The sequence below is a fragment of the Pseudomonas sp. D47 genome, assembly GCF_045447305.1.
In the GTDB taxonomy this organism is placed as follows: Bacteria; Pseudomonadota; Gammaproteobacteria; order Pseudomonadales; family Pseudomonadaceae; genus Aquipseudomonas.
Genome location: NZ_JBJGXU010000004.1, coordinates 1 through 57,671, shown reverse-complemented (window position 1 = coordinate 57,671; position 57,671 = coordinate 1). Strand labels below are relative to the sequence as shown.

The 57,671-nt window shown below is 60.3% G+C and carries 48 protein-coding genes and 1 tRNA gene (1 of these 49 running past the window's edge); 14 read left to right on the top strand and 35 right to left on the bottom strand.

Translation table 11 applies throughout. The annotated features are described in order from the left end of the window. The 4 genes from ACI77I_RS05075 to ACI77I_RS05060 form a co-directional block, all read right to left on the bottom strand. Window positions 1-1,255 carry the 5' portion of a glycoside hydrolase gene (locus ACI77I_RS05075; protein WP_406997078.1) on the bottom strand. It extends 941 nt beyond the left edge of the window, so 1,255 of the gene's 2,196 nt are visible here — the first part of the coding sequence; it begins with the start codon at window positions 1,253-1,255; its stop codon lies off the left edge, out of view. A gap of 116 nt (window positions 1,256-1,371) precedes the next feature. Then, window positions 1,372-4,425, bottom strand: a complete 3,054-nt coding sequence (locus ACI77I_RS05070) for an efflux RND transporter permease subunit (RefSeq protein ID WP_094953578.1) — start codon at window positions 4,423-4,425, stop codon at window positions 1,372-1,374. Then, complete coding sequence (locus tag ACI77I_RS05065; protein WP_242153887.1) at window positions 4,422-5,492, bottom strand: efflux RND transporter periplasmic adaptor subunit; 1,071 nt, start codon at window positions 5,490-5,492, stop codon at window positions 4,422-4,424. The genes ACI77I_RS05070 and ACI77I_RS05065 overlap by 4 nt, the downstream gene beginning before the upstream one ends. After that, window positions 5,489-6,592: an efflux RND transporter periplasmic adaptor subunit gene (locus tag ACI77I_RS05060; RefSeq protein ID WP_242153885.1), complete on the bottom strand. Its 1,104-nt coding sequence runs from the start codon at window positions 6,590-6,592 to the stop codon at window positions 5,489-5,491. The genes ACI77I_RS05065 and ACI77I_RS05060 overlap by 4 nt, the downstream gene beginning before the upstream one ends. 119 nt (window positions 6,593-6,711) lie before the next feature. Between ACI77I_RS05060 and ACI77I_RS05055 the strand changes: the two genes are divergently transcribed. After that, a complete protein-coding gene (locus tag ACI77I_RS05055; protein WP_094953575.1) occupies window positions 6,712-7,872 on the top strand; it encodes an AAA family ATPase in 1,161 nt (386 codons plus the stop codon). 171 nt (window positions 7,873-8,043) lie between these two features. Here the strand turns inward: ACI77I_RS05055 and ACI77I_RS05050 are convergent, their stop codons facing one another. From ACI77I_RS05050 to ACI77I_RS05005, 10 genes are all read right to left on the bottom strand, one after another. Continuing rightward, on the bottom strand, window positions 8,044-8,898 hold the full coding sequence (locus ACI77I_RS05050) for a transporter substrate-binding domain-containing protein (protein ID WP_406997077.1): 855 nt from the start codon (window positions 8,896-8,898) through the stop codon (window positions 8,044-8,046). Then, window positions 8,895-9,671: an amino acid ABC transporter ATP-binding protein gene (locus ACI77I_RS05045; protein WP_094951122.1), complete on the bottom strand. Its 777-nt coding sequence runs from the start codon at window positions 9,669-9,671 to the stop codon at window positions 8,895-8,897. Before ACI77I_RS05045 ends, ACI77I_RS05050 begins: the two co-directional genes overlap by 4 nt. After that, window positions 9,668-10,327, bottom strand: a complete 660-nt coding sequence (locus ACI77I_RS05040; RefSeq protein WP_094951121.1) for an amino acid ABC transporter permease — start codon at window positions 10,325-10,327, stop codon at window positions 9,668-9,670. The genes ACI77I_RS05045 and ACI77I_RS05040 overlap by 4 nt, the downstream gene beginning before the upstream one ends. Beyond that, complete coding sequence (locus ACI77I_RS05035) at window positions 10,308-10,973, bottom strand: amino acid ABC transporter permease (RefSeq protein ID WP_065941074.1); 666 nt, start codon at window positions 10,971-10,973, stop codon at window positions 10,308-10,310. Before ACI77I_RS05035 ends, ACI77I_RS05040 begins: the two co-directional genes overlap by 20 nt. Window positions 10,974-11,457: 484 nt before the next feature. Further along, entirely contained in the window at window positions 11,458-12,240 is a 783-nt protein-coding gene (locus ACI77I_RS05030; protein WP_094951120.1) for a MetQ/NlpA family ABC transporter substrate-binding protein, read from the bottom strand. A gap of 124 nt (window positions 12,241-12,364) precedes the next feature. After that, complete coding sequence (locus ACI77I_RS05025) at window positions 12,365-13,303, bottom strand: sigma 54-interacting transcriptional regulator (RefSeq protein ID WP_406997076.1); 939 nt, start codon at window positions 13,301-13,303, stop codon at window positions 12,365-12,367. 49 nt (window positions 13,304-13,352) lie between these two features. Continuing rightward, window positions 13,353-13,934, bottom strand: coding sequence for an alpha/beta hydrolase (locus tag ACI77I_RS05020; protein WP_406997075.1), 582 nt, complete (start codon window positions 13,932-13,934; stop codon window positions 13,353-13,355). 316 nt (window positions 13,935-14,250) lie between these two features. Beyond that, window positions 14,251-14,652, bottom strand: a complete 402-nt coding sequence (locus tag ACI77I_RS05015) for a biopolymer transporter ExbD (protein ID WP_010565408.1) — start codon at window positions 14,650-14,652, stop codon at window positions 14,251-14,253. A 1-nt stretch (window position 14,653) separates the two neighbouring features. Further along, window positions 14,654-15,376 (bottom strand): MotA/TolQ/ExbB proton channel family protein, encoded by a 723-nt coding sequence (locus ACI77I_RS05010; RefSeq protein ID WP_263275077.1) that lies wholly within the window; start codon window positions 15,374-15,376, stop codon window positions 14,654-14,656. Window positions 15,377-15,427: 51 nt separating this feature from the next. Continuing rightward, a complete protein-coding gene (locus tag ACI77I_RS05005; protein ID WP_406997074.1) occupies window positions 15,428-16,252 on the bottom strand; it encodes an energy transducer TonB in 825 nt (274 codons plus the stop codon). 691 nt (window positions 16,253-16,943) lie between these two features. On the opposite strand from ACI77I_RS05005, the gene ACI77I_RS05000 reads away from it, so the two are divergent. Continuing rightward, window positions 16,944-17,711, top strand: a complete 768-nt coding sequence (locus ACI77I_RS05000; RefSeq protein WP_406997073.1) for a hypothetical protein — start codon at window positions 16,944-16,946, stop codon at window positions 17,709-17,711. A 99-nt stretch (window positions 17,712-17,810) separates the two neighbouring features. Continuing rightward, complete coding sequence (locus ACI77I_RS04995; RefSeq protein ID WP_242153876.1) at window positions 17,811-19,010, top strand: CynX/NimT family MFS transporter; 1,200 nt, start codon at window positions 17,811-17,813, stop codon at window positions 19,008-19,010. Here the strand turns inward: ACI77I_RS04995 and ACI77I_RS04990 are convergent. Then, entirely contained in the window at window positions 18,981-21,317 is a 2,337-nt protein-coding gene (locus ACI77I_RS04990) for a TonB-dependent receptor (RefSeq protein WP_406997072.1), read from the bottom strand. The two genes, ACI77I_RS04995 and ACI77I_RS04990, sit on opposite strands and share 30 nt — an antisense overlap. Window positions 21,318-21,472: 155 nt before the next feature. Here ACI77I_RS04990 and ACI77I_RS04985 point away from each other — a divergent pair, with 155 nt between their 5' ends. After that, on the top strand, window positions 21,473-22,417 hold the full coding sequence (locus tag ACI77I_RS04985) for a LysR family transcriptional regulator (protein ID WP_406997071.1): 945 nt from the start codon (window positions 21,473-21,475) through the stop codon (window positions 22,415-22,417). 136 nt (window positions 22,418-22,553) lie between these two features. Next, window positions 22,554-24,161, top strand: coding sequence for an alkaline phosphatase family protein (locus ACI77I_RS04980; RefSeq protein ID WP_406997070.1), 1,608 nt, complete (start codon window positions 22,554-22,556; stop codon window positions 24,159-24,161). 76 nt (window positions 24,162-24,237) lie between these two features. On the opposite strand, the gene ACI77I_RS04975 is transcribed toward ACI77I_RS04980, so the two are convergent. After that, window positions 24,238-25,143, bottom strand: a complete 906-nt coding sequence (locus tag ACI77I_RS04975) for a TauD/TfdA family dioxygenase (RefSeq protein ID WP_242153871.1) — start codon at window positions 25,141-25,143, stop codon at window positions 24,238-24,240. 181 nt (window positions 25,144-25,324) lie between these two features. Here ACI77I_RS04975 and ACI77I_RS04970 point away from each other — a divergent pair, with 181 nt between their 5' ends. Continuing rightward, complete coding sequence (locus tag ACI77I_RS04970; RefSeq protein ID WP_094951110.1) at window positions 25,325-26,245, top strand: LysR family transcriptional regulator; 921 nt, start codon at window positions 25,325-25,327, stop codon at window positions 26,243-26,245. Window positions 26,246-26,349: 104 nt separating this feature from the next. Here ACI77I_RS04970 and ACI77I_RS04965 read toward each other — a convergent pair whose 3' ends face one another. Then, window positions 26,350-27,351: an ABC transporter substrate-binding protein gene (locus ACI77I_RS04965; protein WP_263274312.1), complete on the bottom strand. Its 1,002-nt coding sequence runs from the start codon at window positions 27,349-27,351 to the stop codon at window positions 26,350-26,352. Between the two features lie 288 nt (window positions 27,352-27,639). Here ACI77I_RS04965 and ACI77I_RS04960 point away from each other — a divergent pair, with 288 nt between their 5' ends. Both ACI77I_RS04960 and ACI77I_RS04955 read left to right on the top strand, forming a co-directional pair. Next, window positions 27,640-29,238 (top strand): ABC transporter permease, encoded by a 1,599-nt coding sequence (locus ACI77I_RS04960; RefSeq protein WP_406997069.1) that lies wholly within the window; start codon window positions 27,640-27,642, stop codon window positions 29,236-29,238. Further along, the gene (locus tag ACI77I_RS04955; RefSeq protein WP_406997068.1) at window positions 29,235-30,050 is read left to right on the top strand and encodes an ABC transporter ATP-binding protein; all 816 of its coding nucleotides are present in this window, start codon (window positions 29,235-29,237) and stop codon (window positions 30,048-30,050) included. Before ACI77I_RS04960 ends, ACI77I_RS04955 begins: the two co-directional genes overlap by 4 nt. A 183-nt stretch (window positions 30,051-30,233) precedes the next feature. Here the strand turns inward: ACI77I_RS04955 and gorA are convergent, their stop codons facing one another. From gorA to ACI77I_RS04930, 5 genes are all read right to left on the bottom strand, one after another. Next, window positions 30,234-31,592 (bottom strand): glutathione-disulfide reductase, encoded by a 1,359-nt coding sequence (gene gorA / locus ACI77I_RS04950; protein ID WP_406997067.1) that lies wholly within the window; start codon window positions 31,590-31,592, stop codon window positions 30,234-30,236. A gap of 83 nt (window positions 31,593-31,675) precedes the next feature. Continuing rightward, window positions 31,676-32,368, bottom strand: coding sequence for a cytochrome P460 family protein (locus ACI77I_RS04945; protein ID WP_242153859.1), 693 nt, complete (start codon window positions 32,366-32,368; stop codon window positions 31,676-31,678). Window positions 32,369-32,516: 148 nt separating this feature from the next. Continuing rightward, complete coding sequence (locus tag ACI77I_RS04940; protein ID WP_094951104.1) at window positions 32,517-33,020, bottom strand: YkgB family protein; 504 nt, start codon at window positions 33,018-33,020, stop codon at window positions 32,517-32,519. A 222-nt stretch (window positions 33,021-33,242) separates the two neighbouring features. Next, window positions 33,243-34,106 carry a hypothetical protein gene (locus ACI77I_RS04935; protein ID WP_406997066.1) on the bottom strand — a complete coding sequence of 288 codons (864 nt, stop codon included), beginning with the start codon at window positions 34,104-34,106 and terminating at the stop codon, window positions 33,243-33,245. A 73-nt stretch (window positions 34,107-34,179) separates the two neighbouring features. Continuing rightward, window positions 34,180-37,434 carry a YadA-like family protein gene (locus tag ACI77I_RS04930; RefSeq protein WP_406997065.1) on the bottom strand — a complete coding sequence of 1,085 codons (3,255 nt, stop codon included), beginning with the start codon at window positions 37,432-37,434 and terminating at the stop codon, window positions 34,180-34,182. Window positions 37,435-38,435: 1,001 nt separating this feature from the next. Between ACI77I_RS04930 and ACI77I_RS04925 the strand changes: the two genes are divergently transcribed. Then, window positions 38,436-39,047 (top strand): TetR/AcrR family transcriptional regulator, encoded by a 612-nt coding sequence (locus ACI77I_RS04925; RefSeq protein WP_406997064.1) that lies wholly within the window; start codon window positions 38,436-38,438, stop codon window positions 39,045-39,047. Between the two features lie 87 nt (window positions 39,048-39,134). Here the strand turns inward: ACI77I_RS04925 and ACI77I_RS04920 are convergent, their stop codons facing one another. Next, complete coding sequence (locus tag ACI77I_RS04920) at window positions 39,135-40,214, bottom strand: fatty acid desaturase (RefSeq protein WP_406997063.1); 1,080 nt, start codon at window positions 40,212-40,214, stop codon at window positions 39,135-39,137. A 101-nt stretch (window positions 40,215-40,315) separates the two neighbouring features. Here ACI77I_RS04920 and ACI77I_RS04915 point away from each other — a divergent pair, with 101 nt between their 5' ends. Next, window positions 40,316-41,320 carry an AraC family transcriptional regulator gene (locus ACI77I_RS04915; protein ID WP_094951099.1) on the top strand — a complete coding sequence of 335 codons (1,005 nt, stop codon included), beginning with the start codon at window positions 40,316-40,318 and terminating at the stop codon, window positions 41,318-41,320. 58 nt (window positions 41,321-41,378) lie between these two features. Here ACI77I_RS04915 and ACI77I_RS04910 read toward each other — a convergent pair whose 3' ends face one another. The 3 genes from ACI77I_RS04910 to ACI77I_RS04900 all read right to left on the bottom strand — a co-directional run bounded on the left by ACI77I_RS04910 (window position 41,379) and on the right by ACI77I_RS04900 (window position 42,861). Continuing rightward, a complete protein-coding gene (locus ACI77I_RS04910) occupies window positions 41,379-41,678 on the bottom strand; it encodes a hypothetical protein (RefSeq protein ID WP_406997062.1) in 300 nt (99 codons plus the stop codon). 92 nt (window positions 41,679-41,770) lie between these two features. Then, window positions 41,771-42,136: a response regulator gene (locus tag ACI77I_RS04905; RefSeq protein WP_094951098.1), complete on the bottom strand. Its 366-nt coding sequence runs from the start codon at window positions 42,134-42,136 to the stop codon at window positions 41,771-41,773. A gap of 38 nt (window positions 42,137-42,174) precedes the next feature. Beyond that, on the bottom strand, window positions 42,175-42,861 hold the full coding sequence (locus tag ACI77I_RS04900) for a Crp/Fnr family transcriptional regulator (protein ID WP_406997061.1): 687 nt from the start codon (window positions 42,859-42,861) through the stop codon (window positions 42,175-42,177). A gap of 83 nt (window positions 42,862-42,944) precedes the next feature. On the opposite strand from ACI77I_RS04900, the gene ACI77I_RS04895 reads away from it, so the two are divergent. Next, entirely contained in the window at window positions 42,945-43,469 is a 525-nt protein-coding gene (locus ACI77I_RS04895; protein ID WP_406997060.1) for a DUF962 domain-containing protein, read from the top strand. A 140-nt stretch (window positions 43,470-43,609) separates the two neighbouring features. Here the strand turns inward: ACI77I_RS04895 and ACI77I_RS04890 are convergent, their stop codons facing one another. From ACI77I_RS04890 to dibA, 6 genes are all read right to left on the bottom strand, one after another. Next, complete coding sequence (locus ACI77I_RS04890; protein ID WP_028615256.1) at window positions 43,610-44,590, bottom strand: sulfate/molybdate ABC transporter ATP-binding protein; 981 nt, start codon at window positions 44,588-44,590, stop codon at window positions 43,610-43,612. Window positions 44,591-44,593: 3 nt separating this feature from the next. Further along, window positions 44,594-45,466: a sulfate ABC transporter permease subunit CysW gene (gene cysW / locus ACI77I_RS04885; RefSeq protein ID WP_094951095.1), complete on the bottom strand. Its 873-nt coding sequence runs from the start codon at window positions 45,464-45,466 to the stop codon at window positions 44,594-44,596. A 13-nt stretch (window positions 45,467-45,479) separates the two neighbouring features. After that, window positions 45,480-46,298 carry a sulfate ABC transporter permease subunit CysT gene (gene cysT, locus ACI77I_RS04880; RefSeq protein WP_094951094.1) on the bottom strand — a complete coding sequence of 273 codons (819 nt, stop codon included), beginning with the start codon at window positions 46,296-46,298 and terminating at the stop codon, window positions 45,480-45,482. A gap of 214 nt (window positions 46,299-46,512) precedes the next feature. Further along, a complete protein-coding gene (locus ACI77I_RS04875; protein WP_242153851.1) occupies window positions 46,513-47,523 on the bottom strand; it encodes a sulfate ABC transporter substrate-binding protein in 1,011 nt (336 codons plus the stop codon). A 67-nt stretch (window positions 47,524-47,590) separates the two neighbouring features. Beyond that, window positions 47,591-47,773: a sulfur starvation response protein OscA gene (gene oscA / locus ACI77I_RS04870; RefSeq protein WP_003170956.1), complete on the bottom strand. Its 183-nt coding sequence runs from the start codon at window positions 47,771-47,773 to the stop codon at window positions 47,591-47,593. Between the two features lie 320 nt (window positions 47,774-48,093). Next, window positions 48,094-50,004: a phosphodiesterase DibA gene (gene dibA / locus ACI77I_RS04865; RefSeq protein ID WP_406997059.1), complete on the bottom strand. Its 1,911-nt coding sequence runs from the start codon at window positions 50,002-50,004 to the stop codon at window positions 48,094-48,096. Between the two features lie 165 nt (window positions 50,005-50,169). On the opposite strand from dibA, the gene desA reads away from it, so the two are divergent. After that, window positions 50,170-51,354 (top strand): delta-9 fatty acid desaturase DesA, encoded by a 1,185-nt coding sequence (desA, locus tag ACI77I_RS04860; protein WP_094951091.1) that lies wholly within the window; start codon window positions 50,170-50,172, stop codon window positions 51,352-51,354. Between the two features lie 246 nt (window positions 51,355-51,600). Then, window positions 51,601-52,602: a GGDEF domain-containing protein gene (locus ACI77I_RS04855; RefSeq protein ID WP_406997058.1), complete on the top strand. Its 1,002-nt coding sequence runs from the start codon at window positions 51,601-51,603 to the stop codon at window positions 52,600-52,602. Between the two features lie 120 nt (window positions 52,603-52,722). Here ACI77I_RS04855 and ACI77I_RS04850 read toward each other — a convergent pair whose 3' ends face one another. The 3 genes from ACI77I_RS04850 to gabD all read right to left on the bottom strand — a co-directional run bounded on the left by ACI77I_RS04850 (window position 52,723) and on the right by gabD (window position 56,965). Continuing rightward, window positions 52,723-53,925 (bottom strand): HDOD domain-containing protein, encoded by a 1,203-nt coding sequence (locus ACI77I_RS04850; RefSeq protein ID WP_242153845.1) that lies wholly within the window; start codon window positions 53,923-53,925, stop codon window positions 52,723-52,725. Between the two features lie 137 nt (window positions 53,926-54,062). Beyond that, window positions 54,063-55,340, bottom strand: coding sequence for a 4-aminobutyrate--2-oxoglutarate transaminase (gene gabT / locus ACI77I_RS04845; protein WP_242153843.1), 1,278 nt, complete (start codon window positions 55,338-55,340; stop codon window positions 54,063-54,065). Between the two features lie 182 nt (window positions 55,341-55,522). Next, complete coding sequence (gene gabD / locus ACI77I_RS04840; RefSeq protein WP_242153841.1) at window positions 55,523-56,965, bottom strand: NADP-dependent succinate-semialdehyde dehydrogenase; 1,443 nt, start codon at window positions 56,963-56,965, stop codon at window positions 55,523-55,525. A 371-nt stretch (window positions 56,966-57,336) separates the two neighbouring features. Here gabD and ACI77I_RS04835 point away from each other — a divergent pair. Beyond that, window positions 57,337-57,413 (top strand) — tRNA-Arg (locus ACI77I_RS04835). The last annotated feature ends 258 nt before the right edge of the window (window positions 57,414-57,671 follow it).

Sequence of the window (57,671 nt, the reverse complement as noted above, 5' to 3'; positions counted from 1 at the left end):
CGGTGGTGGATAACGCGGTTTCATAGGAGTCGTACGGCGCCATCAGGTAACCCGCCTTAACGCCCGACTGAATCGCTTCGGGGTGCCAGAGGCCGCCTTCCCAGCCTTCGCCCAAAGTCAGCAAAAGGCGCTTCAGCCCAGCATCTTGCAGCGCTTTGACGGTCTTGGCCGACAGCGTGCTACCCCAGGTCTCGGGGCTGTCGCTCAAGGCGCCGGCAAACGCTGTGGCCAGTTCACGGCGAAGTACACCATAACCGTCGGCAAGCGTGAGCATGTCCGGCTCGTCGGTGGCCTGCCAGGTTTGCCGGGCCTTTTTATTGATCGCCGCGTTGAGGCCACGCAGCAGCACGGTCTTTTGATAGCCATCCAACGTGCCGGTTTGAGTCAGCACCTGCGTGGCCTCTTTGTCCAGCAAGCCCTTGAGTTCGTGGCCGCGCAGCAATTTCACCAGCAGCGGCCAGTCGCGCACATCCTCCGGCCCTAACAGGTCATTGCCCCACAGGTAGACATGGCTGGCACCCAGCAGCTTTTCAGCCTCGGGAGTCTGGCGCAGCTTGTCCGCCAGCGGTTCATAACGCCCCTGCGCCACCAGCCACTCGCGATAGCGCTTGGCCCCGGCCAACGGGTCGGCATCGCCCAGGTGCAGGCGCAGGGTCATCGGTGCGGTGGGCTCAAGACGGGTGAACTCATGCGCCACTGAAAGCGCCAGCCCGCCACCGTCTGCTTGCCATTGCAGATGGTTGTTATAGGGATTGGTGAGCAACCAGTTAAGCGTGAAGCGCCCATGATCCACGCCCCATAACGGCAGGCTGAGGTCCTGCGTGGAATTGACCTCGCCCTGTTCCAGCAAAAACGCCTTCCATACAGGGTTATCAGCGGGAACGTAATGCCCTTCGGCCAAGGGCCAGATCAAGCCTTTGCCCATGGCCTCGGCGGGTTGGCGCAAAAGGGCTAACTCACCCGGCTCGCGTGCACTGATGGTCAGGGCAAGGTCGCGCTGCTCAAGGCGAGCGGTCAGGTGATAGCTGCCGTTGTCCCATTGCCAAGTGGCCTGTTCGGCATCGGCCTGCATCTCGACGACGGCGTGCGCGGCTACACCGCTGGAGGCTTGCACCGAGGTTTCGCCTGAGGGCGTAACGCGCAGCGCTAACGTGGCGGGGTCGAGTTCGACGCGCCACTGCGCATTTTCCAGCACGGTGGCGGCAAAGAGTTGAGGAGACAGCAACAGGCTAAAAACCAGGACTAAACGGCGCATGACGCAGGCCTTCCAAACAAGATCAGGCCCGGAGGGTAAAACAGTTAACGCCAGGCGCGCTGTAGGGAAAGTGTTTCCAAGAGTCTTCCTACATCCTTGCAGGAAGGCACGGATGGTCAGGCCTGTTGTTTTTTCGGCTCGCGAATCTTGTACCACGCCACGTAAAGCGCGGGCAAAAACAGCAGCGTCAGCAAGGTGGCGATGATGATCCCGCCAATCATCGCGTAGGCCATCGGCCCCCAGAACACTTCACGCGCAATCGGGATCATGCCGAGGCTGGCCGCCGCCGCGGTCAGTAGGATCGGCCGGCGCCGGTGCTCGGTGGCTTCCACCACCGCATCCCACGGCGTATAGCCGTCGCGCTCATATGCATCAATCTGCGTCACCAGAATCACCGAGTTACGGATGATGATGCCGATCAGCGCCAAGATGCCGAGGATCGCCACAAAACCCATGGGCGTGCCCGTGGGTATCAGCGCCAGCACCACGCCGATCAGCCCAAGCGGCGCGACACTCGCCACCAGGAACATCTTCTGCACGCTGTGCAGCTGGATCATCAGGAAGGTGGCCATCAAGAACAGCATCAGCGGCACCACTTTGGCGATAGGGCCTTGGGCCTTGCCGCTTTCTTCGACGGTGCCGCCAGTGGCGACGGTGTAGCCCACCGGCAGGCCGGCGCTGAACTTATCGATCTCGGGCTTGAGTTGTTTGACCAGGTCGGTCGGCTGCATCTCATCGCGCACCGAAGCCTTGATGGTGATGGTCGGCTTGCGATCACGGCGCCATACCAGCGGCTGCTCCAGCTCATACCGCACGGTGGCGAAAGCCAGCAACGGAATCGAGGTGCCGTTGGGCGTGACGATCTGCAGGTTCTGCAAGGTTTCCGGGGTGCCGCGTTCGGCGTCTTCGGCGCGCCCCACCACGTTGATCAGGTAGATATCGTCGTGCACCTGGGTCACCGAGGCACCGCTGACCACACTGTTCATCAGTTGCGCCACGTCTTCCGACGACAGCCCCAATTGCCGCGCCTTGTCTTGGGCAATGTCGACCCGCAGCACTTTGCCCGGCTCGTTCCAGTCGTAGATGATCTCGCCCAGGTGAGTGTTTTTATCCAGCAAGGTCGCCAGTTCAATGGCGTGTTTGCGCACCTGATCGGTGTCTTTACCGGACACGCGGTACTGGATCGGCCGCCCTACCGGCGGGCCCATTTCCAGTGGCTGCACATAACTGCCGATGCCGACAAAGTCATCACGCAGGCGTTTTTGCAGGCGCGCAATCAACGCGCCGCGCTCTTCCAGGCCTTTGCTGACGATCACCAGCTGCGCGTAGTAGGGGTTTTCCAATTGCTGGTCGAGGGGCAGATAGAAACGGATCGCGCCCTGGCCGATGTAGGTGCTCCAACGCGCAATGTCCGGGTCGTCCTTGATGATCGCTTCGAGGCGGTCGACAGCCTTGCGGGTCTCGTTGATCGAGGCGTTTTGCGGCAGGTTCAGGTCAACGAGAATTTCCGGGCGGTCCGACGAGGGGAAAAACTGGTTCTGCACAAACTGCATGGAAAACACCGAGGCCACAAACAGCCCCACGGTGATGCCGATGGCCCACCAGCGGTGGCGCATGGCCCAAAGCATGCCGCCATTGAAGGCACGGCCGATACGCCCCGGTTCGGCATTATGCGGCTTCACGTTGGCACTGAGGATATGCACGCCAATCACCGGCGCAAACAGCACCGCCACCACCCACGACACCAGCATGGCCACGGCAATCACCGCAAACAGGGTGAAGGTGTACTCGCCCGCCGAACTGGCATTGAGGCCGATGGGCACGAAACCGGCCACGGTCACCAGCGTACCGGTGAGCATCGGGAACGCCGTGGAGGTGTAGGCGTAGGTCGCCGCCTGCTCCTTGGTTTCGCCTTTTTCCAGGCGCGTGATCATCATTTCCACGGTGATCATCGCGTCGTCCACCAACAGGCCAAGCGCAATGATCAAGGCACCCAGCGATACCCGCTGCATGGTGATGCCGCTGTATTCCATGAACACGAACACCAGCGCCAACACCAACGGAATCGAGCACGCCACCACCAGCCCGGCACGCATGCCGAGGCTGATAAAACTCACCACCAGCACGATGATCACCGCTTCAAACAGCGCGCTGGTGAAGCCGCCGACGGCCTCTTCCACCACTTCCGCCTGATCGGAGACTTTGTGCACGCCGACGCCCACCGGCAGGTCGGCGGTCAGTTCGTCCATGCGTGTGTGCAGGGCCTTGCCGAAGGACTGGATATTGCCGCCCTTCTGCATCGCAATGGCCAAGCCGATCGCCGGCTGGCCGTTAAAGCGGAACATCGGCCGCGCCGGGTCAACATAGCCACGGCTGATCTCGGCGATATCCGCCAAACGGTAGAAACGATCATTGAGCCGCAGGTTAACGTCCGCCAAGTCCTTCTCCGAGGCGAACTGGCCCGAGGTGCGCACGGAAATTCGCTCCGGCCCCGCCTCGATCACCCCGGCGGGGGTGACCGCGTTTTGCGATTGCAGGCTTTGCACAACCTGGCGCTGATCAATCCCCAATGCCGCCAGTTTGCGCGTGGAGAAGTTCAGGTAAATCACTTCGTCCTGCTGGCCGATCATCTCGACCTTGCCCAGCCCCGGCACCGCACGGATCTCGGCGCGCACCTGCTCCACATAGTCACGCAGCTGGCGCATAGAAAGGCCGTCGCCGGTAAAGGCGTACACCGAGCCGAACACGTCACCGAACTCATCGTTGAACGACGGCCCCTGCAAACCCTGGGGGAAGGTGCCGCGAATATCGTCGATCTTCTTGCGAACCTGGTACCAGATCTCCGGAATGGCCTTAGCGCTGGTGGTGTCCTTGAGGAACACAAACACCGTGGACTCACCCGGCCGCGTGTAGCTTTTCACGTAGTCGAGGGAGTCGAGTTCTTCGAGTTTTTTCTCGATGCGGTCGGTGACTTGCTTGAGGGTTTCTTCCTGGGTCGCGCCCGGCCAGCGGGTCTGGATCACCATGGTTTTGATGGTGAACGAAGGGTCTTCTTCGCGCCCGAGGTTCATGTAGGAAAACACGCCCATCAGCAGCGCGACGAACATCAGGTACCAGACGAAGGACTGATGCTTGAGGGCCCAGTCAGATAAGTTGAAGCTCCCTTTCATCGCGGGCTGTCCTCGTCGATTTTGACTTTTTGCCCGGGTTTCAGGCTGTTCACGCCGGCAGTGACGATGCGTTCGCCGGGGTTGACGCCACCGTTGAGCAAGGCACTGTCAGCGTCGCGGCTGACCACCGTGACGTCGCGCGGCTGCACGGTCTGGCTTTGGGTGTCGAGCAGCCAGATGCGGGTCTTACCGTCGACTTCCTGCAAGGCGCTCAGCGGCAGTTCGATACGCGGCGCGATGGCAGAACTCAAGGTCACGCTGATGGCGGTGCCAAGGCGAAAGGCCGGCGGTGTCTCGGCCAGGGTCAGGCGTGCGCGGCGGGTGCGCGTGGCGCTTTGCGCCTGGGGTTCGATCTCACGCACGATGGCGGTGGTGTGCACGTTCGGGTCGAGTTGCCCGGCGACCAGAAACACCACATCGGTGGGCAGGCGCTCGGCGAGGCCCGCCGGCAGGTCGATCACCGCTTCCTTGATATCCGGACGCGCCAGGGTCACCACTTGCTGGCCGGCGCTGACCACCTGGCCCGCCTCGGCATTCCAGGCGGTGACGATGCCGGCGTGGTCGGTGCGCAGTTGGGCGTAGTTGAGCTGGTCCTTGGCCTGGTTGACCGAAGCCTTGGCCTGATCGAGGGTGGCCTGGGTGGTTTTCAGGTCGGTCTGGGCCACATCCAACTGCGCCTGGGCGCCGACGCCACGGTTGAATAATTCCTGCTGACGGCGGGCGTTAGCTTGGGCATTGATGAACTGCGCCTGCACACGGGCGAGGTCGCCTTGGGCGGCGCGCAATTGGTTCTGCTGGTCGGTGGGGTCGAGCACGGCGAGCACGGCGCCCTTCTCCACTTCGGCGCCCACATCGACCGTGCGGCGGGCGATACGGCCGGGCACGCGAAAGCCCAGGTTGCTTTCGTAGCGGGCCTGGATAGTCCCAGCGAAGCGGCCAAGGTTTTCCTGGTCTTCGGCCTTCACTTGCATCGACAACACCGGGCGCACAGGTTCAGGCGCAGGTTCTTCCTTGGAGCAGGCCACCAGCAACAGGCTGGCGGCGAGTACAGCCGTCAGGTGTTTCATGGCTGCACTCCTTGGGCCTGGGCGTTGTCAGGCGGCTGGGCGATCTCGACAAGCATGCCGGGGTGCAGCAATTGCCCACCGGCCACCACGACCTTTTCGCCGCCTTTGAGGCCGTCGCCAATGATCACGTTGCCGGTGAGGTAACGCGCCACGCTGACCTTGTGCAGTTGCGCCTTGCCGTCACCGTCGATCAGCCACACAGCGGGTTCGTTAAGGTCTTTGGTCAAGGCCGACCACGGCAGCTCGATGCTGGCCTTGGCCGGGCCATTCGCGGTGGCACTGACCACAGAACCTAAGTGCATGCCTTTGGGCAGGGATTGCAGGGCGATTTTGACTTGCACGGTGCCGGTATTGGCCGCCACCGCCGGCGTGACTTCACGGACCTTACCCACGGCCTTGATGCTCGGGTTATCCAACAGGCTGACGGTGATCGGCGCATCTGCCGGCGGCTCTACCAGCAGCGACTCATAGACATCGAACACCGCATCACGCTCGCCATCGGTCGCCAGGCTGAAAATCGGCACGGTGGCCTGCACCACTTGGCCGACTTCAGCCTGTCGCGCCGTAATCACCCCGGGGGCATCGGCGATCAGCGAGGTGTAGCCCAGTTGTTCGCGGGCATTGGCCAGTTGCGCTTGCGCGGCGGCCAGGGCGCTTTGGCTGCTGCGCAGCGCGGCTTGAGCGGCGTCGTATTCGCTGCGGCTGGTGTAGCCCTTGGGCAGCAGTTTTTCCTGACGCACAAAGGCGGCGGCGGTTTGCTTGACGCGCGCCTGTTCGGCCACGACCTGGGCCTGGGCGGAATCGACATTGGTCTGCAAATCCTTGGGGTCGAGCTTGGCCAGCACTTGCTTGGCGGTCACGCGGTCGCCCACGTCGACCATGCGTTGGATGATCTTGCCGCCCACGCGAAAGGACAAATCGGTTTGCACACGCGCCTGGATATCGCCAGTCAGCGTGACCGCCGCAGCAAAATCCGCCGGCTGCACCGTCTGCACAAACACCCGCGAATGGGCCTTGGGTTCGGCCTTTTCCTGGCCGCAGCCGCTCAACAGCGCCAACAAGCCAAGGCTGAGTACAACTATCGAAATGCGACCGCCCATGCAGGCTCCTTTGCGTGACGCGATGTGCCAGTGTGTATGCGACTGTGAGCTTAGATCAGGGTTCCTTATCTGCATGGAGGCTCCCATACTCCAATGGTTCCCACGCCGACTGAATACCTATGCTCAAAACCCTCGCAATCGCCAATTATCGCTCGATCAATAAATTGGTGGTGCCGCTGGACCGGCTGAACCTGGTCACCGGCCCCAATGGCAGCGGCAAGTCCAACTTGTACCGCGCCTTGCGCCTGCTGGCCGAAACCGCCCAAGGCAGCGTGATCAACGCGCTGGCCCGTGAAGGCGGGCTGGACTCGACCTTCTGGGCCGGGCCGGAAACCATCAGCCGGCGCATGCACAACGGCGAAGTGCCAGTGGAGGCGGTTGTGCGCCAAGGGGTAAAACGCCTGCGCCTGGGGTTTGCGGGGGATGATTTCAGCTATGCCATTTCCTTGGGGTTGCCGGAACCTGGCGCGTCGTGTTTCTCCCTGGACCCGGAAGTGAAGAAGGAATGTATCTGGGCCGGCCATATCTATCGCCCTGCCAGCCTGTTGGTGCAGCGCTCCGGCCCTATGGTGCGGGCCCGTGAGGGGCGCGCCTGGGATGTATTGGCCCAGCACACGCCCAACTATCACAGCCTGTTCGATCAGGTCGGCAGCCTGCGCGGCTCGCCGGAGGTGTTGCTGCTGCGCGAAAGCATTCGTGGCTGGCGCTTTTATGATCACTTTCGCAGCGATGTAGAGGCGCCCGTCCGCCAGCCACAATTGGGCACGCGCACGCCGGTGTTGCACCACGACGGGCGCGACCTGGCAGCGGCATTGCAGACCATTCGCGAGATTGGCGACCCCGAGGCGTTGCAGCGCGCGGTGAGCGATGCGTTCCCCGGCGCACGCTTGAATATCCAGCCGTTGCAGGGCGGGCGCTTTGCAATTGAGTTTTATCAGGAAGGTTTGCTGCGGCCGTTATCAGCGGCGGAGTTGTCGGACGGCACCTTGCGTTACCTGCTGCTGATCGCGGCGCTGCTGACGCCCAGGCCGCCGACCATGATGGTGCTGAACGAGCCGGAAACCAGCCTGCACCCGGATTTGCTGCCAGCGTTGGCGCGCTTGATTATCCAGACATCGAACCACTGCCAGGTATGGGTCGTGTCGCATGCCAGCCGTTTGATTGCGGCGTTACAGCAGGATGAAGGGTGCAATTCGATTGTGTTGGAGAAGGTGATGGGAGAGACGCGGATAGTGGGGCAAGGGATTTTGGATGCACCGGCGTGGCATTGGCCGCAATAGTCGGCGCCTGCACAGGCCTCATCGCGGGCAAGCCCGCTCCCACATTTTGATTTTGAAGAGCGTCCCCACGCTCTGCGTGGGAACGCCTCCTGTGGCGCTGCGCATCACGACTTTAAAAGCGGACGCGGAGCGTCCAAAGCTGCATGCCCACGCAGAGCGTGGGAACGATCATCAGCCCTGCCACTTACCACCTTCAACAATCACGCTCTCAGGCTGGGTGTCATCGCTCAGCTCTTTACGCACATATTGGTCATACAGCTTGAGCAAGAACTTCTCCTCACCCAACTTAGCTAACTCGGCATTCACCCAGTCGCGCAGTTCGATGTTGCCCTTCTTCACCGCCGGTGCAATCGGCGCTTCATCACCGAGCTTCTCTTCCAGCACCCGGTAGCCAGGGTTCTGCTTGGCCCAGCTGAACAGCACCAGGTTGTCTTGCGCATACGCATCACCACGGCCGGCCGACAGCGCTTGCAGCGACTCGGAGTTTTTCTCGAACTTGAGCAGCTTCCAGTCCGGGTGGTTCTTGGTCAGCCAGATATCCGCCGTGGTGCCGGTGGTGACGATGATGGTGCGAGTGGCCAGGTCATTCAGGCTTTTCACCGAGCTGTCCTGCGGCACCAAGGCCTGTACCGCGACTTTCAGGTTGGGGTTGGTGAAGTCCACCGCCTCCTTGCGTTCCGGCGTCACGGTCATGTTGGCGAGGATAAGGTCAACCTTGTCGCTCTGCAGGAACGGAATACGGCTGGCCGGCTCCACGGCAATGAATTCAACTTTGTTCTCGTCGCCCAGCAGGTCTTTGGCGAATTGGCGGCCGATGTCGGTATCAAAACCCACGTAGCGACCGGCTTCGTTCACAAAGCCGAACGGCGGTTTGTCGGTGAATACGCCGACGATCAGCTTGTCGCGCGCCTTGATCTTGTCGATGTAGCTGGCGGCAGCAGCCGCTGGTTTGGCGGGCTCTTCGGCCTTCTTATCGCAGCCGGCCAGCAAGGCGACGGCAAACAGTGGCAGCAGTAACTTTTTCATATCAGCTCCAATTCCTTGGTTTTCTTGGGCAGTGTTGACACAAAGGAGAACTTCTCCAGGAACTGCTGCGCGCGTGCGGTTTGCGGGTTCGTAAAGAATTCTTCGGGGGTGTTATGTTCGAGGATGCGACCGGCCTCCATAAACACCACGCGGTCGGCGACGGCGCGGGCGAAGGCCATTTCGTGGGTGACGATCAGCAAGGTCATGCCATCGCGGGCCAGGCCCTGGATCACCTCCAGCACTTCCTTGACCATCTCCGGGTCGAGGGCGGCGGTGACTTCGTCAAACAGCATCACTTGCGGGTTCATGCACAGCGAACGGACGATGGCGATGCGTTGTTGCTGGCCGCCGGACAGCTGACGCGGGAAGGCGTCGCGCTTGTCGGCCAGGCCTACGCGTTCCAGCAGTTTTTCCGCCTGGTCGCGGGCTTCACGCGGGTCGCGCTTCTGCACTTTCAGCGGGCCGAGCAGGATGTTGTCGAGCACGCTCATGTGCGGGAACAGGTGGTAGCTCTGGAACACCATGCCCACGTCCTGGCGCACTTGGCGCCAGTCGGTGTGCTTGTCCAACAGTTCCTTACCGGCAAACCGCAGGCTGCCGCTGTGCGCCACTTCCAAGCCGTTGAGGCAGCGCAGCAAGGTGCTTTTGCCGCAGCCACTGGGGCCGAGGATCACCACCACTTCGCCGCTTTTCACGCTCAGGTCGATGCCCTTGAGCACCTGCTGCTCGCCGAAGAATTTGTTGAAACCCTGAAACTCGATCAATGCGCTCATGCTTGGGCCCAGCGCCGTTCCAGCACCTTGGAGGCGGCCGACAACGGGTAGCAAATAAAGAAGAAAAACAGGAACAGCACGCCGTAGATCAGCACCGACTCATAGGTGCGCTCGATGATTTGCTGGCCGACCTTGATCACGTCCACCACGCCGATCAGCACCGCAAGGGAGCTGGTCTTAATGATGCGCGTGTAGACGTTGATGGTTGGCGGCGTCAGGCGTTTGAGGGCTTGGGGCAGCAGCACGTAGCCGTACAGCTGCGGATCGGACAACCCAATCGACAACCCCGCTTCGCGCTGACCACGCGGCAGCGAATGCAGCGCACCACGGACCACTTCGCCCACCTCGCTGGCGCCCCACAGCGACAGCACCAGCACCGCGCACCAGAAGCTCGGAATGCTCAAGCCGAAGAAAATCGGCAGGCCGAAAAACAGCAGGTACAACCACACCAGCACCGGGATCGCGCGAAACAGCTCCAGGTAAACCCGCAGCACCGCGTTGATCAGTGTGTTGTTCAACGTGCGCAGCACGCCATACAACACGCCGCCGACCGTACTGAAGGCGATGCTTAAAAACGAAATCGACAGCGTTTGCGCAGCGCCCTTGCCCAGTTGCGGCAACGACACCCACAACAACTCAAGACCCGAACTGGCCATGCTGGAGCCTCCTTTCCAGGCGGCTGAGCAGCAGCGACAGCGGCAAGAACAACAACACGCAAATCAGCGTCAGCACGGCGAGCATTTCGTAAGTCTTGTAGTAGAGCGCGATGTAGCTCTTGGTGGTGTAGAGAATCTCCGGCACCGCCACGGCCGACACCACCGTGGTCTCCTTGAGCAGGAAAATGAAATTGGCGAACAGCGCCGGCAGGCTGAGGATGCCGGCCTGGGGCAAAATCACATGGCGCAGCAGTTGCCAGTCGGACAGGCCGATGGACTTGCCCGACTCGATCTGCGCCAGCGGCACCGCTTCCACACCGGCGCGCAGCACTTCGGTGAGGTAGGCGCCGCCGAGGAAGGTCATGGTGATGATCGCCGCCCAGAACCCGGAAATATTCAAACCCAGAGCCGGCAAGGCGAAATACACGAAGAACAGTTGGATCAGCAGCGGCGTGTTACGCGCCAGCTCCACATACAGCGCCACCAGGCGCGACAGGTACGGCGTGCGAAACACCAGCAGCGCGGCGTTGATCAGCGCCACCAGCAAGGAGGTGGCAATAGCGATCAGGCCCACTTGCAGCGTCACCCCCACGGCGTTGAGAAACGCCGGCAAGGTGCTGAGGATAAAAGCGAAATCGAAGGTCATCGTGAGTCCATAACGCCGCAAGGGTAATGCGGCGAGCGCAGTCTGTTCCGGCGTGGGTAACGTCGGGTAGCGCGAACTTTAAAGGTATAAAAAGTAAAATTTAAATACCGAAATAGCATATTGATATCACGCAAAAAGATAACCGCCGGATTCGCGGGTTTGACCGGGGGCGGCTATGGTCTTGGGTCGAGGGAAAGCCGAATCGAGGGAATGAGAGATGAACGAGGCGAAACCGATTGATCCGCAGGAGCTGGTGAAGTGGTTGGTGGCGTTGCGCAGGGCGATCAATAGCCGGGCCGCATAGCCCCTGATCATTCCCACGCTCTGCGTGGGAATGCTGCCCAGGACGCTCTGCGTCCGCTTCTAACATTGTGACGCGGAGCGTCACAGCAGGCACTCACACGCGGAGCGTGGGAACGATCAAAAAAACGCCGACGCTATGCAAGCCGTCGGCGTTGAAACCTTGAAGGGGGTTTTGTTTACATCAGAACGCAGGCACTACCGCGCCGCTGTACTTCTTCTCAATGAAGGCTTTGACTTCAGGGCTGGTCAGGGCCTTGGCCAGCTTCTGGATAGCGTCGCTGTTCTTGTTATCCGGGCGTGCCACCAGGAAGTTCACGTACGGCGACTTGGCGTCTTCGATGATCAGCGCGTCTTTGGCTGGGTTCAGGCCGGCTTCCAGGGCGTAGTTGGTATTGATCACGTCCAGGTCAACCTGGTCCAGCACGCGTGGCAGCAGGGCCGATTCCAACTCTTTGAATTTGAGGTTTTTCGGGTTGCTGGCGATGTCTTTCGTCGTGGACAGGGGATTAGTCGGGTCTTTGAGCGTAATCAGGCCGTTCTTTTGCAGCAGCAACAGGGCACGGCCATTGTTGGAGCCTTCGTTCGGAATGGCCACGGTGGCGCCATCTTTGAGTTCGGAAATATTCTTGATCTTCTTCGAGTAACCACCGATGGGCTCAACGTGCACACCGATGACCGTGACCAGGTTGGTGCCCTTGCCCTTGTTGAAGGTTTCCAGGTACGGCAGGGTTTGGAAGTAGTTAGCGTCCAAGCGTTTCTCGGCAACCTGTGTGTTGGGCTGTACATAGTCAGTGAAGACTTTGATCTCAAGGTCCACGCCTTCTTTGGCCAGGGTCGGTTTGACCAGCTCAAGGATCTCGGCGTGCGGGATCGGGGTGGCGGCAACCACCAGTTTCTCGTTGGCCTGGGCGAAGCTTGCAGTCAGGGCAGCCGCCAGAGCGGTAAACAACAGAACCTTTTTCATGCAGTGTCCTTATCGAAATTCCGGGGCGTCTCTGACGACCGTTTTTATGGTGTGCCAGCGAAGTGCTATCGCGGCGTGGAATGGACAATACCTAGATTTTTTATTCCCGAACAATATCTTTTATTCACTTTGATATTCCATTTTGTTCATGTAGCTGCTGTTCATTTAGAAAGCTGAGCAGGGTCTGCTGCTCAGCCGGGCTGGCACTGGCGAAAATCTGCTGCACTTGCGCAAGCGGCGAACCCGCCGCCGGCAGATTCAGATGCTCGGGCAAAATTTCATCGCCACTGCTGACCAGCAACGCAAAGTGAATAACGTTTTCCAGCTCGCGGGTATTGCCCGGCCAGCTGTGGTGCTCCAGCACGCGCTGGGCGGCGTCGCTGATCAGCGGCACCGGCAGGTCCAGGCGCTGGCTGTAGATGCCCAGGAAGTATTCCGCCAGGGGCAGGATGTCGCCGACGCGCTCGCGCAACGCCGGCAAGTCCAGCCGGCCTTCGCTCAAGTAGTGGAACAGGCGCTCATGAAACTTTCCCGCCGCCACGGCCTGGGCCAGGTCGATGCTGGTAGCGGCGACTAAGCGCACATCCACCGGGCTTGGCTGGTGGGCGCCGACGCGGGTGACTTCGTGATTTTCCAGGGCGGCGAGCAATTTCACCTGGATCGGCAGCGGCAAGTCGCCGATCTCATCCAGGTACAAAGTGCCGCCGTTGGCCGAGCCAAACCAGCCGGCGCGGCTGCTGGCCGCACCGCTGTGGCTGCCTGCGGCGTAGCCAAACAGTTCGGCGTCGGCGTAAGTAGGGCTGATCGCGCCGCAATTGACCGAGACAAACAGCCCGCTGCGGTCGCTGCCACGGTGGATATGCCGCGCCAGCAGCTCTTTACCGCTACCGGTCTCGCCGCGAATCAACACGGGCAAGGCGCGCGTCGCCAGGCTTTCCAGGTCTTCACGCAGTTGGCGCGAGCGCGGGTCGACAAACACCAGTGCTTTGGCACGGATGCTCAGCGGGCTCTTTTCGGCGTCGGGGAAGGTCAGCAGTGGCTGACCGAAGGTTTCATGACTCATGGCAGGCTCCCGCCCCAAATCCACTCAGGGACGGGGCGTTGAAAAGAATTTAGGCACTGCGCCGGGCGTGATGCTCGAGGCGGTTTTGCAGGCGATAGAGGTAGGCGAAACCCTGCTCCCAGCGCTGGTGGCCGGACTTCACATTGATATGCCCGGCACCGGACAAAATCCCGGCCTCCGCGCCCCAATTGCGCGCCAGTTCCAGAGCCCGAGGGGCGCTGACGGCGCTGTCGTTATCGGAGCTGACCACTTGGCTGGGAAACGGCAGCAGGTCGCTGGGTATCGGCGCAAAGTTGCGCAGGGCCGGTAAACAGGCAGGGCGCTCGACATCCGCCGGCGCCACCAGCAAGGCGCCGCGCACTTGACGCAAAAAATGCACAGGAGCGGTGGCCGCCCAATGGGCGACGGTGATGCAACCCAGGCTATGGGCGATCAGGATGACGGGGGTGCTGTCGGCGGCGATGGCCTCGGCCAGTGCAGCCACCCAGTCTTCGCGTCGCGGCGTCAGCCAATCGGCCTGCTCCACCCGCGCGCTGTTGGGCAGGCTGTTCTGCCAATGACTTTGCCAATGATCTTCTGGCGATCCTTGCCAGCCCGGCACGATCAGATAACGAATCGACTCGCTGTGCATGGGTGTGCCCTCCTGCAGCGTTTAACGTTGCTGACCAGTATAGGGACGAGGGTTATATTCGTTAAGGAATAAGAAGCTATTTATTAATAACCAAAACATCAAAACCACTGACATTCAAAATGTGGGGGCTGGCTTGCCTGCGATAGCGATCTTTCAGCGACAGAGATGTTGGCTGATAAACCGCTATCGCAGGCAAGCCAGCTCCCACATTGACCGGGTTACACATTGGAAATTGGGATACCAGGTAAATCCCAGGCAAAAAAAAGGCCGCACCCTGCCAAGGAAAACGGCCAAAAACTTGTCGAGGCTTTTGAAACTAACGAGCAGTAATCACCGACAGCTTGGTAATGCCCGCACGCTCGATAGACGCCATGGCTCGCGCCACTTCGCCATAGTTAACGCCATCGTCAGCCTGCAGTTGCACCCGCACATCGGGGTCCTTGGCCTTGGCCGCCTGCAGGTTGAACTCCAGCAGGTCCGGCTGGATTTCGTCCTTGTTGATAAACAGTTTGCCGGCGCCGTCGATGCTCACCACCAGCGGGTCCTTTTGCTCAACCGGCGCGACCGCTTCGGTCTTGGGCAGGTTGATCGGAATCGCGTTGGTCAGCAGCGGCGCGGTGACGATAAACACCACCAGCAGCACCAGCATCACGTCCACCAGCGGTGTGACGTTGATCTCGCTCAGCACCTCATCACTGTCTTGCGTGGAGAAGGCCATCTCAGGACGCCTCCTTCACTTTTTGCGGGTTGCCCGCCGCGTTTTTGGTCAGCGCAGGGTGCAGCAGCACGCGGAAGGAATTCTTCTGCGCCAGGCTGTAGAAGTCGTGGGCAAAGTCATCAAGGTCAGCCGCCGTCAGCTTCAGGCGACGCAGGAAGTAGTTGTAGACCAGCACCGCCGGTACCGCGACGGCGATACCTACGCCGGTGGCGACCAGCGCCGCACCAATCGGCCCGGCTACAGTTTCCAGGCTGGCGGAACCGGCGGCGCTGATGCCCTTCAGCGCTTCCATGATCCCCCACACGGTGCCGAACAGGCCGATAAACGGCGAGGTGCTGCCGATACTGGCGACCACGGCCAGGCCGGTTTCCAGGGAGCGGCGTTCACGCACGATCTGCTGGCGCAGGGCGCGTTCGAGGCGGTCCTGGTGGTTGATCGCCTGGCTCAAATCTGCAGCGTGTGGCGCGTCACCGACCTGGATCGCGGCATAACCGGCCTGGGCCACACGGGCTGCGGCGCCGGGTTGGGTTTCGGCCAGTTCAGCGGCAGAGTCGAGACTCGACGCCGCCCAAAACTGTTTGTGGAATTTGCGATCCTGGGCCTTGAGGCGACCGAACTGCAGGCCCTTGAGCAAGGCGAAGCCCCAGGTGGCGACCGAAAAGGCCACCAGCAGCCAGATCACCGTGCTTTCGATGGATTCAAGTGGAGATGCTAATGCCATGATGTTTTCCCTCTGTGCAGGTCGCGGCGTGTCCAACACACCGCTGCCGAATAGTTAGTGAATCTTGAAATCGATCGGAACGCTGACCCAGCCGTCCTGGGCCACATCGCCCTGCTTGGCCGGCACGAAGCTCCAACGCTTCACGGCGGTCAGTGCGGCGTCATCGAGTTGCTGGCGGCCGCTGCTTTTCTGGATCTGGATCTCACCCGGCTTGCCGCTGGCCAACACATGCACCCGCAACAACACCGTGCCTTCCCAACCGCGGCGCTGGGCCAGTGACGGGTACTCAGGCGCCGGGTTCTTCAGGTACGCGGCGTTGGCCGAGGCCGGTGTAACCGGTGCCGGCGACGGCGGTGCGGCGGGCGCGGGCGGTGCAGGTGGCGCTGGCTTCGGTGGCGCGGGTGGCTGCTCGACCGGTTTCGGTGCGGGCTTGGGCTCAGGCTTCGGTACCGGCTTGGGTTTAGGTTTTGGAATCGGTTTTGGCGGCGCCGGTTTGGCGGCCAATTCATCCACAACCGGCGGCGGTGGCTCGACCACGGGCGGTGGTGGCGGTGGGGGCGGAACAAGCGGGGGCGGTTCAACCACCGGCGGCGCCGGCTGGGAAAATTCGATGGTCATCGGCGGGATTTCCGGCGGCACAATCGGCAGCACCGGCGTGGGCTTCTGGCTCACCCAATAGATCACCGCGCCGTGCAAGGCCAACACCAGCAAGCCCAGCAGAAGCCCTTCACGACGGCTCGAGAAGCGCTTCGGGGTCTTCTGCAAACGCAACTGCACTAGTGGTGCGCGGTGCGGCCGGCCAAGGTCGACCAACTCACCACCCGGTGCCTGGCGCCACTGCGCCTCTGGTGCACTGGCGGCGGTCTGGACATTGCCCATTGATTCACTCCCTACGGTTTTGAAACAAAAAAACCGACAGGCCTGCCAAAGCGGCCGTCGAGGGCTGAATCATCGGGGCCAGACGCTTATCTCTTAAAGTAATCTTTAAAGTTATACATAGATCTAAATTGAATAAACGAAACATCCTGATATGCCAAAGCCACGACCGGCGCGGCCTGTGGTGAAGGGGTTGTTTTTCAATGCTTTTCAGGCATGAAAAATATTCATCGAAGGCATGGTTTTGCCCGCGATTGCCAGTGTGCGCAGCGTTCGCTCCGAAGGGCGTCAGCCCCGTCTTCGGCCTACTGGCGAAGGGTATTTATTCGCACACTCGCCTGGAACCCAAACCCGCCATGAACCACCAAGGGTTCAACACGGCGAGCTTGAGAGCACGTCGATACACATTCGATAACGCGCGCGAAAGGCTCCCTGGTGCTGGGAGATCGCTCTTAATTGGAAAACCCCATGAACATCGGCTCCCAACTCAGAAACCTGTTCGCTAGTTACTCGCCCCACGCTCCCCAGCCAGGCACGCAGGATTCCTGCCCCGAACGTGCCACGCGCCCAACAGGGATCTCAGATTAACTTTGGTAGCGATAATAGCCCGGCACCCAACTCAGCCTTCAGTGCAGCGAATGCTGGGAACACGAACCCGGCCTCGCCGGAAGCCTGGGACCTAATCAGCTCTTTTATGAGCAAACTCGCGGCAATTTTGAGTGGTTCGGATCAGAACAACGCTCAGCCGCGGGCGCAGACCTCAAACGCCAACAACCCGGGCTCCAGCCCTAATGCCATTAACTACGATAACTCGGCGAAGCGTGCGAGTGGGGCAGGCCAGAGCAATGCACAGCAAGGCGGGCAGGCTTCATACAGCGGCCAAGCGGGTGACGTGCCCAAAAAACGTGGCCCCTATAGCGAGACGGAACTTGTGGATGGATTTCGACAAGAAGGGGGCACGGAGAATTGTGTAACCGTCGGTGCGATAAAGGCAGCCATGCAAAAAGAGGGTGGCCCCAAAGAAGTATACGAATCGGTAGAAGAAAGCGGCGACGGCTTTGACGTCAAAATGAAAGACTCTGACAAAATCTACCATGTGAGCAAAGCAGAACTCGATGAAGCCGCCCAGAAATCAGGGTTCAAAGGCGATAACAAAGAGATGCTCAAAGATGCCAACTTCATGTATGCGGTCAGCGCCAAGCGGGAACAGGAGGAAAACGGTGGCAGTTTCGGCGATGCCTTGGGCGCTCTGAACCACTCTCAACCTGCCATAAACGGCTTTAAGCGCCTGGGCCTGCAAAACCATGTCGAGCAGGCGACTGCACGGGAGCTGGCCAATGGCGCGGCCGGGGTCATAGCCCAAAACGACCACGTTGCCGCAGTGCTCAATGGCAAAGTAGAAGACTACGGCACGTTGGGGCGCACGCCGGACGCAGGGGTTTTCGCCTTGAAGTTGGTTTAAGCGCCCTAGGACACACCCTGCCAGGCTTAGATTTAAATTCAAAATACCTCGACGGCTCCGCATACTGCATGCCTCTTTTGCGCACCCGAGAGGTCATGCATGCCGCTTAACCCATCACTCATGGGCAAACTCGCCGGCTGGGGCCTGCTGGTGGTCCTGGGCCTCAACCTGCGGCCGATCCTCAGTTCCATCAGCCCGTTGCTTGGCGAGATTCGCCAGGCCACCGGCCTGAGCTTTCAGAGCAGCGCCTTGCTCACCAGCCTGCCCGTGGTGTGCATGGGCCTGGTGGCGCTGGTCGGCGTGCGTGTGGAAGCGCGGCTGGGCGAACGGCGCGGCATCGCCCTGGGCTTGATGATGATTCTGCTGGCGTGCCTAGTACGCTGGCTGATGGGCCAGGCCTCGGCGCTGCTGGTCACCGCCTTGCTCGGCGGCGCCGGTGTGGCGCTGATCCAGGCGTTGGTGCCGGCGATGATCAAGCGTGAATTCCATCACCGTGTGCCGGTGGCGATGGGCGTGTACTCGGCGTCGTTGATGGCCGGTGGTGGGTTGGCGGCGCTGCTCAGCCCGGTGGTGGCCACGCACTTTCAGCAATGGCAGGCGGGGTTGGGCGTGTGGCTATTGCCGGCGCTGGGGGCATTGTTGCTGTGGGCGTGGCTGCCGTTGGGTGCGCCGAGAAAGCTGCAGGCAGCACCCGCGTTCAAAGGCCTGCGCAATCGCCGCGCCTGGCTGTTGGCGTTGTATTTCGGTTTGGTCAACTGCGGCTACATGAGCATGGTGGCGTGGCTGCCTGCGTACTATCAGCAGCTGGGCTGGGCCGTATTGCCGAGTGGTTCGCTGTTGGCGTTCATGACCATCTTCCAGGTGATCGCCGCGCTGTTGATGCCGGTGTTGGCGCAGCGCGGTATCGACCGCCGCCCACTGCTCAGCATCAGCCTGTTGGCGCAGACCATCGGCTACCTCGGCCTGATCCTCGCGCCGCTGGAGTATCCGCACGTGTGGGTGGCGCTATGCGGCTTCGGCCTGGGCGCGTGTTTCGCCCTGAGCTTGCTGCTGACCCTCGACCACCACCGCGACCCACGCCAAGCCGGGCAACTGGCGGCCTTCGTGCAAGGCGTGGGCTTTTTGATCAACGCGGTTTCGCCGTGGCTGACCGGCTGGCTGCGCGAACTCACCGGCAATTTCGTCAGCGCCTGGGTGGTGCTGACGGTCACGGTGGTGGCGATGCTGCTGGTGACGCGAGTGTTCAGCCCGGCCACCTACCGCACCGGCTCAGAAGTCGTAGCGCCCGGTCACGCCTAGCGTACGCGGGGTGCCCAGCAGGCCTTCGTAGCCGCCGTTACCGCCGGTCCACAGGGTGGTGTAGTAGGTTTTGTCGAAGGCATTTTTCAGCCACAACGACACATCCCACTGCCCTTGCTGGTAGTTGCCGCGCAGGCCGGTGGAGAGGTTGACCACCGCGTAGGCAGGGATCTGCCCGTAGTCGGAATCCTCCACGGTGCCCACCGCTTTGGAGCGGAACGCATAGCTGGCGGTGACGTAAGGTTCGAAGCCGTTAGCCAGGTTCCACTTGTATTCGCCGTTGGCGTTGGCGATCCATTTGGACGCGCCAACCACCTGGTGCCCGGTCAGGTCGCAGGACGCCGGTGCACCGGGGCGCAGGCTGATTTCCGGCGGGCACGGCGCATCTTTGTAAGACAGGTAACTCACATCGTTGAACGAGCCGTTGAGGTTCAGCGTCAGGCCCTTGATCGGCACCAGCGTGCTTTCCACTTCAACCCCGCGCGAGCGCACGGAGCCGGCATTGGTCAGGTACTGCACCCGGTTGTCCTGGTCGTAGGCGTTGGTCTGGTAGCCGTTGACCTGGGTCCAGAACAGGTTGGCGTTGAGCTGCAGGCGGCGGTCCCACAGCGTGCTCTTGAAGCCCAGTTCGGCGTTGTTGGCGCGCTCGGTGCCGATCAGCAAGGAATCGGCCCCGGCCGTCGGCGCGGAACCCACGGCCAGGTTGACCCCACCAGACTTCTCGCCGTGGGACAGCGTTGCGTAGCCGAGCAGGTTTTCGTTGAAGTGATACGTGAGGTTGAGCAGCCCTGACGGCGTGGCGCTGTACTGGCTGAGGTCGCCCGAGTCATACACCCCGGCACGCCCACGCCGCGCGGTGGCTGCCGCGCCGGTCACCGCAGCGCCACCCACTGGCGCGTTACGCGTGACCCAGGCGCTTTTCTCTTCATAGGTGCCGCGCAGGCCGGCGGTGAAATCCAGGCGCTCGGTCAGGTGCCAGGTGCCTTGGGCGAACAGCGCAAAACTGTCGGTGCGGATATGCCCGTTGCCGACGCTGCTCACATTGTTCAACGCACCGGTCGGCGTGCCATTCCAAATATCGGCCTTGGGCCCGTAGTAGGCGAAGGATTTGTTATCCAGCGAATTGCCGAAGTAGTAGGCGCCCAGCACATAGTCGAAGAAGCCGCCGGTGGGTGAGGCCAGGCGGAACTCCTGGGACCACTGTTTATCCTCCACCGACACGCCAGCGTTGTACGAGGCCGGGACGTTGAGCCCATCGTCGTTGCGCGGGGTGAAATTCCACCAGCGATAGGAACTGACCGAGGTCAGGGTGAAGTCACTCGGCAGGGTCCAATTGGCCTCCACCGATGTGCCGCCCTGGAACACCGTGACGTGCTGGTCGTTGTCCAGGTTGACCTTGCGGTGGGTGCCATTCACCAGGGTCGCCCCCGCCGCCGCTGCCCGGGCTTGATACAGGTTGGTGCCATTGATCGTCGGCCCGGTGCTATACAGCACGCGCGTGCCAGCGCTGGAATCTTCCTCGTTGTAGTCACCGATCCAGCGCAGGTTGAATGTCTCGCTGGGCTTGTACAGCAATTGCCCGCGAAAGCCCTGGCGTGAACCGCCATTAAGATCATGGCCGTTGTATTCGTTCTTGATGTCGCCGTCGCTGCGCGTGCGATAAGCCGAGAAACGCCCGGCCAAATCATCGGTGAGCGGGCCGGAAATGGTGCCCTTGGTCTGGAAATAACCGTCCTCGCCCAACGAGGTTTCGATGCTGCGCTCCGGGGTAAAACTCGGCGCGCGGGTGCTGATGTTGATCACGCCAGCGGTGGTGTTTTTGCCGAACAGCGTGCCCTGCGGGCCACGCAACACTTCAAGCTGCTCAATGTCCATCAAGTCGAACACCGCCATGCCCGGTCGCCCGAGGTACACGTTGTCGATGTACAGCCCCACGCTGCCCTCTAGGCCGTCGCTGGCCGGGTTGTTGCCCAGCCCACGGATCGACACGCTGGACTGACGCGCATGCATATAGGCGACGTTGACGCTGGGCACCAATTGCTGCAAATCCTGAATCCGATACACCCGTTGGCTCTCCAGCGCCTGGCCGCCGATCACGCTCATGGGCGTGGGCACCTCCTGAGCACTTTCGGTACGCCGCCGGGCGGTCACGGTGACTGTTTCAAGCCGACCGCTGGCGCTTTCAAGCTGGCCGCTGGCGTTTTCGCCCTTGCTGGCAGGTGCGGGAGGTTCGGCCGCCTGAGTGGGCGACCAACTGGTGCTGCCGGCCACCAACATGGCCAGGGGCAAGGACTTCAACAGACTCATAAGCGGCTCCGAAACCCAGGAATATCCAACACCAGATATTCCATTAGGTTATTTATTTATGTTTTTACGAACATTTACTGCATAAGAGATAGCCTTTATAAGGAGTCGACCTAATGCATAGCCAATGCATTTCCCGGATATTTTTGATGTGAAAAATGCATATCGATTTGCGCCAGCTTCGCCACTTCATCGCCCTCGCTGAACAACGCAGTTTTGTCGCGGCTGCGTTGGCCGTGAACCTCTCGCAATCGGCGTTCAGTCGCAGTATCCAGGCGCTGGAACACAGTGCCGGTTGCCTGTTGGTGGACCGCGGCCGCAAGGACCTCGCGCCAACCAAACAAGGCCAGGTATTGCTGGAACATGCGCGGCGGCTGGTCAGCGGCGCCCAACAACTGGCCAACGAGATCAGCCAGTTCAATGGCCTGGAAGCCGGTGAGCTGCGCTTCGGTTGCGGCCCGGCCCCGGCGGGCGGGTTGATCCCGCGTGCCATCGGCAGTTTTATCGGGCGTTACCCCAAGGCCCGCGTGCAGTTCCAGGTGGATGACTGGCAAAACCTGAGCAAACGCCTGCTCAGCGAAGAGTTCGAATTCTTCGTCGCCGACACCCGCCACTTCGAAGCCAACCCGGACTATCACACCTACCGCCTGCGCGCGCGGCGTTGGTATTTCTGCTGCCGCGCCGGGCACCCGTTAGCGGCGCGCGACAGCGTAAGCGCCGCCGAGCTGATGAGTTATCCGCTGGCCGTGACCATCCGCCCACCGAACTTGCGCAAGGTCATCGTCGACCTCAGCGGCCGACCGGATTACCTGCCCAATGTGGAATGCGAAAACGGCTACAGCCTGATGGGGGTGGTGCTGCGCTCGGACGCCATCGGCATCGTCAGCGCCAACAGCGATGTGCTGCACATGGCCCGGGGCGAGTTGGTGTGTTTGAAGATTGATGGGCTGGCTGAAGACTTGGAGGAGCGTTACACCCGCTATGGCATCGTCAGTCGCACGGGGTATCGGTTGTCGCCGTTGGCGCAGGCGATGATTGAGCAGATCAAGCAGATGGATGAGTTGGATGAGGAGGTGTGTGCGCTGGAAAATGTCGCTGTCTGAAAGGGCGCTATCGCAGGCAAGCCAGCGCCCCCATTTGAAATGCATTCATTGCATATAACCCAGTCCTCAAATGCACTTGCCAGTGCCCCATCCGAACAGCGAAAACCGTCATCTTTCTTCTGTTCGGTGAAGCCCCATGTCTCAACCAAAACCCGTGCGCAATGTGCTCTACATCATGTGCGACCAACTGCGTCGCGATTACCTGTCGTGCTACGGCCACGCGCATTTGCACACGCCCAATATCGACCGCCTGGCCGCGGCCGGCGTGCGCTTCAGCCGCGCCTATACCCAAGGCACCATTTGCGGGCCATCGCGGATGTCGGCGTACACCGGGCGCTATGTCAGCAGCCATCAGGTGGCGTGGAACGCGGTGCCGCTGCCGCTGGAAGAGCTGACGATTGGCGACTACTTGCGCCCCCATGGCATCCGCACTGCGCTGGTGGGCAAGACCCACGCCACGCCGAATCTGGAGGCCTTGCAGCGCCTGAATATCGACCCCGACAGCAAGCAGGCCGAGCCGCTGAATGAGGTCGGCTTCGACGCCTATTTCCGTCACGACGGCATCTACCCCGACAGCCCGCTGTTCGACGACAAACGCGAGTCCGCGCCTTACACCCATTACCTGCGCGCGAAAGGCTACGACGGCACCAACCCGTGGCATGAATGGGCCAACGCCGCCGAGGGCGAAGGCGGTGAAGTACTCAGCGGCTGGCACATGCGCAATGCCGGGCTGCCCGCACGGGTGGCCGAGGAGCATTCGGAAACCGTCTACACCACCGATCGCGCCATCGACTTTATCCGCGAGCAGGCCGAGCAGCCGTGGTGCCTGCACCTGTCCTATATCAAGCCGCACTGGCCCTATATCGCCCCGGCGCCGTACCACGCGTTGTATGGCGCCGAGCATATCCAGGCGCCGATTCAGCCTGACCACACGAGCGATCACCCGGTGTACCAGGCATTTCGTCAGCATCAGGAGAGCCTGAATCTCTCCCGTGATGAGGTACGGCTCACGGTGATTCCGACCTACATGGGCCTGATCAAACAGATCGACGATCAACTCGGGCGGCTGTTCGACTTTCTGCAAAGCAACGGCCGTTGGGACGACACGTTGATCGTGTTCACCAGCGACCACGGCGACTTCCTCGGCGATCATTTCCTCGGTGAAAAAGAATTTTTGCTGGAGCCTGCGGTGGGTGTCCCGCTGATCGTTCGCGACCCGCGCGCCAGTGCCGACATCAGCCGTGGCTCGGTGGACGAACGCCTGGTGGAAACCATCGACGCCCTGCCCACCTTCCTCGACGCCCTGGGCCTGCCCAACGCCGACCATCGCCTCGAAGGCCGCTCGCTGATCCCACTGCTGCACGGCGCGCCCCTCACCTGGCGCACCTACGCCATCGCCGAATACGACTACGCCTTCCAGGCCCCGGCCCGCGAGCGCCTGGCGCAGCCGATCGACCGTTGCCGCATGACCATGGTGCGCAGCGAGCGCTGGAAATACCTGGCGTATGACGGGTTTCGTCCACAGCTGTTTGACTTGGAAAATGATCCACAGGAGTTGCACGACCTGGGCGCCGACCCGGCCTATGCGGCGGTGCGCGAGACGCACTTGGGGTATTTGTTCGAATGGCTGCGCGGGTTGAAACGGCGCACCACCATCAGCCACGCGGAGATTGATCAGCGTGGCCAATGGTTTCGGTATGGCGAGCCGGAGGCAGAGAAGGTCGTACAGATAGGCGTCTGGTAAACACCACAAATCAAATGTGGGAGCAGGCTTGCCTGCTCCCACACAAACCTGCTCCCACATTTGGAACTGTGTTCGCTTAGAGACCTTTGGTGGTCTGGCTACGCTGCCCTTGCACACCCACCGGCACATCGCCCTTGAGCGTCACCCGGCGCACGATGCGTTCCTGGGTGCCGTAGTCGTCCACTGCGTAATGCTGGGTGGCGCGGTTGTCCCAGATCGCCACGTCGCCGGTGTTCCAGCGCCAGCGCACGGTGTTTTCCAGGCGGGTGACGTGGCTTTGCAGCAGGTTGAACAGCTGCGTCGAGTCCGCCTGGGAGTAGCCTTTGAGGCGCTTGACGAAGTGCCCCAGCAGCAAGGTTTTTTCACCGCTGACCGGGTGCACGCGCACCACCGGGTGTTCGGTTTCGTACACCGTAGAGGTGAAGACCTTGCGGTATTCCTCAAGCTTTTCTACCGACACATCCGGCTTGCGCCCGGCGTAGTCGTATTCGTTGCTGTGCACCGCCCATAGGTTGTCGGCGAGTGCGCGCAGCTCCACGCTGAGGTCGTTGTAGGCGCTGGCGGTGTTGGCCCACACCGTGTCGCCACCGGCCTTGGGCGCCAGCACCGAACGCAGGATCGAGGCTTTTGGGTAGGCGTCGACGAAGGTCACGTCGGTGTGCCAGGAATTGGCGCGCTGGCCGCGCGTGCCGTCCAGTTCCAGCAGGAACCGCGTACCGTCACGCACCGGAACCGTCGGGTGGGCAATCGGCTCACCCAGCAAGTGGGCGAAGGCTTCCTGGCTCTGATCATCGAGGTGGGTCTGCTCGCGGAAGAAGATCACCTTGTACTGCACCAGCGCATGCTGGATGGCTGCGACGGTGGCGGCGTCCAGGTCACCGGACAATTTGATGCCACGGATCTCGGCGCCGATGCGGCCGGCGACCGGGTGGATGTCGAGTGCCTGGGCGACGGGTTGAACAGCTAATGCGGCGTTGCTCATTGTGATGACCCTCTTGTGCCTGCTGATGGTGGGATGCTTTCCAACAACGCTCTATTCATATGCATTTTAGATCTAGCAATTGAACAAATGCTTCGTTGACGGAATAAGAGCTTGCATTTAAAACCTCAGCTCCCATGGTCGCAAATGCCTTCGACCTATTTTTCAAATGCCGGGAAAGCATATGGATCTTCGCCAACTTCGGTACTTCATCGCCCTCAACGAACACCGCAGTTTCGTGCGTGCGGCGGACGCCATGGGCATCACCCAACCGGCGTTCAGCCGCAGCATTCAGGGGCTGGAACAGGAGTTCGGCTGCGTGCTGGTGGACCGCGGCAACAAGGATTTGCGCCCCACGCCCGAAGGCCAAGTGGTGCTGCAACACGCCCTGAGCCTGGTGCACGGCGCCGCCTTGCTGAGCAGCGAAGTCACGCGTATGACCAAGCTCGACGCCGGCGACCTGCGCTTCGGCACCGGCCCGGCGCCGGCGGTGAAACTGGTGCCGGATGCGGTGGCGCGCTTTATCGGCGCGCACCCAAAAATCCGCACCAGTTTCCAGGTAGATAACTGGGAAAAACTCAGCCGTGCCTTAAGCCGTGAAGAGATCGAATTTTTTATCGCCGACATCCGCCAGTTCGAGTCGGACCCGAACTTCCAGACCCGCGCACTGACGCCCAAGCGCGGGGTGTTTTTCTGCCGCCCAGGGCACCCGCTATTGGCCAAGGACAGCCTGTCGACCAACGACATGTTCGACTACCCGCTGGCCTCACCGCTGATCTCCCAGGGCATTCGCAAATTACTGGCGAACCTGAGCGGGCGCATGGATTTTTCGCCAAGCATTCAGACCGAACATTTCCCGGCATTGGTGAAAATCGTGCTGCAGTCCAACGCCATCGGCGTGGGCACTGAGGAAGCGTTTGCCGAGGACATCGCAAGGGGCTCACTGGTACTGCTGCACTGGCGCAACCTGCCGCAGAACATGGAGACCATGAGCGCGCGGTGTGGGATTGTCAGCCGCACGGGGTCGCGGTTGTCACCGGCAGCGAAAGCGATGATTGAGACGTTGGTGGAGGTCGACAGGCAAGAGGTGAGTGTGGCGGTTTGAGGGCCTCATCGCAGGCAAGCCAGCTCCCAAACTTTGAATGTAGGCACCGTTCAAAGGTGGGAGCTGGCTTGCCTGCGATAGCAATAGCCCAGACACCACCCGACTCAGAGCCCCGCCGCAGCCAAGTTTGGCGCCACCCAATCACTCACCTGAAACGACTTGCGAATCAGCCGCTCTTTGGACGCCAGATCCACCGCGTCCTGCAATTTGCCGAGGAACACCGGGTCCAGGGTCGAGGGGAAAATCTCGCTGAGTTTCTGGTCTTTCAAATCATTGGCCAGGATGACCGGCGGGTAACTGGCCCGCCCCGACACCAGGTCAATGTAGGCCTGCTTGTTGCTGTCATCCGTCAGCCACTGCACCGCTTGCTGCTGGGCCTTGAGCAACTTGGCCACAACCTCCGGGTGTTCGTCGACAAACTTGGCACTGCCCACCAGCACTGCCTGCACGCTGCCGGCGCCGCCGATGTCTTTGGTGGTCAGCGGGATCTCGGCCAGGCCCTTGGCTTGCAGCCCAGTGAGGCCGGAACCGCCCCAGGTAGCGTCAATCTGCTTGGCGGCCAGGGCGGCAATGGCTGCGCTGAAATCCAGGTTGATGACTTTGAGGTCCTTCTCACTCAGGCCCTGGCTGGCCAGCGCGGTGTCAAACGACAACTGGCTCGCCGTGCCACGGAACACCGCCACGCGCTTGCCCTTGAGGTCTTGCAAGGTCTTGATGCCAGAACCCGGCACCACGCCAAGGTAGTGCTTCACACCGCGCGCCGAGGCACTGAGCAGGCGAGTGTCCAGGCCATTGGAGCGGCCGATGATCGCCGCCAGATCGCCCAGGTAAGCCAGGTCCACCTGACCGTTGGCGAAAGCCTCGTTGATCACGGGGCCGGCACCCTTGAAGTAATTCCACTGGATCTTGATGCCCTGGTCGGCAAAGGCTTTTTCAAAGATCTGCTGACTTTGCAGCACGTCGGTCACTCCGCCGCCGCTGTGCTGGCTGCCCGCGCTGAGGTCGGGCACGGCAATGCGAATTTCCTTGAGGTCGGCAGCGTGCACCAGCCCGGCCAGGGCGGTGCCCGCGAACAGGCTGATCAGACGTTTGAAGGGCAGTTTCATAAGCGCAGCTCCTGGTGGGCGACGGTCGCCTGGGGAGCAGAAAGTAGGCACAGGCTGATCAAAACTTTAAATACTATAAATTCACAATTTAATAGCTTTTAGGACTATGCGAGCTAAAACGCAGGCTCCAGAGGGATATGCATAAACAGCATCGAAAATATTCTTCGAATGCATTGGATGCGTGCCGGGCGGAGGCTTTAAATGATTTTTCTTATCCCTCAATCATCTTGATTGCGTTTTTATAAGATCGAAATCACATAACGCACTCGGCGACAACGGAGGTCCTCCATGGCCCGAATTTCACTTCTGAGCCTACCTCTTGCGGCCCCCAGCCATGGCGCCGTAGCGCGCTGGCCGAAGCTGAACGAACGCCTGCTGCCATGGCTGCTACCACTGGGGCTGTTTGCGTTGTGGTGGCTGGCAAGCCGCAATCACTGGATGAGCGAGCAAATTCTGCCGCCGCCGTCGCTGGTGTGGAGCAGCGCGGTGGAACTGGCCGGCGGCGAGCTGTGGAGCCACTTGGCGATCAGCTTGCAGCGTTTGTTCTGGGGGCTGTTGGCGGGTGTGAGCGCCGGTGCGTTATTGGGCGCGCTGTTGGGTTTCAGCGCGCGGGCCGAGCGCTTGGTATTCCCGACGTTCAGCGCACTGTCGCAAGTGCCGACCCTGGCCTGGATCCCGCTGTTCATGGTGTTTTTCGGCATCGGCGAAACCCTGAAACTGGTGGTGCTGGTGAAGGCAATCGTGGTGCCCGTCACCCTGCATACCTTGGTCGGCGTGCGCGACGCCCAGCCCAACCTGCGTGAAGCCGCGCGCGTGCTGCGCCTGCCCACGCACCTGTTGATCCGCCGCCTGATCCTGCCCGCCGCGCTGCCGGCGTTCATGGCCGGTGTACGCCTGGCGCTGGCGGCCGGCTGGACGTCGCTGCTGGCGGTGGAGTTGCTGGCGTCGAGTGAAGGCATCGGCTACCTGATGGTCTGGGCGCGCCAGCTGTTCATGCTCGACATCGTCTTCGTGTGCATCGTGGTCATCGGCGTGTTAGGCGTGGTGATGGATCGCGGCATCGGCTGGCTGGATCGCAAGTGGGTGCACTGGCCGCACCCGGCCACCGCGCAGATTCGGCGCGGGCCGCGCTATGAAGGTTGGCAGCGCCTGCAACCGTGGCTGTTGCCGCTGCTATTGCTGACGCTGTGGCAGGTGGCGACGCAACAGGGTTGGGTTGACCCGAATATTCTGATCAGCCCATGGTCGGTGCTGCACACCGCAGCCGCCGGCGTGTTGGATGGCAGCTTGTCCGGCGCCTTGGGCAAAAGCCTGGGGCGCACGCTGGGCGGCTTGATCCTGGGTGGCGGCTTGGGCTTTGCCATGGGGTTGTGGCTGGGGCTGTCTTGGCGCAGTGAGCGGGTACTTGGCCCGACCTTGGCCGCGCTGCGCCAGATCGCGATTTTCGCCTGGGTGCCGTTGCTCACCGCGTGGTTCGGCCTGGGTGAATTAGCCAAGTCGGTGTTTATCGCACTGGCGGCGTTTTTCCCGCTGTTTATCGCCACGCAACGCAGCGTGCTCAACCTCTCGCCGCAGCTGCGTGAAGCGGCGCAAGTACTGCGCCTGAGCCTGTTCCAACGCCTGCGCCGCCTGGTGTTGCCGGGCGCGGCGGCGGGAATTTTCGCCGGCCTGCGCCTGAGCCTGATCTACGCCTGGCTGGGCACCATTGGCGCGGAATATTTCATGCCGTCCAACGGCGGCATCGGCAGCCTGATGATCGGCGCCCAACAGCTGCTGCGCATGGACGTGATCATGAGCGGCATGCTGCTGGTCGGCCTCACCGGCGCCACCCTCAATTTTATCGGCCAACGCATCGAAACCCGCGCCACCCGCTGGAGACACGCATGAACGCACCTATCGTCAGCTTCAACCATGTGGGCAAGTCCTTCGACGTCGACGGCTTCGAGTTGGAAGCCATTCGTGAATTCAACCTGGAGATTGCCGAAGGCGAATTCGTCGCGATTGTCGGCTCCAGCGGTTGCGGCAAATCCACCCTGCTGCGCCTGTTGGTAGGGCTCGACACGCAGTTTCGCGGCGAGATTCAGGTCGACGGCAAAGCCGTGAGCGGCATCGGCGGCGAGCGCGGCATCGTGTTCCAGGAGCACCGCCTGTTTCCCTGGCTGACCGTGGCGCAAAACATCGGCCTAGGGCTGGTCAACGAGCCGCTGAGCGAGGCCGAGCGCAACCGGCGCATCAGTGATTTTATCGAGCTGGTCGGCCTTACCGATTTCACCCGCGCCTACCCTCACCAACTGTCCGGCGGCATGGCGCAACGCGTGGCGATTGCCCGGGGCCTGGTGTCCAGCCCGCGCATTTTGCTGCTGGATGAGCCCTTCGGCGCCCTCGATGCGCTGACCCGCCAGCAGATGCAGGACGAGCTATTGGCGATCCGCGCGCGCGCCAAGATCACCACGGTGTTGGTGACCCACGATGTGGAGGAGGCGATTTTCCTCGCCGACCGCGTGGTGGTGATGGAGCCCCGGCCCGGGCGCATCAAGCAAGTCGTCGATATCGCCCTGCCTCACCCGCGCCAGCGCAGCAGTTTCGAGTTCCACCAACTGCGCGAAGAACTGCTGCATGAACTGATCAGCGATGACCACTACCAGCCGCCCGTGCGCGAACAGATTCGTGACCTGCCGCTGGCTTTTATTGCTTGCTGAAAGAGAACTGCCTTTTCGTTGTTGTAGAGGCCTAAAGGACTCAATTCGCGAACGCGACAGTGACCACGGCGCACCAAACTTACTGTCGCTTTCGGGGCCTGGTCAAATGCCTAAACCAGTATCGAGGCGTTGCGACTGGCGGGCGTTTTTGCACAGGCGCCAGAGGCAACTGCTGACAATTGATCAGCCTGACAAGGGCGTACGCAGGGTGACAAACTCTTCCGCCGCTGTTGGGTGCACTCCGATAGTTTCATCGAAATGCTGCTTGGTCGCGCCCGCCTTGAGCGCGATAGCCAGTCCCTGGATGACTTCACCCGCATCCGGACCCACCATGTGGCAACCGAGGACCTTGTTAGTGTCTGCATCGACCACCAGCTTCATCAGTGTGAGCTCCTGGCACTGAGTCAACCTCAGTTTCATCGGCTGGAAGCGGCTTTCGAAAATCTGCACCGTATGGCCGTCAGCCTTAGCCTGCTCTTCGCTCAAGCCAACGGTGCCTATGTTCGGCAGGCTGAACACTGCCGTCGGGATCATCGTGTAATCCACTGGACGATAATGCTCAGGCTTGAACAGGCGACGAGCCAACGCCGTGCCTTCCGCCAGCGCTACTGGCGTCAATTGCACACGCCCGGTCACATCGCCAATGGCCAGGATCGACGGCTCGGCCGTCTGGTACAGGTCGTCCACTTCAACGAAGCCACGCTCGTCCAGTTTGACGCCGGTGTTTTCCAACCCCAGGTTATCGAGCATCGGGCGTCGACCCGTGGCGTAAAATACACAATCGGCTTCCAGCACGCGGCCGTCTTTCAACGTAGCCCTGAGGCTACCGTCGGCCTGTTTGTCGATGCGTTCGATATCAGCATTGAACTGCAAGTCCATCCCACGTTTGGTCAGCTCCTCCTGCAAATGCCTGCGCACCGCGCCGTCAAAACCGCGCAGAAACAGATCGCCGCGATACAGCAGCGTCGTGTGTGCGCCAAGGCCATGGAAAATTCCGGCAAACTCCACCGCGATGTAACCCCCGCCCACCACCAGTACGCGCTTGGGCAACGTGTTGAGAAAGAAGGCTTCATTGGAGCCGATTGCATGCTCATGCCCCGGAATGTCCGGGATCTGCGGCCACCCACCGGTGGCGATCAAAATGTGTTTGGCAGTGAAGCGCTCACCGTTGATCTCGACTTGATGAGGGGAAACCAGGCGCGCATGCCCTTCATGCAGGGTCACGCCGCTGTTGACCAACAGGTTGCGATAAATGCCATTGAGGCGATTGATCTCGCGGTCTTTGTTGGCAATCAAGGTTGCCCAATCAAAGTTTGCCTCTCCCAGGGACCAGCCAAAACCACTAGCCTGCTCGAAGTCTTCTGCAAAGTGAGCGCCGTAGACCAATAACTTCTTCGGTACGCAGCCGACGTTGACACACGTCCCGCCCAGGTAGCGGCTTTCAGCCACAGCCACCTTGGCACCAAAGCCTGCGGAAAAACGCGCAGCCCTGACACCGCCAGAACCGGCACCCACTACATAAAGATCAAAATCGTAGGCCATCTCACCCTCCTCGGCAGGCTAGCTGCAGACTCATTTACATAGCAAAAATTGCTGCGCTGTTAGGCGACCAATCTTGGCCGTGACTACTCGGCGAAAGCGGCTTCTAGATTAAGTTTTGCCGCACCGCCTTCCCGTTGAAAGCCAGGCTGGTTCAACTTTACGGACCATACGTAGTCGTGTTTGGGACCCACGTTGTCGATGTGGCATTGGGCGCACTGGGCACGCGCTCGCGCTGGAGAAAATTGTTCATAGGGCGGCGCCTGATGCCCAAAACTGAAGTACGACCAACCGCCTGGCTCGTCGGGATAGCGTTTGCTGTCCTTGAGCATTAGGCTGAGCCCTGTTTGCCCGTGGGCAAAAATGACCTTACTGCTACCGAGGTTGCAAAGATAAGCTGGCGGACCATCGCAGTTCTTCGGATCAATACTCGTGATACTGAACTCCTTGACCATCAGAGAGCCTTCCGGCCATTTCCCTGTTTTCATGAAGGCGCGATAGGCATTTGGCTCAACATAGACGCTATGGAATTCGGGCGTCTTCGTTACGGTGCTGTCCAGGGGAGTTACAGTGATAGATTCCCACGCGGCATAGGCGTGCACCCACGAGCGGTAGCCTTTCGGGAGGGCCGCCTCACCGTCTTCGTTAAACACGAGCTTCACAGCTGGGAGAGGCTGTCCGACATCGTTGGATTGCTTCTCAATGGTTCCAGCCAGGGCATAGGTCCCCGCCAAGGCTACCGCCGCCATCATCAGCCCATAGGGCACTACTCGAGCCATACATCCTCCTAGAAACGCTGCCGGTGAGAACGTTCTCACTGCATCGTTCGTTTTCCTTCAAGGTAGAAATAATCGAAGTACTTGATCGTGAGTTCCGTTCTAATCGCTGGTCCACCTGTTGCTGTAGTGGACCAGTGACGGTTTTAGGCTAGAGCGCTGCATGCTCCCTATCAGTCTGTTTGGCGCGTGCCGTCAATTGTTGCGCCGCGTTCTTGAGCAGCACCAACGAGCCGGCCATCAACACCAGATCCTTGATCAGGAAAGAGGTGGCGCCGCCCATGGCGGGGAAACCTCCGGCCGAAGCCTCCCACCCACCCGGAGTGGTCAGGAGCAGACTGGCGGTTGTCAGATAAGTCACAGAGGAGGCCGCTGCGGCAATCAGTGTGACTCTCGATGACCATGCGCCTATGGCCAGACTCAGACCGATCGCCCATTCAGCTGTGCCTAGCGCATAACTTGCGCCCTGAATGCCAAACACACCGTACATCCAAGAAAGGAGGGGGCTGTTACTAATCAGCGGAATCAAAGCCTGGGCTTCGTAATCAAACCATTTTGTGTAGCCAAACATCAGAAATATCAAAACCAGCACCCAGCGCATGAACTCGACCTCAAACGGCTGACGAAGAAAACGGGAATACAGTGATGAGTGCATGGGGGTTTTTCCTTAATGACAATGAGAGTTACGGACGTAGAGTTAGATCAAAGCGATGCATTACAGTGTTTGTAATTTTTTTCGAAAAACGTAGGAGGTCACACTGACTTTCTGGCCAAACGGCAACGATTGAATCACGCCCAGCCCAATGTTCTGACATAGTTGATTAACACTAAACCACATGCCAGGAAGCTATCGCACGCAGCATGGCAACGAATCCAACTATGCGTTGCGCCTATGTTTTTTTTCGATGGCGTGTTTGGCAAAACAATCAACCTCCAGCAAGTAGCTTTTACCCAACAGCTTCCCCGCTCCATACCAAGGCATTCGGTTGAAACTCAGGTTCAGCCCGTCGTATCCGAACTCAAAAAGATAGCCATTGTTGCTGGTGAACTTGAAGTTGCTATCGGAATACTCAACCAACGAGTACTGGGCATTCTGCCCCTGCGCATAAAGGTCCTTGACCCGCTGCAAGTACAGCGGGGCGATGGCCACGAACTGTATTTTGGCCTGCTGAGTGTATTGCTCCAGCGTCAGGCCTGAGGTCTTCTCCAGTCGGGTGGCAATCAGCGCGAAAAAGTAAGCATCGGCTTTCGCGATGGCCAGTTGTATGCCCAGGAAATAGTTGAGTTTTTGCGGGTCGACGTTCAGCTTCTTCTTGCCCGAAACGGGCGCGGTGTTTGCCTCCACCATGAACTCGGACGTTTTTGGCAGCATCATCACTGAGGTGGCGATGTAGGCCGCACACGCGGTGATGCGCCGAGACAGATCCGAATCAACCAGTAACGACAGCGGGTGGCCTTGTTGAGGCACGCGACTCAGGTCAACGCCTTGTTGCAAAAGGTTCTGAGCCACCTGCTGCTGCGTGCTTTCGCCGCGTGCCAACGCACAGACCTGGCTCATCATCAATTCATTGCGCTGACCATCGGGCATTGGCACCAGCGACATGACAGCGCCTTGAATAATTGGCAGTGCCGGCAGCGCTACGCCTTGTTTACCTTGGGTGGCGACAGTATGAGAGCCGTTATCACAGCCGATAAGCAACACCACAGGGAGCAACCATCCAGACATCTTGAACAACGACATAGGGCATTAGCCTTGGGCAGTTATGGATAGCGCCAAGCTGCACGGGCGCAGCCTGGTCGTTCGGTACTAAGCCTTACCACTGGTAGCCGACACCAACGCCCACACCCGCATCACCCTGGGTATTAGTCGTAGCCTGAAGTTTGCCGACCCAATGGCCATTCCTGGAGATGCTCGATACACCAAACGACAGCGCCGATTGCCCACGATAATTGGCTGCACCGATAGACGTCATGCTCGCGCCGGGTGAGTAGGGCTGTGGCAGGCTCGCCATGGCCATGGCGCCGGCGATCCCCGCGCTCAAGGTGGCGTCCTGTTTCTTCAGGTCACGCTTGAGTTCCGAGTAGCGCTGGTCAGTGTAGGCATTCACGTTGTTGGTGACGTTCGACACGCTTTTATTGAGCTGATCGAAGTTCACCGCGTCAGTGCCCTGGGTGGCGGCCGCCACATTGGTGATCTGCCGTTCGCTGCCCTTCACACCGACCGAGACGCTGTTATTGCGATCCGCCACCGAGTTGGCGCCCAGGGCCGTACTGTTGCTCCCCGTGGCGCTGGCGCCGTTACCAACAGCCACGGCGTTGGCCCCGGACGCCTTGGCATTGGTGCCGACTGCTGCACTGTTATTGCCGGAAGCCACCGAGCCAGCACCACCGGCGACTGCGTTGGCACCCGTGGCGGAAGGTTTGGCGCCAGCACCGGTGTTGTTCACCTGGAACATGCCGTCGGTGCCGTTCTGCACCTTGGTGACATTGCTTTCTACCTGGGTGACCCGGTTATCCACGGCGGTGATGGCACCCGTCACGTTCCCGATGTTGGTGTTGACGGTTTTCAGCGAATCGTCGGTGTACTGCTTGGACTCGGCCACCGCACCATCGAGTTGCCGCACGTTGACCCCATCGGTGGCCAACCGGCCATCGGCAACGTTGCTGATCGTGCGGGTCTGGCCTGTGGCGGCATTGCCCACCGAAACCGTGCCCACACTGGCGTTGCCGGCATTGGAGTATTTGCCGAGGTAGTTCTCCGCGCTGCGGCCGTTGTCACTGGCACCTTGGCCAACGGCTACGCTGCCATCGGCACTCGCCGTGGCGCCATTGCCGAGCGCCACCGCCCCTGCACCGGTTGCCTGGGCACCGTTGCCTGAAGCCACTGACGCAGTGCCCGACGCCTGGGCCCCCTTGCCCGAGGCTACCGCGCCATTGCCCGAAGCACTGGCATTGCCGCCGATCGCCACCGAGTCCACGCCGCTGGCTACCGAGTCAGCCTGGGTAGAGTTGGCGTGGAAGTACTTCACGCCACCACCGTTGGTGATTTTGTTGATATTGCCCTCAATGGAGGTGACCCGCCCGCCGAGGTTGGTGATGCTGGTGGTGTTTTGCGCCACTTGGTCACCCACTGCCGTCAGTTGCTCTACGTTCACCGCATCGTTCGGCGCTGAGCCCGCTGCTACGCCGGTGATTTTGCGATTACCCGTCACGGTGCCGATGCCCAACTCGCCGACAGACGTCTGCGGTGTGCTCAGGCCGTAAGCGGTGTAGCCGTTCTGGGCGCCAACCGTGGTGACCGAATTGGAGCCCAGCGCGATGCTGGTGGCTTGACTGGCCACCGCACCGGCACCGAGAGCCAGCGACTGCTCGCCCTGAGCCTGGGCCTGGGAACCGAGGGCAATGCCGGAGGCCAGCAGTACCTGAGTATTGCGACCAATCGCAATGCCGCCAGCACCTGCCTGGCCAACGGTGGCTTGGTTGCCGATGCCGATACCGTTATCGCCATTGACCATGGTGGCCGGGCCGACGGCAATCGATTCCTGCCCCACCGACAGCGCGTCTTGCGGGTTGGTTGAGTTGGCGTGGAAGTACATCGTACCGGTGGTACTGATCGAGCCAATCGCGCCGGTCAGTTGGCGCAACGTCACGGCATCCTGGGCGCTGGTACCGTCCGCTACGTTGGTGAGTTGACGGTACTGGCCAGTTTTACCCAGTGATACGGCACCTAATAAGGTTGCGTCGGAGGTGTCGTAGCGAATGGTGCCATTACCCACTGGAATCAAACCGGTGGAGGGCGCGATGGCACGGTCCGAGACCGAGCCCTGGCCCAGCGCCACACCGCCCAGCACTTGCACGCTGCTCTGGTTACCCAGGGCAACGCTGCCCGTTGCGTTTGCCACTGCACCGGTGCCGGCCGCGAAGGACTGCGCGCCACCCGCTACCGATTGTGGACCAATGGCCACGCTGTCGATGCCCGTCGCGGAGCTATCGGCCAAGGTCGAATTGGCGTGGAAATACTTGATCCCCGTACCGTTGTTGATGATGTTGTTCACCGAAGTGCCAAGGCCATCGACTGCTGTATTGGTGGCGAACAATTGGCTACCGTTCACGGCATTGGTACTGGTCCCCGTGACTTGGCCGGCGGCTACGTTGGTGATTTGCCGTTCATTGCCCGCTGTACCCAGGCTGAGTACACCCACTGGCGCGCCGCCGGCGTAGGTGTAGGCCGTGCCGTTGAGGGTGCCACCGGTGGTGGCATTGGCTGCGGCGGTGGCGGCACCATTACCCAGCGCAATACTGTTGGCGGTGTCGACATTGGCGCCCTCGCCTATCGCGATACCGTTGATAACACTGGCGATGGCCTGTGTACCGATCGCTATCGAGTTATCGGCACGCGCTGTCGCGTTGAAGCCTAAAGCGGCCGAGTTGGCACCTAACGCCTCGGAGTCGTAACCCACGGCAGTAGCGTTATCACCGTTAGCCCACGTATCGCGGCCTACGGAGACAGCCCGATTCCCCAGAGCTTGCGTATTACTGGCACCGATGGCGATAGCATCCTGACCCGTTGCCGTTGGTTTGAAGCTGCTATTCGTCGCCCCCGTACCACCGATCGCGATGCTACCGTCACCTTCCGCCGACGTATTGCCCACCGAAATCGCTCGAATACCTGCTGCCGAAGCATTGGCGCCCAGAGCCGTGGTGTCCAGTCCGGTTGCGGACGTGTTGTAGCCGACAGCCGTCGAGGCGATGCCATCGGCGACAGCTAGCGGCCCCGCCGCCAGGCTGTTGGTACCGACTGCATTTGAATCGGGAGCCGTCGAGTTGGCATGGAAATACTTGATCCCCGAACCGTTATTGACGATGTTGTTCACCGCAGTGCCAAGGCCTTCTACAGTCGTATTGGTAGCAGACAACTGACTGCCGTTGACGGCTTCCTGACTGGCCGAGGAAATATCTCCGGCAGACAAATTAGTTATTTTGGCGCTGGAAACATCTACCGTACCTTGAGTGGATTTCAACGTTATGTTCGCCCCCGACACGGTCGTACCGTCAGCGTTGACCACCACACTGTTCTCTCCAGAAGGGCCGCCACCAAACCAAAGACCACTACTTTTTGATCCTGCCCACACGCCCCCTCCGGTCTCGGACGACGCTGACGAGAGATAAGCTAACTTCAACCCCATAACATCAGTTGCGGTAGAGCTCCACTTCGCACAACCGCCTCGCCACGCAGCCCCAGGCGCATTAATGCAAGGTGATGAGCTTCCCGTCTGCATGCCAATATAAGGATCCAACACGCCTGCATCAGCATAATTAAAAATACTTAATGAAACTGCCCAAAACGAGAGAATAAACCTTCCACTAACAAGTCTCGAAAGAGAAAATATATTCATTTTTCATCCCTGTTTTTTAAGCGCCATCAAGAGGTGGCCCGGCCACCTAGTTAGGCAGTAACGTTGGCTTATACACGTGAGTCGCTGAACGGATTAATACTCAGGCCATCAAGACTATATTTAGAGAAAGGACCAAACTTTAAAAACAAAACCCAATCGCCGACCAACAGTCCAGCACGACGTTTGAACCAACTAAAGCATATTCGGCAGACTCAAGGGCAACCTCTGCACGGGCTATATAAACGCCCGTAACACAGACCCTTAACAACACACCTGAATAACATTCTTGAAAAAGCGGTTGCCCTACACACTCTCAAACTAAAGAGTGCGCCCAAAGAAACCACTGACACAGATTCTTTTTTAACTACCCTTTCAGCTTCACCGCTAAATCCGATTGCACGGCCTGGCCACACCAAACATCCTCGACGCCTATGGTCGATGGGATGGCATCGCTATACAAAACCGACAACACCCCTGCGGCAGTGAGCTTGATGCCACCTAAGCCTTAGTCGCCAAGCCTGTATTTCCCCTGAGCGATCGCCTCCCCCAGCGCAACGCTAGCCAGATTCACGGTATAGTCCGCGCGATAATTACCCTCTTACACACGATGTTACTTACCGGTAAGTAACATGTCAAGTGCAGCGGGACCTATACCAAAAAATAGGCGTTATGTGATGGCTAACACTTCAACGGACCAGGTACCGCCTGCCGAAAAATTGGCGAGTTCAATTCCGCCGCGAGAGAGAATCTTGCGTGCTGCAGGCGAGATGTTTCACAAATACGGCATTCACGCCGTCGGCGTTGAGGCGATTGCAGCAGCAGCGCAGAGCAACAAAATGACCTTGTATCGGCATTTTGCCTCTAAGGAGATGTTGATTGAAGCCACCATTCGAGAGCATCACAAAGCGAGTGAAGCTGCGTGGAAAGCCTTGCACGAGGCGCATCCGAATGATCCGCGTGGAGAACTCAACGGCTGGTTAGAAATGATGTATGCCTATATCCAGTCGCCAGACGAACCGACCTGCAAACTCATGGATAAGGCACTAGATGTCAGCGATGCTGAACATCCAGCGCGAGTGGCGCTTGATGAGATCAAGCACATACACCTCGATCATCTGATCGGGATGTGCCGTGCCGCAGGCTTCAAGAACCACGAGGTACTGGCTATCAATTTGCTCATTGTATTTGAGGGCGCACGGGAAAGCCGCTACGTGGGGACTCATCGTTTGGCACTATTGCTTCCCCAAACGGTACAAACGCTGATGGCATCCCACGAGCCGCATTAAAGGCCGCATCCGCCATGGGTTTAGCCGGTGCGCGCCACCCCGGCAAGCCGTGGTTGGGTTTCCTGGCGGACAAAACCGGCGCGGCACTCAGCGCATCGCCGTTTCAGCCGGATTAAGCCGGGGCTGCGAACGCTCCTGGCGTTCAAGCCGATTGGCCCGGGCAAAGGTGCCGAAATCATTGAAGCGCACGCCCATTTCGCGCATCACTTTATGCGCCACCTTGGCCGTCATCTGGCGGATGTAAAACGGCTCTTTCACCACAAAATGGTGAATGCCATGGGTGCTGCCGAAGTTGAAGCAGAACGCTTGCAGCGGCCACATCCACCACGGGTTCAGCACTTGGGTTTGCTGGATCACATTGCCCAGCTCCACGTCCCCGTAGTAGTGCATGTTGGAGCTGACAAAGTGCAGGCAAAAGGTGCGCAACACGTTAGGGCCAATGATCACCACGGCGGCGATGTCGATCACCTGCATCATCTGCACGGTGCCGGCTGACCACTCGATCGGCGCGCCCATCAGGCTGGCAATGCCATTGGCCGCATGAAAGCCCAAAAACACATACCACGCGCCCCAATGCAGCAGTGCCAGCGGGGCGTACACCAGCAGCGCACGCTTGAGGATGTTGAATTTGTGCTTCCAGGTTTTGGCGCGCAGCATGCGGATGAAGGCTGACATGAGGTTGTCACCCACCATCAGCAACCGCGCGATGCCCCAGGGCTCGCCGTTGGTGATGGCGCGCTCTTCCATGTCGGTCTCGGTGCCCGACACCTTGTGGTGATTGAGGTGCAGGTGCCGGCGTATCCACGGGTTGATGGTGCTCGGCCGCGCCAGCCACACCAGCCCCATCATCAGGTTGTGCGCCAGGCGCTGCTTGCGAAAGTACATGCTGTGGATCAGGTCATGTTCCAGCTCGTGGGTCAGCGAGGCGAAGAAGGCGTTGAGCAGCAGGCACACCCACCAAGCCATGTGGCCGCTGATGTAGAGCGCCGCCGAGCCGAGCATGCCGACCAGCGCAAACGCCAGGATGCCCGCGCCCAGCGCGTCCTGATGCAGCAGCCAGGGGTGCTGCTGGCGCAACCTGACGCCCTCGGCCAGCACCACTTCGCGGATATGCGCTGAGCGTTGTTGCGCGTTCATCTGTTGGGGGCTTGCACAAGTACCGTCCATGCTTCCATTCTCTTGTTCATTGATACGTCCATCCTGCCCCAAGCGATCTGGCAGGACGCTAGCCGCGGACGCCAACTTGTTGACCGCAAGCGCCAATCGTCATGACCGAAGCCACCTCACTCGCCAGCTGGACCCGCGCCCTGCGCAAGCAGCTCGATGCCCTGGACCTCGACAGCGCCGCGCTGTGCGCCCAGGCCGGGCTCGACCCGCAGCAGATGGATGACCCTAACGCGCGCTACCCGCTGTCGGCGACCACGCGGTTGTGGGCGCTGGCGGTGCAGGCCAGCGGTGATCCGGCGATCGGCTTGCGGGTGTCGCGGTTCGTCAGCCCCACCACCTTTCATGCACTGGGTTATGCATTGGTGGCCAGCGGCAGCTTGCGCGAGGTGTTCGAGCGGATCGTGCGCTACCACCAGGTGGTCAGCGATGCCCTGACGCTGGAACTTAGCCGAGACGGCGAACGCTACCGTTTTCGCCTGCTGCAACCGCCGGGCAACCCGGCACCGGCGCTGGAAGCGATTGATGCGTTTGCGGCAATTTATGTGCGCACTTGCCGTAATCGGCTGGGCCGTGAATACGCGCCGCTGGCTGTTTATTTGCGCCGTCCGCAACCCATTGACCCCAAGCCCTGGCACACGGTCTTCCGCGCGCCGGTCTTCTTTGGCGCCGAAGAAGACCGCCTGGAGTTTGCCGCGCATGACTTCGACAGCCACCTGGATGACGCCAACCCGGAGCTGGCCGAACACAACGAAACCGTGCTCAAACGCACCCTCGCCCAACTGCAACCGCTGACCTGGGAGCGCAAGGTCCGCGCGGCCATTGAGGCGCAATTGCCGGAAGGTGAACCGAGTGCCGAACGGATTGCCCAGGCGCTGCACTTGAGTTTGCGCAGTTTGCAGCGGCATCTGGCGGATGAAGGGTGCCGGTTTGATGCGTTGCTCAATGAGTGCCGGGAGAATTTGGCGCTGCTGCACCTGCGGGACCCGCAGTGCTCATTGGCCGAGATCAGTCATTTGCTCGGGTTTGCCGACACTAGCAGCTTCAGCCGGGCGTTCAAGCGCTGGACGGGGATGACGCCGGGGCATTTTCGGGAAAGTGTGGGGTAACTGTGCCCCAAACTTATTGCTCCCTCTCGGCCACCCGTCCACTAGCCTAGCCAGTGAACTACAACACCGTGAATTTGATGATGCCCGAAAGTGGGGATCGCTCACGGTTAAAGCTTTGAAAGGCAATTACCGATTTAATGCCACGGTCAATTCTTTGGGTAAATTTCCATTTCCCCCCCGGATCGACGAGAGCACCTTGGAGCTGTTGATTAGCTGCATCAATTGGAACGAGTGTAAGCCAGACGAGACAACCCGGAGCGCCAGTACCCGAAAACTCGACCATTTGCGAATACCTGCCATTTTGGGCCGGAGATATAACAACAGGAGCAGTATCCCTGCCGGAAGTAGTAGTTGACATGATGTTAATTCCTTGAGCGTCAAAATTGACAACTCAAGTGTGCTATTCCGATCATCGTTCATCTACTGTCAAACTTGACAGGTATGCACCTGTCAGCGGCCTCGATCTCGACGCAACAGCTTGGCTGATCGAGCCGCTAATGCACGGGCATCAAACGGCTTGAGCAAATAATCATCCTCATGCAATTCCAACCCACGCAGACGGTCTTCAATCCCGCCCGTCGTGGTCAGGAACAACACCGGCGTGGCACCCTTCAACCGAATAGCCTGCTGCAACTTCCAGGCATTCAAGCCCGGCAGCATCACATCCAGAATCACCAGCTCGTAGTCGGCGCTCTCCACTAAACGCAACGCCGCCATGCCATTGGCCGCGACTTCGACGCTGTAGCCAGCCTCGTTCAAGCCTTGGGCCATCCGCTGTGCCTCTTCGGATTCGTGTTCCACTAACAGGACGCGCATAACACACCTCGATTAATCAGGCTTGCAGGCTACCACCCTCAGGTATGCGCCGCCTCACGCAGTCGTTGGGCATCCAGGATTTCGATCTCGCCATAACCCAGGCGCACGATGCCCTGGGCTTGCAAGTCCTTGAGCAAGGCGTTGGTGGTCTGGCGCGACAGGCTCAACATCGCCGCCAAGTCTTCCTGGGGCAGTTGCACCATGCTTTTTGCGTGTTCGGTATCGCCGTAACCTTCAACGATCATCAACAAGCGGTGCGCCAGCCGCACCGAGGCCGGCATCAGGCTCAGTTGCTCGATATTGATAAAACTCAGGCGCAGCTTCTGGCTCATCAACAAGGCCAGGTCGCGCCAGTATTGCGGGGACTCATCGAGGATGTTCAGCAGCGCCTGCTGCGGCACCTGCAACAGCGTGCATGGCCCCACGGCGCAGGCGTCATGGGTGCGCGGCAGGCCGTCGAACAGGCAGATTTCGCCAAACCAGTACGGCAGCTCCACCAGGCTCAATAGCGCTTCCTTGCCATGCTCATTCACCGCGCTGATGCGCAAGGTGCCGTCGAGCACCGCATACAGGCCACACGGCGGGTCGCCGCGCTTGAACAGGTATTGCCCCGCCGCCAGCTGCCGCTGCCGGGCGTGGGCCAGCAGGCTATGCTGAAACGAGGCAGGCAAGTGGCTGAACCAATGACCCGTGGCCAGCCGCGAGTGCCATTTCTCTGTGCCCATGAGAACTCCGATGATTGTCGCCCAGCTGACAGTCAGGCGCAGGCTGGCAGGGCATGATCAAGCATCCTACAGGAGGAACAACAATGAAAAGCCTCGTCGACCACCTCAGTCAATACGCCGCCTACCACCGCGACCCACGCAATATCGCCAGCCACTTTATCGGCATCCCGCTGATTGTGGTCGCCGTGGCCGTGCTGCTGTCACGCCCCGAATGGGCAATGGGCGGCCTCTGGCTGTCGCCAGCGGTGCTGCTCGCGTTGTTCTCGGCGTGGTTTTACCTGCGCCTGGAACTGGCGCTGGGCGTGCTGATGACGCTGTTGATGGGCTTGTCGGTGTGGGCCGGGCATGTACTGGCGGCGCAGAGCACGCTGGTGTGGCTCAGCAGCGGCATTGGGATGTTTGTGGTGGGCTGGGTGATCCAGTTTGTCGGCCACTATTACGAGGGCAAAAAGCCCGCGTTTGTGGATGACGTGTCGGGGCTGATCGTCGGGCCGTTGTTTGTGGTGGCGGAGTTGGCGTTTTTGCTGGGGTTGCGCCAGGGGCTTAAGCAGCAGATTGAGCAGCGGTCAGGGCCGGTGGCGGTGCGCGGAAAAAGGGCAGCGGTCTAAGGGTTAATAGAGATCCAATGTGGGAGCCGGGCTTGCCCGCGATGCAGGCACCTCGGTGCTTCAGTCACACCGAGGTGTTGCTATCGCAGCGGTGCGACGATTCGACAAGCCAGCTTCCCCATTGGTTTTTTGCAGGGTGCTTAAGCTTTTTGCCAGACCTTGGGTTTAAAGAATAGGGTCTCGCCACGGGCCAGGCCGGTCAGGCTGTCGTGGTCTTTCACCACTTCAGCCTCGATGAGTTCGCTTTGGCCTTCGACCTTAAGCGTTACCCGAGTGGTAGCGCCCAACGGCCGAATATCACGCACCTCAGCCGCGTGGTGATCCTCCAACTCATGCCGCGACAGCGACACTTCATGCGGCCGGAACAGCACGTGCTTGTCCTCGCCCAGATGCAGACGGTTGGAATCACCCAGGAAGTGGTACACAAAATCGCTGGCCGGGTTTTCGTAGACGTCACCCGGTGAGCCGATCTGTTCGATCACACCCTTGTTCATCACCACAATACGGTCGGCGACTTCCATGGCCTCTTCCTGGTCGTGGGTCACGAATACCGAGGTCAGGTTGATGTCTTCGTGCAGGCGCGCCAGCCAGCGGCGCAGCTCTTTACGCACCTTGGCGTCGAGGGCGCCGAAGGGTTCGTCCAGCAGCAGCACTTTGGGCTCTACCGCCAAGGCGCGGGCCAGGGCGATACGCTGGCGCTGGCCACCGGAGAGTTGCTCCGGGTAGCGATCAGACAGCCAATCCAACTGCACCATGTTCAGCAGCTCGTGCACCTTGACCGCAATCTGGCTCTCGTTCGGGCGCTGGTTTTTCGGCTTCATGCGCAGGCCGAAGGCGACGTTGTCAAACACGGTCATGTGGCGGAACAGCGCGTAGTGCTGGAATACAAAGCCGACGTTGCGATCACGCACGTCGTGGCCGGACACGTCTTCACCGTGGAACACGATGCTGCCGTCATCCGGGGTTTCCAGGCCGGCGATGATGCGCAGCAAAGTGGTCTTGCCGCAGCCGGACGGGCCCAGCAACGCCACCAGCTCGCCACTCTGGATGTCCAGATTGATGCTGTTCAGGGCCTTGAAGGCGTTGAAATTCTTGCTGACATTACGGACTTCAATCGACATGACTTATTCCTCACCGGCGCTTTTGCGCAGGCGGTTGATACGGTTCTCGCTCCACTGCTTGAGCAGCAGGATGAAGAGCGCCAGGATCAGCAACAGGCTCGCGACGGCAAACGCGGCAACGTGGTTGTATTCGTTGTAGAGGATCTCGACGTGCAGCGGCAAGGTGTTGGTCACGCCGCGAATGTGGCCGGACACCACCGACACCGCACCGAACTCACCCATGGCCCGTGCGGTACACAGCACCACGCCGTAAATCAGGCCCCATTTGATGTTCGGCACGGTCACATGCCAGAACATCTGCCAGCCATTGGCGCCGAGCAAGCGCGCCGCCTCTTCTTCCTGGGTGCCCTGCTCCTGCATCAGCGGGATCAGTTCACGGGCCACGAACGGCACGGTGACGAAGATGGTCGCCAGTACGATGCCGGGCAAGGCGAACACGATCTGGATGTCGTGGTCTTGCAGCCATGGGCCGAAGAAACCCTGGGCGCCGAACATCAGCACATAGACCAAACCCGCGATCACCGGCGATACCGAGAACGGCAAGTCGATCAGCGTGACCAGGATGCTCTTGCCACGGAACGAGTACTTGCTCACGCACCACGCGGCGCTGACGCCGAACACCACGTTGAGCGGCACAGAAATCAACACGGCGATTACTGTGAGTTTCAGTGCGGATAGCGCGTCGGGTTCCAGGATGGCGGTGAAGAACGCGCCGAGGCCATTCTTCAAGCCCTGGGACACCACGATAAACAGCGGCAGCAGCAGGAACAGGAAGAACACCAGCCAGCCCAGGCTGATCAGGATGCGCCGGGACACCGCGCTGCCACGGCGGGCAGCGTTGGCCGAGGACGCAGCGGAAATAGACGATTGGGACATGTTCCGCGCCTCCTTATGGACGTTCGATGCGCCGCTGCAACAAGTTGATCAGCAGCAGCAAGACAAAGGAAACCACCAGCATCAACACGCCAATGGAGGTGGCACCGCGGTAGTCGTATTGGTCGAGCTTGACCATGATCAGCAGCGGCAGGATCTCGGTTTTCATCGGCATGTTGCCGGCGATGAAAATCACCGACCCGTACTCACCCACGCCACGGGCAAAGGCCAGCGCGAAGCCGGTCAGCCAGGCGGGCAGCAATGCGGGCACGAGGATGTAGCGGAACACCTGCAACGGCTTGGCACCCAGGCAGGCGGCGGCTTCTTCGATTTCCCGGGGGATATCGGCCAGCACCGGCTGCACCGTGCGCACCACGAAGGGCAGCGTGACGAACGTCAGCGCCAGGGTGATACCCAACGGGCTGTAGGCGATTTTGAAGCCCAGGTCAGCGGCGAACTGGCCGACCAGGCCGGTCGGCGTGTACAACGCGGTCAGCGCAATACCGGCAACCGCCGTGGGCAGGGCAAAGGGCAGGTCGATCATCGCATCGATGATCTTGCGGCCGGGGAAGGTGTAGCGCACCAGCACCCAAGCCAGCAGCGTGCCGATCACGCCGTTGATCAGCGCAGCGTACAACGCGGTGCTGAAACTCAGTTTCAACGCCGCCAGCACGCGTGGTGCGGAAATAATGGCCCAGAACTGATCCCAAGTGAGTTGAGCGGCGTGTACAAACATCGCCGCCAGGGGGATGAGTACGATCAGGCTGAGGTACACCACGGTGTAGCCCAGCGTCAGCCCGAAGCCGGGTATGACGGGGGAAGTACGACGCGACATAAGAGTCCTTGGTTAAAAGGTAGAAACCACGGTAGGAGCGCGCTTTCTGTGGGGGCCGGCTTTTCTGTGGGAGCCGGACTTGCCCGCGATACAGGCACCTTGGTGTGTCAGTCACACCGCGGTGATGCTATCGCAGCGGTGCGACGATTCGACAAGCCAGCTCCCATAGAAGCCCAGCGCCTACAGAAAATCAGGCCCCTACAGGTACTTTGGCTTACTGCGCCGAGTAAATCTGGTCGAACACGCCACCGTCATTGAAGAATTTCGGTTGGGCAGTTTTCCAGCCGCCGAAGTCTTTGTCGATAGTCACCAGGTCCAGTTTCGGGAACTGCTGGGCGTACTTGGCGGCGACTTTCTCATCGCGTGGGCGGTAGAAGTTCTTCGCCGCAATCTCCTGGCCAGCGGGGCTGTACAGGTGCTTGAGGTATTCAGTGGCGATTTCGGTGTTGCCCTTTTTCTCGGCGTTCTTGTCGACCACCGCCACTGGCGGCTCGGCGAGGATCGACAGGGAAGGCACGACGATGTCGAACTTGTCGGCGCCGCCGTCTTCTTTCAGCGCCAGGAAGGCTTCGTTTTCCCAGGCCAGCAACACGTCACCCTGACCGTTGTTGACGAACGTGATGGTCGAACCGCGAGCGCCGGTGTCGAGAATCGGCACGTGCTTGAACAGTTCTTTCACGTATTCCTGGGCCTTGGCTTCGCTGCCACCGGCTTTGAGGCCGTAGGCCCAGGCGGCGAGGAAGTTCCAGCGCGCACCGCCGGAGGTTTTCGGGTTCGGGGTGATCACGGAAACGTCTTTCTTGATCAGGTCGCCCCAATCCTTGATGCCTTTAGGGTTGCCCTTGCGCACCAGGAACACGATGGTCGAGGTGTACGGGGTGCTGGCGTCCGGCAGGCGGGTTTGCCAGTTTTCCGGCAGGGTCTTGGCCAATTTGGCGATTTCGTCGATGTCGCCGGCCAGGGCCAGGGTCACCACGTCGGCGCGCAGGCCGTCGATCACTGCCCGGCCTTGTTTGCCCGAACCACCGTGGGATTGCTGGATCTTGACGTTGTCGCCGGGGTGGGACTGTTTCCAGTGGTTGGTGAACTCAGCGTTGTAGTCCTGGTACAGCTCACGGGTAGGGTCGTACGAGACGTTGAGCAACTCGTAGTCCTTGGCAACAGCGGAACCGGCAAACACGGCGCTGGCCAGTGCGGCCAGGGCGTAACGGCGAATCGACGACATAGAAGGCTCCTGAGAATTCTTGGTGTTGGCTTTTCTTATAGATGCGGGGGTCTATCGCCGTGAGTGCTTAGCTCGGTTTGTTACCCGGGTTTTGCAAACGGAATTTTTCCTTGCGTTCGATCTGTACCACTTGGGCGTTGTGCACCGTGATTTCCACCGCGCCAAACCGCAGGTCGCGCAAGGCGCTCTGGATCTCACGCAAAATGGCTGCTTCGTCCTGGCCGTCGACGCTACGTAGAGATGCGCTCATGGTCTCGCTCCTGAAATGAATAGTGCCTGGCAGTGGCGGCACTGCTTGCGGCGTGAGGGCGATAGTAGATAAGCGCGGATATTCTTAAAAATACTATTTAAGAATGTTTATATAACCAGAAAGAATTTTCTGGCAGGACGTGGGGTTGCGCGGGTTTTCGCGCGCTCGACACGGAAAATAAGCCGTGTCGAGATCCAAAGGTGGGAGCGGGCTTGCTCGCGAATGAGGTGGGTCAGCCACAGATGTATCGACTGACACTGCGCATTCGCGAGCAAGCCCGCTCCCACATTTCACTGTATTTCAGATTGAAAACGCGTCGACTATTGAATGGCAGGCGCACGCTCCCAATCAATTTCACTTGCAGGAATCGGGCGCCCAAACCAATACCCCTGCCCCATATCGCACTCCTGCTCCAACAAGAACCGCGCCTGCTCAACCTGCTCGATACCTTCGGCATGCACCTGCATGCCCATGCTTTTGGCCAGGGCGATCACCACGCGCACAATCGCCGCGTCGTCTTCGTCCCACGGCAACCCGGCGACGAAGCCCTGGTCGATCTTGAGCTTTTGCACCGGCAAGCGCTTGAGGCGCAGCAGCGAGGAATAGCCGGTGCCAAAATCGTCGATGGCCAGGCGCAAGCCCAGCTCACGCAGGCGGTGCAGTTGCTCAAGGGCGACCTCCGGGTCATCCATTACCGCGCTTTCGGTGACTTCCAGTTCCAGGAACGCCGGGTCGAGGCCGGTGGCGTGCAGCACCTGGGCGACTTGCTCGTACAGCTCGCGCCGGGCGAACAGACGGCTGGAAACATTCACCGCAATAAAGCTCAGCGGTGCGCCATCGGCCAACCATCGGCACATCTGGCGGCAGGCCTGGTCCATCACCCAGGCGTCGATGTCGGCAATCAGCCCGGTACGCTCGGCAATCGGAATGAACTCGCCCGGTGGCACCAAGCCGCGCGCCGGGTGCTGCCAGCGCACCAGCGCTTCGACGCCGACCAGGCGGCTGCCGCGCAGGTCGTACACCGGCTGGTAGTAAACGCGCAGTTCCTGCTGATCGAGGGCGCGGCGCAGTTCGCTGGCGATTTCCACGCGGTTCTGCGCGTGGGCGGTCAGCTCTTCGGTGTACAGCGCGTAGCCTTCGCGCCCGGCGCTCTTGGCCTTGAACAACGCCGAATCGGCATTGCGCAGCAGCTGTTCAGCGCTCAACGCGTCGCTGGGGAACAGGCTGATGCCGATGCTGGCGCTGATAAACAACTGGTTGCCATCAAACACGAACGGCTCCTTCATCGCATCGAGCATGCGCTGCGCGATCGCGGCGGCCTGCACCACCTGTGGACAACTTTCCGCCAGCACAGCGAACTCGTCACCCCCCAAGCGCGCCAAGGTCACGCCGGGGCCGAACAGCCCTTTGAGGCGCTCGCCTACGGCCTTGAGAAACTGGTCGCCAACGTTATGGCCCAGGCTGTCGTTGATGATCTTGAAATGGTCCAAGTCCAGCAGCAGCAAGGCACAGCCGCGTTTATGCACTTGCGCCGAGGCCAGCGCCTGCTCGGCACGGTCAGTGAACAACAGGCGGTTGGGCAAGTCGGTGAGCGGGTCGTGGTGGGCGAGGTGCGCCAGTTCGTGCTGGGAATCCTTGATGGCGCTGATATCGGAAAACACCGCAACGTAGTGGCTGACCTTGCCGTGGTCATCGCGGATCACGCGGATGGTTTGCCACTGTGGATAAATTTCACCGCTTTTGCGTCGGTTCCAGATTTCGCCGCTCCATTCGCCCGTTTGCTCCAGGGTCTGGAACATCTGCAGGTAGAAATTCGACGAATGGCGCCCCGACTTGAACAGGCTCGGCCGCTCGCCCATGACGTCCTTGCGGCTGTGGCCGGTGATCTCCATAAACGCCCGGTTGACGTGCACGATCAGCCCGTCGGCGTCGGTGACCAGCACGCCTTCGCGGGTGCAATCGAACACGGCAGCCGCCTGGCGCAGGCGCTCACGGTTTTCTTTCAGGGGTTGCTGCACCTGGTGGGTGCGGGCAAAACGCGCGCACAGCAAGTAAATCGCCGCCGCGCTCAGGGCCACCCACACATAGTCGCGCAGCTGCAGCCAGCGGACCAACTCCCGCGGGTCATCGAGAAAGTTGATCAATAGGTGGTGGCTGAGCTGAAGCCACACAATGGAAACCAGCAGATATACCAGCCCCACACGCAGGGCACCTCGGTATGAAAACAGCATAGAGTCAGTAATCCTTACCAAAAAACAAAATCGCCCCACAAAGGCTGCGGATTATAGAATAAGAAACATCCAGTCACTTCTATCTGAAAGGGCGGCTGGTTTTCTCTGTAGGCTTAGTGATAATGCGTGAGCTGTTTTTTTCTTTATCTGAGGGCCATACAGCCTATGTGGTACAACGGTTTTCTTGACTTGTCAGCCTGGCAACTGGTTGCAGTCACTCTGTTGATGACCCATGTGACCATCGTTGGGGTCACGGTCTATCTGCACCGCTATTCAGCCCATCGCTCCCTGGAGCTCAATGCCGGCCTGAAACACTTCTTCCGCTTCTGGCTGTGGCTGACCACGGCGCAGAACACCCGCGAGTGGACCGCTATCCACCGCAAACACCACGCCAAATGCGAAACCGTCGACGACCCGCACAGCCCGGTCATCAAAGGCCTGTCCACCGTGTTGCGCAAAGGTGCCGAGCTTTACCGCGCCGAGGCCGAAAACCCCGAAACCCTGCGCATCTACGGCAAGAACTGCCCGGATGACTGGATCGAACGCAAAATCTACACGCCTTACCCGCTGCTGGGCGTAGCGATCATGGGCGTGATCGACCTGCTGCTGTTCGGCACCATCGGCATCACCATCTGGGCGATCCAGATGATGTGGATTCCGTTCTGGGCCGCCGGCGTGATCAACGGCCTGGGGCATGCCGTGGGCTATCGCAATTTCGAATGCCGGGACGCGGCGACCAACCTGGTGCCGTGGGGCATCATTGTCGGCGGCGAAGAACTGCACAACAACCACCACACCTACCCCAACTCGGCCAAGCTGTCGGTGAAGAAGTGGGAGTTCGACCTGGGTTGGGCGTGGATCAAAGTGTTCAGCTTCCTGCGCCTGGCCAAGGTGCAGCGCGTGGCGCCTATCGCGCACCGCGTGGAGGGCAAAGGCCACCTGGACATGGACACCGCCATGGCGATCCTCAACAACCGCTTCCAGATCATGGCCCAGTACCGCAAGTTGGTGATCGGCCCACTGGTCAAGCAGGAGCTGGAAAAGGTCGATCATTCGGTGCGCCACCAGTTCCACCGCGCCAAGCGCCTGCTGTCGCGTGAAACCAGCTTGCTGGATGACCGCCATCACGTGCGCATCCAGAGCCTGCTGGAACACAGCCAGGCGCTGACAGTGATCTACGAGAAGCGCCTGGCGCTGCAGCAGATCTGGCTGAAAACCAGTTCCAATGGCCACGACATGCTGGCCGCGATCAAGGAATGGGTGCATGAGGCCGAAGCCAGCGGCATCCAGTCACTGCGCGATTTTGCCCATCAATTGAAGACCTATTCGCTGCGCCCTGCAGCGGTCTGACCGGGCATGCACACCCCGCTCGTTCCTGTGGCGAGCGGGCTTGTTGCCACAACAAGCCCGCTCACTAAAACCAGCCCATTGAGCACAGGGCTTGGCTTACCACCGGTTTTTGGCGCCATTTCTTAGTTAGCCCGCTCACGGAACTTCACTGCATTTACCCTCTCTCAGAGAACACTTCGCCATCATGGTGAACCCTTGTAGTGACCGCTGCTCCATCCTGCGGCGCGCCCAGAGAGAGTTGTACCGATGGTTCACGAACATCCCTACCTGCCAGATGCCCCTGCTGCCGAGGCTCCCCGCCCGGCCGCGGCGGCAACCCTGTTGGCGTTGATGCATGCCCAGGGTGAAGTCGAACGGTTGAGCGAACGCGAGCAGTTGCTGAGTTCGTTGCTGGTCAGTGTAAATGCCGTGCTGTGGGCCATCGATTGGGAAACGCGCCGTGTGCTGTATGTGAGCCCGGCCTATGAGCGGGTATTTGGCCGTACGGCCGGTTTGCTGCTCGCCGACTACCGCGAATGGCGCAACAGCGTTCACCCCGAAGACCTCGACTATGCCGAACACAGCCTCGCCCGCGTGCTGGAACAAGGCGCCGTGGAGGACCGCGAGTACCGCATCATCACCGCCGACGGGCAAATTCGCTGGCTGAGCGACAAGTGCTATATCAACCAGCAGGTCCAGCCCGGCAAGCCGGTGGTTGTGGTCGGCATGGCCGAAGACATCACCGAAAAGAAACAGATGGAGCTGGAACTGCACCGCCTCGCCACCACCGATGTGCTGACCCAAAGCAGCAACCGCAGGCACTTCTTCGAATGCGCCAACCTGGCCTTCGACAGCGCCTGTGCCCAGGGTGCACCGCTGGCGTTCCTGTTGCTGGACATCGATGATTTCAAAGACGTCAACGACACCTACGGCCATCTGGAGGGCGATCAGGTGTTGCGGCGTATCGCCGAGAGCGGTCGCAGTGTATTGCGCCGTGGCGACCTGTTCGGGCGCATTGGCGGCGAAGAATTCGCCGCCGTACTGCCCGGTTGTGCGCCGCACATGGCGTTGCAGGTGGCCGAGCGGCTGGGCAAGGAAATCCAGGCGCTGAGTTTCAGCTATGAAGGCCGGCAATTCACGGTGACCGTCAGCCAAGGCCTGGCCAACTTGCGCGAAGAAGATTCAGCCCTGGACAGCCTGTTCGCGCGGGCTGATGCGGCCATGTATGAGGCTAAGCGCCAGGGCAAGAACCGCGTCATAGCGAGTTAGAACTCGGTCAAACATGTGGGAGCGGGCTTGCTCGCGAATGCGGTGGATCAGTCAATATTTTCGGCGACTGGCACCGCATTCGCGAGCAAGCCCGCTCCCACACTTGATCCTCGTTGCCAGCTAGTTTTTGCGCACTCGCATCAACTCCGACAACCCGACCCTCAGCAACCGCGCAGTCTTGCTCCTCGCCAGCGCCTCAAGCCCTTCGTGCTCGGTCAGGCGCGCCATCTGCGCCGCCAGATTCATCACCAACGCTTCACGCGAATACACCCCGCCTTCGAGCGAATAGATCGCCGCAATCAACTGGCGCAGCTCCAACGGCAAGCGCCAGCGCGCACGCAATGCCGAGCCGTAGGCCGCACCAAAGGTATCAAGGGACTCACCAATCGCCTCGTCATCCAACGCCCCGCCGCCCTGGCGCCAATCCTCCAGGCAACGCAGCAACGCCAAGTCACCCAGCCGGTGCAGGATGCCGGCGCAGTAACAGCGCTCGTGGTCCAGCTCGAGCAAGCGCGCCAGGCGGCGGGCGTAGTCGGCGGTGTCTTCTGACAACTGCCAGTGGCGCTCGGCATAGTCCACCAGCGCCGGGTCGCCCAGCACCACGTTGTGCTTGAGGGCCAGGCCCAAGATCAAGTTCATGCTCTGCCCGGCCGCCAGCTTGTGCAGCGCAGCCGACAGGGTTTGCACCGGCGTGCCGTGATGCCCGGCGCTGTTGGCGGCGGCGATCAGTACGGCGGTAATTTGTGGGTCCATGCGCACCTGGTCTTCCAGGCGCTTGAGGTCCAGGCCATCAGGTTCAAGGCTGTGTTGCACGGCGGCTTTCACGTCGACGCGCAGCGGCGCGCCGTCGGAGGCTTCGCGGCGCCGCTCCAGGAACACCGGCAAGGTCACGCCAGGCGCCAGCGGCGGAATTTCGCAATACACGCTTTCGCCTTCGTTGAGCAGCAGGTCTTGCAGGCGCTGGGTCAGGCCTTCCATGTTCAGCGGTTTGGTCAGGTACGCGGTAGGCGCCAGCGGCAAGGCTTCGCGCACGCTGGCACTGTCGTTGCGACTGCTCAGCAGGATAAACGGCAGCGAACGGCGCTGCTGGCGTACGTTGCGCAGCAAGCTCAGACCATCGATGCCCGGCAGCTCCCAATCCGCCAGGATCAGGTCGTAGGTTTTTTCTCGCAACAGCGTCGCTGCTTGCTGCCCGTCACCACATACATCCAGCCGTGCGTCGCAGCGCACGTTCAACAACACTTGCTTGAGCAAATCCCGCGACCAAGGGTCCGCTTCAGCAATCAACACTCGGGGTACAGCCGGTAAATCAACAGCAGTCATCCAGCACGCTCCATCGGCAATGCTTGCACCTTAGACAATCAAGCCGCCTACGTACAATGAACAAGGCCTGAATGTGTTGCATCGGCCACAAAAAAACCCGCCGAAGCGGGTTTTTTTTGTCGATCAGGTCAATCCGCTTACAGCTCGGAGAAGCACTCTTCGATGATCGCCAAACCTTTGTCCAACTGCTCGTCCGGCGAGGTCAGCGGAACCAGCACGCGCAACACGTTGCCGTAGGTACCGCACGACAGCAGGATCAGGCCTTTGTCGCGCGCCTTGGCCACCACGGAGGCAACGGCAGCGGCGTTCGGCTTGTGGCTGTCGCCCTCTTCGAACAGCTCCACGGCGATCATCGCGCCCAGGGCACGCACTTCGCCGATCACCGGGTACTTGCCTTGAATGGCTTTCAGGCCGGTTACCAAACGCTCGCCGACCGCTTTACAACGGTCCAGCAGGTGTTCTTCTTCGAACACTTCCATCACCGCCAAAGCAGCGGCGCAAGCGATCGGGCTACCGGCGTAGGTGCCGCCCAGGCCGCCTGGAGCGATGGCGTCCATGTATTCAGCCTTGCCGCACACACCGGCCAACGGAAAGCCGCCGGCGATGGATTTGGCGAAGGTGGTCAGGTCGGCAGCAACGCCCATCTGCTCCATGGCGAAGAAGGTACCGGTACGGCCAGCGCCGGTTTGCACTTCGTCGGCGATCAGCAGGATGCCGTGCTTGTCGCACAGTTCGCGCAGGCGCTTCATGAAGGTTTTAGGCGCGACGTAGAAACCGCCTTCGCCCTGCACCGGCTCGATGATGATGGCAGCGATATCACGCGGTTCGGCATCGTTCTTGAAGATACGTTCGATGCTGGCGATGGCGTCGTCGTCGCTCACACCGTGCAGTTCGTTCGGGAACAGCGCGCGGAATACGCCGCCTGGCATCAGGCCCATGCCGGCCGAGTAAGGCACGACTTTACCGGTCAAGCCCAGGGTCATCATGGTGCGGCCGTGATAGGCGCCGGTGAAGGCGATCACACCGGCACGGCCAGTGGCGGCGCGGGCGATTTTCACGGCGTTCTCAACGGCTTCGGAACCGGTGGTGACCAGCAGGGTTTTCTTGGCGAAGTCGCCTGGCACCTTGGCGTTGATTTTTTCGCACAGTTCCACGTAAGGCTCGTAGGCCAGTACCTGGAAGCAGGTGTGGGTCAGCTTGTTCAGCTGCGCGGTCACGGCGGCGATGATTTTCGGGTGCACGTGGCCGGTGTTCAGCACGGCGATACCGCCGGCGAAGTCGATGAACTCGCGACCTTCAACGTCGGTCACGGTGGCGTTCTTCGCGGATTCGGCGAAGATCGGGTGAATCTGGCCAACACCGCGCGGTACAGCGGCTTCGCGGCGTTTCATCAGGGATGCGTTGGTCTTGCTCATAAAGTCCTCATTCGCCACTCATCGGGTGGCGTGGTCCAAGGAATACGTGGCGGGGAAGCAACTACGGCAGCATGCGATGATCGACTGCCACAGCTTTCCCGGCCACTACGAATTACGGTTTGAAACACGCAAAGGGACAGCGCTCTCGTGCCCTCTGCGTTTACTGCATGCTCGTGCCTGGCTTAGATGCCCAGGCAGAGGTATTTGATTTCCAGGTAATCCTCGATCCCATACTTGGAACCTTCACGGCCCAGGCCCGAGGCCTTGATGCCGCCGAACGGCGCCACTTCGTTGGAAATCAACCCGGTGTTGACGCCAACCATGCCGTATTCCAGGGCTTCGGCCACACGGAACACACGGCCCAGGTCGCGGGCATAGAAGTAGGACGCCAGGCCGAACTCGGTGTCGTTGGACATCGCGATCACTTCGGCTTCGTCTTTGAAGCGGAACAGCGGCGCCAGTGGGCCGAAGGTTTCTTCCTTGGCCACTGCAGCGTCTTTCGGCACGTTGACCAGGATGGTCGGCTCAAAGAAGTTACCTTCCATGACCTTGCCACCGGCCAACAGCTTGGCGCCTTTGCTCAGGGCATCAGCGATGTGCTCCTGAACCTTGGCCACGGCTTTTTCGTCGATCAGCGGGCCGGTGGTGGTGCCTTCTTCCAGACCGTTGCCGATCTTGAGCTTGGCCACGGCCACTTTGAGTTTTTCCGCGAAGGCGTCGTACACCGAATCCTGGATGTACAGGCGGTTGGCACAGACGCAGGTCTGGCCGTTGTTGCGGTATTTGGAAATGATCGCGCCTTCGACAGCCTTATCCAGGTCCGCGTCGTCAAACACGATGAACGGCGCGTTGCCGCCCAACTCCAGGGAGACTTTCTTGATGTCCTTGGCGCATTCGGCCATCAGCTGGCGACCGATTTCGGTGGAGCCGGTGAAGGACAATTTACGCACGATCGGGTTGCTGGTCAGCTCGCTGCCGATATCGCCGGCGCTGCCGGAGACCACGCTGAACACACCTTTAGGGATACCTGCACGCTGGGCCAGTTCAGCCAGGGCAAACGCCGAGAACGGGGTTTGCGACGCCGGCTTGAGCACCATGGTGCAACCGGCGGCCAGGGCCGGGCCGGCTTTACGGGTGATCATCGCGGCCGGGAAGTTCCACGGCGTGATAGCCGCGGTAACACCAATCGGCTGCTTGATCACGATCAGGCGCTTGTCCGGCTGATGGCCCGGAATCACATCACCGTAGATGCGCTTGGCTTCTTCGGCGAACCACTCGATAAACGAGGCGGCGTAAACGATTTCGCCTTTGGCTTCAGCCAGTGGCTTGCCCTGTTCCAGGGTCATCAGGCGAGCCAGGTCATCCTGGTTCTCGATGATCAGCTCAAACCAACGACGCAGCTTGTTGGCGCGGTCCTTGGCGGTGAGTGCACGCCAGGCCGGCAAAGCCTTGTCGGCCGCTTCGATGGCGCGGCGCGTTTCGGCCGCACCCATCTTCGGCACGGTACCGAGAATCTCGCCCGTGGCCGGGTTGTTAACCTTGATGGTTTGACCGTTGTCCGCATCCACCCAAGCGCCATCAATAAAGGCTTGCTGGCGGAACAACTGGGTATCTTTGAGCTGCATGTCGGCTTTCCTTAACAGCACCGCGCGCACGCGGAGCGAATTAGAGTTGTTGAAAGGCGCCTTGTGGGCTGCCGTCAGGGAAATCAGCCCCAGCACGCGGGAAAAGTGAAAGAGCGCACGGGAGACAGAGCGTTTGAAATCTCAAACGAATCCTAGGATCAATGGGGGTACAGGGCAATAGTCTGTTCGAAAAAAAGAACGAAAACGGCGCATTTACCAGATCTTTCTGATCCGCGTGATTCAGCCGGGTTCCACCGCAGCGACCACTGGCACCCGGCGCAGGGCCTCTGGGGGGCAAATTCCTACCTATAAAGGGCCAAAGACCGGCATGGACGCCCAAGGTCGACATGGGTATGATGTCGCCCGCACAAGCATCCGTAGCTCAGCTGGATAGAGTACTGCCCTCCGAAGGCAGGGGTCGTGGGTTCGAATCCCGCCGGGTGCACCATATAGCAGTCTCGGGCTGTCTCAGACAGTCTACGAACCACCCCAAGAAGCCCGCCCCGTGCGGGCTTTCTTGTTTCTGGCTATCCATCCCTGTCTACCCCTATAACTTCCCGCCGTGTATGCCCACGTGTATGCTTTGAGATTCCTATAACTGGAGGCATACAGGAAGTGAAGCGCACTGAAATCAAACGCCGCCCCTTAGCAGACACCACTCTTGCAGGCCTGGAGCCTGAGCAAACAACGTATCGGGAGCAGGACG

Coding starts and splice junctions, on each gene's coding strand:
- ACI77I_RS04850 (WP_242153845.1), bottom strand. CDS start 53,925: ATGACTGCTGTTGATTTACCGGCTGTACCCCGAGTGTTGATTGCTGAA.
- ACI77I_RS04910 (WP_406997062.1), bottom strand. CDS start 41,678: ATGTCAACTACTACTTCCGGCAGGGATACTGCTCCTGTTGTTATATCT.
- ACI77I_RS05005 (WP_406997074.1), bottom strand. CDS start 16,252: ATGGGCAATGTCCAGACCGCCGCCAGTGCACCAGAGGCGCAGTGGCGC.
- ACI77I_RS04985 (WP_406997071.1), top strand. CDS start 21,473: ATGCATATCGATTTGCGCCAGCTTCGCCACTTCATCGCCCTCGCTGAA.
- ACI77I_RS04945 (WP_242153859.1), bottom strand. CDS start 32,368: ATGGCTCGAGTAGTGCCCTATGGGCTGATGATGGCGGCGGTAGCCTTG.
- ACI77I_RS05070 (WP_094953578.1), bottom strand. CDS start 4,425: ATGAAAGGGAGCTTCAACTTATCTGACTGGGCCCTCAAGCATCAGTCC.
- ACI77I_RS04960 (WP_406997069.1), top strand. CDS start 27,640: ATGGCCCGAATTTCACTTCTGAGCCTACCTCTTGCGGCCCCCAGCCAT.
- ACI77I_RS04970 (WP_094951110.1), top strand. CDS start 25,325: ATGGATCTTCGCCAACTTCGGTACTTCATCGCCCTCAACGAACACCGC.
- ACI77I_RS04990 (WP_406997072.1), bottom strand. CDS start 21,317: ATGAGTCTGTTGAAGTCCTTGCCCCTGGCCATGTTGGTGGCCGGCAGC.
- oscA (WP_003170956.1), bottom strand. CDS start 47,773: ATGAGCGCATCTCTACGTAGCGTCGACGGCCAGGACGAAGCAGCCATT.
- ACI77I_RS05055 (WP_094953575.1), top strand. CDS start 6,712: ATGCTCAAAACCCTCGCAATCGCCAATTATCGCTCGATCAATAAATTG.
- ACI77I_RS04920 (WP_406997063.1), bottom strand. CDS start 40,214: ATGGACGGTACTTGTGCAAGCCCCCAACAGATGAACGCGCAACAACGC.
- ACI77I_RS05025 (WP_406997076.1), bottom strand. CDS start 13,303: ATGAGTCATGAAACCTTCGGTCAGCCACTGCTGACCTTCCCCGACGCC.
- ACI77I_RS05035 (WP_065941074.1), bottom strand. CDS start 10,973: ATGACCTTCGATTTCGCTTTTATCCTCAGCACCTTGCCGGCGTTTCTC.
- ACI77I_RS04895 (WP_406997060.1), top strand. CDS start 42,945: ATGAAAAGCCTCGTCGACCACCTCAGTCAATACGCCGCCTACCACCGC.
- ACI77I_RS04875 (WP_242153851.1), bottom strand. CDS start 47,523: ATGTCGTCGATTCGCCGTTACGCCCTGGCCGCACTGGCCAGCGCCGTG.
- ACI77I_RS05015 (WP_010565408.1), bottom strand. CDS start 14,652: ATGGCCTTCTCCACGCAAGACAGTGATGAGGTGCTGAGCGAGATCAAC.
- ACI77I_RS05000 (WP_406997073.1), top strand. CDS start 16,944: ATGAGCAAACTCGCGGCAATTTTGAGTGGTTCGGATCAGAACAACGCT.
- dibA (WP_406997059.1), bottom strand. CDS start 50,004: ATGCTGTTTTCATACCGAGGTGCCCTGCGTGTGGGGCTGGTATATCTG.
- ACI77I_RS05020 (WP_406997075.1), bottom strand. CDS start 13,934: ATGCACAGCGAGTCGATTCGTTATCTGATCGTGCCGGGCTGGCAAGGA.
- ACI77I_RS04980 (WP_406997070.1), top strand. CDS start 22,554: ATGTCTCAACCAAAACCCGTGCGCAATGTGCTCTACATCATGTGCGAC.
- ACI77I_RS04855 (WP_406997058.1), top strand. CDS start 51,601: ATGGTTCACGAACATCCCTACCTGCCAGATGCCCCTGCTGCCGAGGCT.
- ACI77I_RS04975 (WP_242153871.1), bottom strand. CDS start 25,143: ATGAGCAACGCCGCATTAGCTGTTCAACCCGTCGCCCAGGCACTCGAC.
- ACI77I_RS05030 (WP_094951120.1), bottom strand. CDS start 12,240: ATGAAAAAGGTTCTGTTGTTTACCGCTCTGGCGGCTGCCCTGACTGCA.
- cysW (WP_094951095.1), bottom strand. CDS start 45,466: ATGTCCCAATCGTCTATTTCCGCTGCGTCCTCGGCCAACGCTGCCCGC.
- ACI77I_RS05050 (WP_406997077.1), bottom strand. CDS start 8,898: ATGAAAAAGTTACTGCTGCCACTGTTTGCCGTCGCCTTGCTGGCCGGC.
- ACI77I_RS05065 (WP_242153887.1), bottom strand. CDS start 5,492: ATGAAACACCTGACGGCTGTACTCGCCGCCAGCCTGTTGCTGGTGGCC.
- gorA (WP_406997067.1), bottom strand. CDS start 31,592: ATGGCCTACGATTTTGATCTTTATGTAGTGGGTGCCGGTTCTGGCGGT.
- ACI77I_RS05060 (WP_242153885.1), bottom strand. CDS start 6,592: ATGGGCGGTCGCATTTCGATAGTTGTACTCAGCCTTGGCTTGTTGGCG.
- ACI77I_RS04890 (WP_028615256.1), bottom strand. CDS start 44,590: ATGTCGATTGAAGTCCGTAATGTCAGCAAGAATTTCAACGCCTTCAAG.
- ACI77I_RS04955 (WP_406997068.1), top strand. CDS start 29,235: ATGAACGCACCTATCGTCAGCTTCAACCATGTGGGCAAGTCCTTCGAC.
- ACI77I_RS05045 (WP_094951122.1), bottom strand. CDS start 9,671: ATGAGCGCATTGATCGAGTTTCAGGGTTTCAACAAATTCTTCGGCGAG.
- ACI77I_RS04925 (WP_406997064.1), top strand. CDS start 38,436: ATGGCTAACACTTCAACGGACCAGGTACCGCCTGCCGAAAAATTGGCG.
- ACI77I_RS04935 (WP_406997066.1), bottom strand. CDS start 34,106: ATGTCGTTGTTCAAGATGTCTGGATGGTTGCTCCCTGTGGTGTTGCTT.
- ACI77I_RS04965 (WP_263274312.1), bottom strand. CDS start 27,351: ATGAAACTGCCCTTCAAACGTCTGATCAGCCTGTTCGCGGGCACCGCC.
- ACI77I_RS04940 (WP_094951104.1), bottom strand. CDS start 33,020: ATGCACTCATCACTGTATTCCCGTTTTCTTCGTCAGCCGTTTGAGGTC.
- cysT (WP_094951094.1), bottom strand. CDS start 46,298: ATGTCGCGTCGTACTTCCCCCGTCATACCCGGCTTCGGGCTGACGCTG.
- ACI77I_RS05040 (WP_094951121.1), bottom strand. CDS start 10,327: ATGGCCAGTTCGGGTCTTGAGTTGTTGTGGGTGTCGTTGCCGCAACTG.
- ACI77I_RS04905 (WP_094951098.1), bottom strand. CDS start 42,136: ATGCGCGTCCTGTTAGTGGAACACGAATCCGAAGAGGCACAGCGGATG.
- ACI77I_RS04915 (WP_094951099.1), top strand. CDS start 40,316: ATGACCGAAGCCACCTCACTCGCCAGCTGGACCCGCGCCCTGCGCAAG.
- gabD (WP_242153841.1), bottom strand. CDS start 56,965: ATGCAGCTCAAAGATACCCAGTTGTTCCGCCAGCAAGCCTTTATTGAT.
- desA (WP_094951091.1), top strand. CDS start 50,170: ATGTGGTACAACGGTTTTCTTGACTTGTCAGCCTGGCAACTGGTTGCA.
- gabT (WP_242153843.1), bottom strand. CDS start 55,340: ATGAGCAAGACCAACGCATCCCTGATGAAACGCCGCGAAGCCGCTGTA.
- ACI77I_RS04995 (WP_242153876.1), top strand. CDS start 17,811: ATGCCGCTTAACCCATCACTCATGGGCAAACTCGCCGGCTGGGGCCTG.
- ACI77I_RS04900 (WP_406997061.1), bottom strand. CDS start 42,861: ATGGGCACAGAGAAATGGCACTCGCGGCTGGCCACGGGTCATTGGTTC.